General features: G+C 51.8%; 57 protein-coding genes and 1 pseudogene (2 of these 58 cut by a window edge). 39 read left to right on the plus strand and 19 right to left on the minus strand.

The features are described from left to right. Positions 1-848 carry the 5' portion of an SDR family oxidoreductase gene (locus tag LVQ76_RS13975; protein ID WP_232921878.1) on the minus strand. The gene continues 1 nt to the left of window position 1, outside the view, so the window shows 848 of its 849 coding nt (coding positions 1-848); the start codon lies at positions 846-848; its stop codon straddles the left edge of the window (only 2 of its three bases are visible, at positions 1-2). 91 nt (positions 849-939) lie between these two features. Here LVQ76_RS13975 and LVQ76_RS13980 point away from each other — a divergent pair, with 91 nt between their 5' ends. Beyond that, the gene (locus LVQ76_RS13980; RefSeq protein ID WP_232865677.1) at positions 940-1335 is read left to right on the plus strand and encodes a winged helix-turn-helix transcriptional regulator; all 396 of its coding nucleotides are present in this window, start codon (positions 940-942) and stop codon (positions 1333-1335) included. Between the two features lie 130 nt (positions 1336-1465). On the opposite strand, the gene LVQ76_RS13985 is transcribed toward LVQ76_RS13980, so the two are convergent. Beyond that, positions 1466-3397 carry a bifunctional 2',3'-cyclic-nucleotide 2'-phosphodiesterase/3'-nucleotidase gene (locus LVQ76_RS13985; protein WP_232865676.1) on the minus strand — a complete coding sequence of 644 codons (1932 nt, stop codon included), beginning with the start codon at positions 3395-3397 and terminating at the stop codon, positions 1466-1468. 188 nt (positions 3398-3585) lie between these two features. Here LVQ76_RS13985 and cysQ point away from each other — a divergent pair, with 188 nt between their 5' ends. After that, positions 3586-4326 carry a 3'(2'),5'-bisphosphate nucleotidase CysQ gene (cysQ, locus tag LVQ76_RS13990; protein WP_232921879.1) on the plus strand — a complete coding sequence of 247 codons (741 nt, stop codon included), beginning with the start codon at positions 3586-3588 and terminating at the stop codon, positions 4324-4326. A gap of 4 nt (positions 4327-4330) precedes the next feature. Here cysQ and LVQ76_RS13995 read toward each other — a convergent pair whose 3' ends face one another. Continuing rightward, positions 4331-4888, minus strand: coding sequence for a YtfJ family protein (locus tag LVQ76_RS13995; protein ID WP_151994057.1), 558 nt, complete (start codon positions 4886-4888; stop codon positions 4331-4333). A gap of 339 nt (positions 4889-5227) precedes the next feature. Here LVQ76_RS13995 and LVQ76_RS14000 point away from each other — a divergent pair, with 339 nt between their 5' ends. After that, positions 5228-5434, plus strand: coding sequence for a DUF1107 domain-containing protein (locus LVQ76_RS14000; RefSeq protein ID WP_151994056.1), 207 nt, complete (start codon positions 5228-5230; stop codon positions 5432-5434). A 62-nt stretch (positions 5435-5496) separates the two neighbouring features. Here LVQ76_RS14000 and paeA read toward each other — a convergent pair whose 3' ends face one another. Further along, complete coding sequence (paeA, locus tag LVQ76_RS14005; protein ID WP_151994055.1) at positions 5497-6834, minus strand: polyamine export protein PaeA; 1338 nt, start codon at positions 6832-6834, stop codon at positions 5497-5499. Between the two features lie 250 nt (positions 6835-7084). Here paeA and LVQ76_RS14010 point away from each other — a divergent pair, with 250 nt between their 5' ends. Together LVQ76_RS14010 and LVQ76_RS14015 are read left to right on the plus strand one after the other, a co-directional pair. Beyond that, the gene (locus LVQ76_RS14010) at positions 7085-7411 is read left to right on the plus strand and encodes a type II toxin-antitoxin system RelE/ParE family toxin (protein WP_232865674.1); all 327 of its coding nucleotides are present in this window, start codon (positions 7085-7087) and stop codon (positions 7409-7411) included. Between the two features lie 4 nt (positions 7412-7415). After that, positions 7416-7751: a helix-turn-helix domain-containing transcriptional regulator gene (locus LVQ76_RS14015; RefSeq protein ID WP_064561852.1), complete on the plus strand. Its 336-nt coding sequence runs from the start codon at positions 7416-7418 to the stop codon at positions 7749-7751. Positions 7752-7832: 81 nt separating this feature from the next. Here LVQ76_RS14015 and LVQ76_RS14020 read toward each other — a convergent pair whose 3' ends face one another. The 5 genes from LVQ76_RS14020 to msrA form a co-directional block, all read right to left on the minus strand. Beyond that, positions 7833-9731, minus strand: a complete 1899-nt coding sequence (locus tag LVQ76_RS14020; RefSeq protein ID WP_232921880.1) for a heavy metal translocating P-type ATPase — start codon at positions 9729-9731, stop codon at positions 7833-7835. Beyond that, entirely contained in the window at positions 9728-10780 is a 1053-nt protein-coding gene (locus tag LVQ76_RS14025) for an SPFH domain-containing protein (protein WP_232921881.1), read from the minus strand. Before LVQ76_RS14025 ends, LVQ76_RS14020 begins: the two co-directional genes overlap by 4 nt. Next, complete coding sequence (hflC, locus tag LVQ76_RS14030; protein ID WP_232921882.1) at positions 10773-11756, minus strand: protease modulator HflC; 984 nt, start codon at positions 11754-11756, stop codon at positions 10773-10775. Before hflC ends, LVQ76_RS14025 begins: the two co-directional genes overlap by 8 nt. Further along, positions 11753-13720 carry a protease modulator HflK gene (gene hflK, locus LVQ76_RS14035; RefSeq protein WP_232921883.1) on the minus strand — a complete coding sequence of 656 codons (1968 nt, stop codon included), beginning with the start codon at positions 13718-13720 and terminating at the stop codon, positions 11753-11755. The genes hflC and hflK overlap by 4 nt, the downstream gene beginning before the upstream one ends. 94 nt (positions 13721-13814) lie before the next feature. Next, positions 13815-14453 (minus strand): peptide-methionine (S)-S-oxide reductase MsrA, encoded by a 639-nt coding sequence (gene msrA, locus LVQ76_RS14040; protein ID WP_232865669.1) that lies wholly within the window; start codon positions 14451-14453, stop codon positions 13815-13817. Positions 14454-14666: 213 nt separating this feature from the next. On the opposite strand from msrA, the gene tamA reads away from it, so the two are divergent. The 3 genes from tamA to LVQ76_RS14055 are packed head-to-tail and all read left to right on the plus strand — an operon-like array spanning position 14667 to position 20520. Then, positions 14667-16400, plus strand: a complete 1734-nt coding sequence (gene tamA, locus LVQ76_RS14045) for an autotransporter assembly complex protein TamA (RefSeq protein WP_232865668.1) — start codon at positions 14667-14669, stop codon at positions 16398-16400. Next, on the plus strand, positions 16397-20173 hold the full coding sequence (gene tamB / locus LVQ76_RS14050) for an autotransporter assembly complex protein TamB (protein WP_232921884.1): 3777 nt from the start codon (positions 16397-16399) through the stop codon (positions 20171-20173). Before tamA ends, tamB begins: the two co-directional genes overlap by 4 nt. Positions 20174-20175: 2 nt before the next feature. Then, on the plus strand, positions 20176-20520 hold the full coding sequence (locus LVQ76_RS14055; protein ID WP_151994040.1) for a gamma-glutamylcyclotransferase family protein: 345 nt from the start codon (positions 20176-20178) through the stop codon (positions 20518-20520). A gap of 108 nt (positions 20521-20628) precedes the next feature. On the opposite strand, the gene ppa is transcribed toward LVQ76_RS14055, so the two are convergent. Continuing rightward, complete coding sequence (gene ppa, locus LVQ76_RS14060) at positions 20629-21156, minus strand: inorganic diphosphatase (RefSeq protein ID WP_064515779.1); 528 nt, start codon at positions 21154-21156, stop codon at positions 20629-20631. A gap of 293 nt (positions 21157-21449) precedes the next feature. On the opposite strand from ppa, the gene ytfQ reads away from it, so the two are divergent. The 5 genes from ytfQ (at position 21450) to LVQ76_RS14085 (ending at position 27713) form a co-directional block, all read left to right on the plus strand. Next, on the plus strand, positions 21450-22406 hold the full coding sequence (ytfQ, locus tag LVQ76_RS14065) for a galactofuranose ABC transporter, galactofuranose-binding protein YtfQ (RefSeq protein ID WP_064515782.1): 957 nt from the start codon (positions 21450-21452) through the stop codon (positions 22404-22406). 141 nt (positions 22407-22547) lie between these two features. Then, a complete protein-coding gene (gene ytfR, locus LVQ76_RS14070; protein ID WP_232865666.1) occupies positions 22548-24050 on the plus strand; it encodes a galactofuranose ABC transporter, ATP-binding protein YtfR in 1503 nt (500 codons plus the stop codon). Between the two features lie 10 nt (positions 24051-24060). Further along, complete coding sequence (gene ytfT, locus LVQ76_RS14075; protein ID WP_232921885.1) at positions 24061-25092, plus strand: galactofuranose ABC transporter, ATP-binding protein YtfT; 1032 nt, start codon at positions 24061-24063, stop codon at positions 25090-25092. Then, positions 25079-26080: a galactofuranose ABC transporter, permease protein YjfF gene (yjfF, locus tag LVQ76_RS14080; protein WP_034492890.1), complete on the plus strand. Its 1002-nt coding sequence runs from the start codon at positions 25079-25081 to the stop codon at positions 26078-26080. The genes ytfT and yjfF overlap by 14 nt, the downstream gene beginning before the upstream one ends. Before the next feature lie 79 nt (positions 26081-26159). Continuing rightward, positions 26160-27713 carry a methyl-accepting chemotaxis protein gene (locus LVQ76_RS14085; protein WP_232921886.1) on the plus strand — a complete coding sequence of 518 codons (1554 nt, stop codon included), beginning with the start codon at positions 26160-26162 and terminating at the stop codon, positions 27711-27713. 68 nt (positions 27714-27781) lie between these two features. Here LVQ76_RS14085 and fbp read toward each other — a convergent pair whose 3' ends face one another. After that, positions 27782-28780, minus strand: coding sequence for a class 1 fructose-bisphosphatase (fbp, locus tag LVQ76_RS14090; protein WP_034492895.1), 999 nt, complete (start codon positions 28778-28780; stop codon positions 27782-27784). A 174-nt stretch (positions 28781-28954) separates the two neighbouring features. Here fbp and mpl point away from each other — a divergent pair, with 174 nt between their 5' ends. Together mpl and LVQ76_RS14100 are read left to right on the plus strand one after the other, a co-directional pair. Next, positions 28955-30325 (plus strand): UDP-N-acetylmuramate:L-alanyl-gamma-D-glutamyl-meso-diaminopimelate ligase, encoded by a 1371-nt coding sequence (gene mpl / locus LVQ76_RS14095; protein ID WP_232865663.1) that lies wholly within the window; start codon positions 28955-28957, stop codon positions 30323-30325. Between the two features lie 58 nt (positions 30326-30383). Continuing rightward, positions 30384-30911, plus strand: a complete 528-nt coding sequence (locus LVQ76_RS14100) for a GNAT family N-acetyltransferase (protein WP_232921887.1) — start codon at positions 30384-30386, stop codon at positions 30909-30911. 46 nt (positions 30912-30957) lie between these two features. Here LVQ76_RS14100 and yjgA read toward each other — a convergent pair whose 3' ends face one another. Beyond that, complete coding sequence (gene yjgA, locus LVQ76_RS14105; RefSeq protein WP_064515802.1) at positions 30958-31509, minus strand: ribosome biogenesis factor YjgA; 552 nt, start codon at positions 31507-31509, stop codon at positions 30958-30960. Between the two features lie 98 nt (positions 31510-31607). On the opposite strand from yjgA, the gene pmbA reads away from it, so the two are divergent. From pmbA to LVQ76_RS14120, 3 genes are all read left to right on the plus strand, one after another. Next, positions 31608-32960, plus strand: coding sequence for a metalloprotease PmbA (gene pmbA / locus LVQ76_RS14110; protein WP_151994033.1), 1353 nt, complete (start codon positions 31608-31610; stop codon positions 32958-32960). Positions 32961-33013: 53 nt separating this feature from the next. After that, a complete protein-coding gene (gene cybC, locus LVQ76_RS14115; RefSeq protein ID WP_034461367.1) occupies positions 33014-33400 on the plus strand; it encodes a cytochrome b562 in 387 nt (128 codons plus the stop codon). A gap of 68 nt (positions 33401-33468) precedes the next feature. Next, complete coding sequence (locus LVQ76_RS14120) at positions 33469-34053, plus strand: hypothetical protein (RefSeq protein WP_232865661.1); 585 nt, start codon at positions 33469-33471, stop codon at positions 34051-34053. 56 nt (positions 34054-34109) lie between these two features. On the opposite strand, the gene LVQ76_RS14125 is transcribed toward LVQ76_RS14120, so the two are convergent. Both LVQ76_RS14125 and LVQ76_RS14130 read right to left on the minus strand, forming a co-directional pair. Further along, positions 34110-34409 (minus strand): helix-turn-helix domain-containing protein, encoded by a 300-nt coding sequence (locus LVQ76_RS14125; RefSeq protein ID WP_151994030.1) that lies wholly within the window; start codon positions 34407-34409, stop codon positions 34110-34112. A gap of 1 nt (position 34410) precedes the next feature. After that, complete coding sequence (locus tag LVQ76_RS14130; protein ID WP_232921888.1) at positions 34411-34761, minus strand: type II toxin-antitoxin system RelE/ParE family toxin; 351 nt, start codon at positions 34759-34761, stop codon at positions 34411-34413. A 362-nt stretch (positions 34762-35123) separates the two neighbouring features. Between LVQ76_RS14130 and mdcA the strand changes: the two genes are divergently transcribed. The 8 genes from mdcA to mdcH all read left to right on the plus strand — a co-directional run bounded on the left by mdcA (position 35124) and on the right by mdcH (position 42222). Further along, on the plus strand, positions 35124-36779 hold the full coding sequence (gene mdcA / locus LVQ76_RS14135) for a malonate decarboxylase subunit alpha (RefSeq protein ID WP_232865659.1): 1656 nt from the start codon (positions 35124-35126) through the stop codon (positions 36777-36779). After that, a complete protein-coding gene (locus LVQ76_RS14140) occupies positions 36779-37663 on the plus strand; it encodes a triphosphoribosyl-dephospho-CoA synthase (protein ID WP_232921889.1) in 885 nt (294 codons plus the stop codon). Before mdcA ends, LVQ76_RS14140 begins: the two co-directional genes overlap by 1 nt. Before the next feature lie 9 nt (positions 37664-37672). Next, complete coding sequence (gene mdcC / locus LVQ76_RS14145; protein WP_232865657.1) at positions 37673-37972, plus strand: malonate decarboxylase acyl carrier protein; 300 nt, start codon at positions 37673-37675, stop codon at positions 37970-37972. Beyond that, on the plus strand, positions 37965-38798 hold the full coding sequence (locus LVQ76_RS14150) for a biotin-independent malonate decarboxylase subunit beta (RefSeq protein WP_232921890.1): 834 nt from the start codon (positions 37965-37967) through the stop codon (positions 38796-38798). Before mdcC ends, LVQ76_RS14150 begins: the two co-directional genes overlap by 8 nt. Next, the gene (mdcE, locus tag LVQ76_RS14155) at positions 38795-39595 is read left to right on the plus strand and encodes a biotin-independent malonate decarboxylase subunit gamma (RefSeq protein ID WP_232921891.1); all 801 of its coding nucleotides are present in this window, start codon (positions 38795-38797) and stop codon (positions 39593-39595) included. The genes LVQ76_RS14150 and mdcE overlap by 4 nt, the downstream gene beginning before the upstream one ends. A gap of 138 nt (positions 39596-39733) precedes the next feature. After that, a complete protein-coding gene (locus tag LVQ76_RS14160; protein ID WP_154152092.1) occupies positions 39734-40693 on the plus strand; it encodes an AEC family transporter in 960 nt (319 codons plus the stop codon). Further along, a complete protein-coding gene (locus LVQ76_RS14165; RefSeq protein WP_232921943.1) occupies positions 40694-41311 on the plus strand; it encodes a malonate decarboxylase holo-ACP synthase in 618 nt (205 codons plus the stop codon). A gap of 2 nt (positions 41312-41313) precedes the next feature. Then, on the plus strand, positions 41314-42222 hold the full coding sequence (gene mdcH, locus LVQ76_RS14170) for a malonate decarboxylase subunit epsilon (RefSeq protein WP_232865655.1): 909 nt from the start codon (positions 41314-41316) through the stop codon (positions 42220-42222). On the opposite strand, the gene LVQ76_RS14175 is transcribed toward mdcH, so the two are convergent. Then, the gene (locus LVQ76_RS14175) at positions 42206-43144 is read right to left on the minus strand and encodes a LysR family transcriptional regulator (RefSeq protein ID WP_232865654.1); all 939 of its coding nucleotides are present in this window, start codon (positions 43142-43144) and stop codon (positions 42206-42208) included. The two genes, mdcH and LVQ76_RS14175, sit on opposite strands and share 17 nt — an antisense overlap. A gap of 283 nt (positions 43145-43427) precedes the next feature. Here LVQ76_RS14175 and LVQ76_RS14180 point away from each other — a divergent pair, with 283 nt between their 5' ends. From LVQ76_RS14180 to LVQ76_RS14190, 3 genes are read left to right on the plus strand one after another with little or no spacing between them, the layout of a single operon-like run. After that, positions 43428-44441: a TRAP transporter substrate-binding protein gene (locus LVQ76_RS14180; RefSeq protein ID WP_232865653.1), complete on the plus strand. Its 1014-nt coding sequence runs from the start codon at positions 43428-43430 to the stop codon at positions 44439-44441. Between the two features lie 47 nt (positions 44442-44488). Continuing rightward, entirely contained in the window at positions 44489-45031 is a 543-nt protein-coding gene (locus tag LVQ76_RS14185; protein ID WP_232865652.1) for a TRAP transporter small permease, read from the plus strand. 12 nt (positions 45032-45043) lie between these two features. After that, complete coding sequence (locus tag LVQ76_RS14190; protein ID WP_232865651.1) at positions 45044-46351, plus strand: TRAP transporter large permease; 1308 nt, start codon at positions 45044-45046, stop codon at positions 46349-46351. A gap of 33 nt (positions 46352-46384) precedes the next feature. Here LVQ76_RS14190 and nadS read toward each other — a convergent pair whose 3' ends face one another. The 4 genes and pseudogenes from nadS to LVQ76_RS14210 form a co-directional block, all read right to left on the minus strand. Next, the gene (nadS, locus tag LVQ76_RS14195) at positions 46385-46669 is read right to left on the minus strand and encodes a NadS family protein (RefSeq protein WP_134186308.1); all 285 of its coding nucleotides are present in this window, start codon (positions 46667-46669) and stop codon (positions 46385-46387) included. 1 nt (position 46670) lies between these two features. Further along, positions 46671-47003, minus strand: coding sequence for a type II toxin-antitoxin system RelE/ParE family toxin (locus LVQ76_RS14200; RefSeq protein WP_232921892.1), 333 nt, complete (start codon positions 47001-47003; stop codon positions 46671-46673). 108 nt (positions 47004-47111) lie between these two features. Continuing rightward, positions 47112-47303, minus strand: a pseudogene (locus LVQ76_RS22335) (helix-turn-helix domain-containing protein); the annotation flags it as partial. A 41-nt stretch (positions 47304-47344) separates the two neighbouring features. Continuing rightward, complete coding sequence (locus LVQ76_RS14210; protein ID WP_232865649.1) at positions 47345-47839, minus strand: glutathione peroxidase; 495 nt, start codon at positions 47837-47839, stop codon at positions 47345-47347. Between the two features lie 631 nt (positions 47840-48470). On the opposite strand from LVQ76_RS14210, the gene LVQ76_RS14215 reads away from it, so the two are divergent. The 10 genes in view from LVQ76_RS14215 to LVQ76_RS14260 are tightly spaced (at most 46 nt apart) and all read left to right on the plus strand, a layout consistent with a single transcriptional unit that may run on beyond the window. After that, on the plus strand, positions 48471-48806 hold the full coding sequence (locus tag LVQ76_RS14215; protein WP_232865648.1) for a glycine dehydrogenase: 336 nt from the start codon (positions 48471-48473) through the stop codon (positions 48804-48806). Positions 48807-48823: 17 nt separating this feature from the next. Next, complete coding sequence (locus LVQ76_RS14220; protein WP_034492950.1) at positions 48824-49186, plus strand: SFCGS family glycine-rich protein; 363 nt, start codon at positions 48824-48826, stop codon at positions 49184-49186. A 2-nt stretch (positions 49187-49188) separates the two neighbouring features. After that, the gene (locus LVQ76_RS14225) at positions 49189-49485 is read left to right on the plus strand and encodes a DUF4312 family protein (protein ID WP_151994016.1); all 297 of its coding nucleotides are present in this window, start codon (positions 49189-49191) and stop codon (positions 49483-49485) included. A gap of 23 nt (positions 49486-49508) precedes the next feature. Then, the gene (locus tag LVQ76_RS14230) at positions 49509-50285 is read left to right on the plus strand and encodes a DUF4311 domain-containing protein (protein ID WP_064515860.1); all 777 of its coding nucleotides are present in this window, start codon (positions 49509-49511) and stop codon (positions 50283-50285) included. A gap of 11 nt (positions 50286-50296) precedes the next feature. Next, positions 50297-50938: a DUF4310 family protein gene (locus LVQ76_RS14235; RefSeq protein ID WP_064515863.1), complete on the plus strand. Its 642-nt coding sequence runs from the start codon at positions 50297-50299 to the stop codon at positions 50936-50938. A 46-nt stretch (positions 50939-50984) separates the two neighbouring features. Further along, positions 50985-52118 carry an amidohydrolase/deacetylase family metallohydrolase gene (locus LVQ76_RS14240; protein WP_232921893.1) on the plus strand — a complete coding sequence of 378 codons (1134 nt, stop codon included), beginning with the start codon at positions 50985-50987 and terminating at the stop codon, positions 52116-52118. Next, complete coding sequence (locus LVQ76_RS14245; RefSeq protein ID WP_232921894.1) at positions 52102-53220, plus strand: DgaE family pyridoxal phosphate-dependent ammonia lyase; 1119 nt, start codon at positions 52102-52104, stop codon at positions 53218-53220. Before LVQ76_RS14240 ends, LVQ76_RS14245 begins: the two co-directional genes overlap by 17 nt. Next, a complete protein-coding gene (gene dagF, locus LVQ76_RS14250; protein WP_232865645.1) occupies positions 53217-53957 on the plus strand; it encodes a 2-dehydro-3-deoxy-phosphogluconate aldolase in 741 nt (246 codons plus the stop codon). Before LVQ76_RS14245 ends, dagF begins: the two co-directional genes overlap by 4 nt. A 25-nt stretch (positions 53958-53982) precedes the next feature. Next, positions 53983-55089 (plus strand): lactonase family protein, encoded by a 1107-nt coding sequence (locus tag LVQ76_RS14255; RefSeq protein ID WP_232921895.1) that lies wholly within the window; start codon positions 53983-53985, stop codon positions 55087-55089. Positions 55090-55104: 15 nt separating this feature from the next. Further along, positions 55105-56672: the 5' portion of a BglG family transcription antiterminator gene (locus LVQ76_RS14260; RefSeq protein ID WP_232921896.1), read on the plus strand. It continues 343 nt past the right edge of the window; only the first 1568 of its 1911 coding nucleotides appear in the window; the start codon lies at positions 55105-55107; its stop codon lies off the right edge, out of view.

Raw genomic sequence — 56672 nt, forward strand, 5'->3', positions numbered from 1 at the left:
TACAGCGCCGCGCGCAGGCTCTCTGCAAGCGGAGTGGTTGGGCGGCCAATCAGGGTGCTTAGCTGGTGGCTATCATCAAACAGACCACCTTTGGATGCGCCAACGTCAGAGTTTGCCAACATTGCTGCTAGCCCTTCTGGCAGGCCAGCACCGAGCAATGCTGCTTTAAAATCAGCTTCCGGCAAGTTCTGATACACCACGGTTTTTCCGCTCTGTTTGGCCAACTCAGCAGTCAGCTCAGACAGCGTCCAGCCGTGGTCGCCCGCTAGTTCGTAAACCTTGCCAGCCTGGTTATCCAGAGTCATGACTTTAGCGGCGGCGGCTGCGTAATCAGCACGTGCTGCCGCAGCGATTTTGCCTTCGCCAGTGCTACCAATAAATACGCCGTGTTGCAGAGCAGGCGGTACGCTGGCGAGATAGTTTTCGGTATACCAGCCGTTGCGCAGCAGTACGAATGGAATGCCGGATTGTTTTAGCATTTCTTCGGTGGCGATATGTTCATCGGCAAGGCTCAGCGGCGAGGAGTCTGCATGCAACAGGCTTGTGTAGGCAATCAGTTTCACGCCTGCTTCTTTGGCTGCATCAATCACATTGCGATGCTGAACTGCACGCTGGCCCACTTCACTTGAAGAGATAAGCAGCAGTTTTTCCACGCCATTCAGCGCTTGCACCAAAGCCGCTTTATCTTCATAGCTGGCAGCTCGTACCTGAACGCCACGGTTAGCAAATGATTGAATTTTTGCCGGGTTACGCACGATGGCAACCAATTGGTTAGCCGCAACGGTATTCAGTAATTCTTCAACAACGAGTTGGCCCAGTTGGCCGGAAGCGCCGGTAATCGCGATCATGATAAATCTCCTGTGGGTGTTCTGGTTAAGTTGTGCCACACTATCACCAGCACTAACTTAAAGTAAGTACGCACAAAAAGGTAAGTATGAAATGAGTGAGATTGAAATCCGTCCGCTGTCGTTAACTGAGCAAATGCGTGATGGCAATTTATTTGCTGAGCAGTGCCCGTCGCGCGATGTGTTAAAGCACGTCACCAGCCGCTGGGGCGTGTTGATTCTGGTGGCCTTGCAGGGTGGGACTCATCGTTTCAGCGACCTGCGCCGCAAGATGGGCGGTGTGAGTGAAAAAATGCTCGCGCAAACGCTGCAATGGCTTGAGGCCGACGGTTTTGTAAATCGAAAATCCTACCCGGTTGTGCCGCCGCATGTGGAATACAGCCTGACGCCGTTGGGTTTTGAAGTGGCCGAGAAAGTGGCGGAGCTAGCCGATTGGATTGAAGGGAATTTGCCGAGAGTAATGGCGTCCCGCAGTGAGCGAGACGCCTGATAACCTTCATCTTTCAAGCGGCAGATGCGTTGGCTGCATTCGCTCACCCGGTCACTTGCTCGTGCAAGCTCCCAGGAACTCGCTCAATTGCCGCCTTCCTGCCACTCGAAATCTATTGGTTATCTAACTGTTACTTACTTAAATCCAGCTGATAAATCGCAAACCCAATCTCGTCATTACCCACATTCTTCATCGGATACTGGCCTTTCTCTTTGATAAAGGTCGCCGCTTTGTCACCCGGAGAGGTTTCAAAGCGAATATCTAATTTCTGATTGCTGTGGATTGGCGCGAGACGCCAGTTGTTATCAGCAGCTGGGTGGATCTCTTTGCTTGCCGTAATCCAGTTCGCCAGCACCGAGCGGTTTTCATCTGGTGACGCGAAAGCGATATGGCTGTCGCCTGTTCCGGCAAACTTGCCGCCGTAAGCGCGATAGTTATTGGTTGCCACCAGGAAAGTCGCGTTCGGGTCGATTGGCTTACCTTTGAACGTCAGCCCTTTGATACGCTCAGCTTTCGGGTTCACCATCTGGCATTCGCCGTCGTAACGCGCAGGTTGTGACACATCAATCTGGTAATCCACGCCGTCGATAACATCAAAGTTATAGGTGCGGAAACCGTCCCAGTTGATCAGTGACTGCGGTTTCGTGCTGTTCACATCAATCTGGTTAAACTGCCCGGCGGAACATTCCAGCCATTCTTTAACCTCTTTGCCCGTGGCTTTCACTACCACCAATGTGTTCGGGTAGAGATACAAATCTGCGGCGTTACGGAAGGTTAACTGGCCTTTTTCCACTTCGACAAAACTGGCCGGGTCATTCTTACGCCCACCAACTTTAAACGGTGCGGCAGCGGAAAGTACCGGCAGGTTCGCCAGGTCCGGATCGCCCTGAATGTATTTTTCAACGTAGGCGAGTTGGGCGTTATTCACCACCTGCACCGTTGGGTCGTCCTGCACCAGCGCCAGGTAGCTGTACATATTGTCGGAAGATTTGCCGATTGGCTTGCTGACAAACTCGCGCGTGGCGTCGTGATCGTGCTTCATCACTTCCACCAGTTTGGCATCTTCCGGCACCAGGGCTTTCTTCGCCACGCTGTCATAAATTGGGCGCGCTTGCGCTTTGCTGCTGGTAACTTTCCATGCGCCACTATCGTTGTTCAGCACTAAATCAACCACGCCAAGATGGTCGCCCCACATGCCAGGCATCACCGCCGGAATACCGTTAAGCGTCCCTTTTTCGAGGTCAACACCTTTGATATTGGCAAAGTCTTTGCCTGGGAATACGGCGTGCGCGTGGCCAAACAGAATGGCATCCACGCCTGGCACTTCGCTGAGGTAATAAACCGAGTTCTCAGCCATCGCATGATATGGGTCGCTCGACAGGCCGGAGTGGGCGATAACCACCACTAAATCCGCCCCTTGTTTGCGCATTTCAGGCACATAATGGCGGGCCGTTTCGGTAATATCCTGCACCGTCACTTTGCCTTCCAGATTAGTTTTATCCCACGTCATGATTTGTGGTGGTACAAAACCGATATAACCGATGCGCAGCGTCTGCTCTTTGCCGTCTTTGTCTTTCACCACGGTTTCTTTAATCACGTAAGGTGTGAACAGTGGCTTATTGGTTTTGGCATCAATAATGTTGGCATTCACATACGGGAATTTGGCCCCCGATAGCGCCATATGCAGGTAATCGAGGCCGTAGTTAAATTCGTGGTTGCCCAGGTTGCCCACGGCGTAATCCAACGTATTGAGCGCCTTATAAACCGGGTGGATATCGCCTTTTTTGAGGCCTTTTGCCGCCATGTAATCGCCCAGCGGGCTGCCCTGAATCAGGTCTCCGTTATCGACCAGTACGCTGTTTACCGTTTCACCGCGCGCGGCGTTGATTAAACTTGCCGTACGCACCAGTCCAAATTTTTCCGTGGAGGTATCTTTGTAGTAATCGAAATCCATCATATTGCTATGGAGATCGCTGGTTTCAAGGATACGGAGGTCAACGGTTGCCGCATGAGCGCCGGTAGCAACCAGCATGGCCAGCATCGTTGCGCTAAACTTGATCATGATAAAAGGTCCTTTTTAGAGATAGGCCGCAAAAGGCTATGTATATAAACGTTGTTGCTTACAGATTTGTGAAGTGTGCCAGAAAAAGGGCGTAGTAAACCGGAATGGGTTCACAGATAGCGCAACCAGGCGTGATGAGATATAAGTAAAACAACAGGTTAATCGCACGACACAACATGAGGTGGAGAATGCTAGATAAAATTTGCCAACTGGCTCGGGAGGCTGGAGCTGCCATCATGCAGGTGTATGACGGGCAAAAGCCGCTAGAGGCGACCCAAAAATCCGATGATTCACCCGTAACTGCGGCGGATATCGCAGCTCACACCATTATCCTGCAAGGGCTGCAAACACTGACGCCGGAGATTCCGGTACTCTCAGAAGAAGATCCGCAGACCTGGGAAACCCGTCAGAATTGGGGGCGTTACTGGCTTGTGGACCCGCTGGACGGCACCAAAGAGTTTCTGAAGCGTAATGGGGAATTCACGGTCAACATCGCGCTTATCGAAAAAGGCAAAGCGGTGCTGGGCGTAGTGTATGCGCCAGTGCTGAACGTGATGTACAGCGCGGCAGAAGGCAAAGCCTGGAAAGAAGAAAACGGTGTGCGTAACCAAATCCACGTGCGTGATGCTCGCCCACCTCTGGTGGTGATAAGCCGTTCACATGGCGATGATGAACTCAAAGAGTATCTTCACCAGTTGGGTGAACACCAGACCACGTCTATCGGCTCATCGCTGAAGTTTTGCCTGGTGGCGGAGGGGCAGGCACAGCTCTATCCACGCTTCGGGCCAACTAACATTTGGGACACGGCAGCAGGCCATGCTGTGGCGGCCGCGGCTGGTGCTCACGTTCATGACTGGCAGGGCAAGTCTCTCGACTATACCCCGCGCGAGTCATTCTTAAACCCAGGTTTCCGCGTTTCTATTTACTAAACAACTATTTACTCAACAGTTCGCGCAGCAGGCTCATGACCTGCTGCACTTCTTCCTGCGTCAGTGGACCATCTTTAGCAAACTGCACGCGGCCTTGTTTATCCAGCACCACAATCGCTGAACTGGCTTCTTCCAACTGCCAGGCACTCTTCGCCACGCCGTTGCTATCGACAATAAATTGCGACCACGGATACTGCTTTTTATTGCTCTCAAGGCTGCTGCGCACAAACATTCCGGTACCCATAATCGCGTCATCCGTGTTCACGATAGTCGTTGTCTGGTAGCGGTCATGCGGGAGTTTGGCTGCCTTAATCGCTTCAATCAGCCCGGCGTTCTTCTCTTTTGCGCTCGTGCGGCCAGCAATATGCTGCAGCACTCGCACTTTTCCCACTAGCTGCGCGCTATTCCAGTTTTTATAGCTAAACTTATCATTGTCGAGCATCAACTCGCCTTTATCCGTAATACCAATAGGCGAGACTCGCTGATTTTTCTCAAAGTTATGTGCCGATGCCGCAAGTGGCAGTAGCAGCAGGGCAAGCGCAAGGGTTTTACGTAGGGACATGAGAACTCCTATCTTATTATTTGTGAAAAGTTTGCAGGTGATCCGACCACTTCGTCGTGACGTTTTAAGCATATGTGCTGAATAGCCATCTGTCCCGCAACAACAATGCCAGTTTGCGGGCGACCGCACATATCCCTGTTTTTTGAAGGCTTAGACTGAGTTTTGTTTACAATTACAAAGAATATTCTGAGAAATTGTAATCATACGGTAAATAAGATTGTGCAAACTAGGTGTCGGTTTGTATATGGACTATAGTTTCCAGGCACCAAATTTTTCGCCTCGTTTTGTCGGACCAAATGTGGAACCGCAGGGGTGTTAACACTGCAGGAGAGAAGAAGAATGAAAATTTTCCAACGGTACAACCCGCTTCAGGTGGCGAAGTACGTGAAAATCCTGTTCCGTGGACGGTTATACATCAAGGACGTTGGCGCTTTTGAATTTGATAAGGGCAAGATTCTTATCCCAAAAGTGAAAGATAAGCAGCATCTATCTGTTATGTCTGAAGTAAACCGCCAGGTAAAACATATGCAGGCGGAATTGGCGTAAGGCCAAAAGAAGTACCAAAAACGGCACCCAAGGGTGCCGTTAGTGTTTCTGAGTTTTGGGAATTACGCTGCGTTCTGATCTTCAGCATCAGGCAGTTTTGGCGTCAACGGTGTCGGCTTATTGTCGATACGCGTCACCAGCAATTGGTCGATGCGGTAGTTATCGATATCCACTACCTCGAACTTATACCCGGAGAACTTCACCGAGTCGGTGCGTTTCGGGATTTTTCGCAGCATAAACATCATAAAGCCGCCGATGGTTTCGTAATTGCCATTCTGCGGGAACTCGTCGATATCCAGCACACGCATTACGTCGTCAATCGGCGTACCGCCTTCAACCAGCCATGAGTTCTCGTCACGGGCAACGATTTGTTCTTCCATACCCTGGCCGACCAGGTCACCCATCAGCGTCGTCATTACGTCGTTCAGCGTGATAATGCCTACCACCAGCGCATATTCGTTCATGATAACCGCGAAGTCTTCACCGGCAGTTTTGAAGCTTTCCAGCGCTTCGGAGAGCGTTAACGTATCCGGCACAATCAACGTATTACGTAGATGCACACCGCTGTTAAGCGCCATGCTCTGGTTGCCCAGTACGCGGTTCAGCAGTTCTTTGGAATCAACGTAGCCAACGATATGGTCGATATCACCATTACACACCAGGAACTTGGAGTGCGGGTGCTCGGCAATTTTATTCTTCAGGCTTTGCTCATCTTCATGCAAATCAAACCAGATGACGTTTTCGCGTGAGGTCATTGACGAGGGCACCGTACGTGATTCGAGCTCAAACACGTTTTCAATCAGCTCATGTTCTTGCTTACGCAACACGCCAGCCAGCGCACCGGCTTCAAACACGGCGTAAACATCGTCAGAGGTGATGTCGTCATTACGCACCATCGGCAATTTGAAAATGCGGAAAATAACGTTTGCCAGGCCGTTAAAGAACCATACCAGCGGGCGGAAGATAAACAGACAGAAGCGCATCGGGTTGATGATTCGCAAAGCAACAGATTCAGGCGAAATCATACCGATGCGTTTCGGGGTGAGGTCTGCAAACAGAATGAACAAGCTGGTGACCAGGGTAAAGGAGATGATAAAGCTCAGTTGGTCAGCCATTTCTGGCGAGAAGAAGCGCTCCAGAAGCACTTTAAATGCCGGGGAAAATGCCGCATCGCCGACGATACCGCCGAGAATCGCAACCGCGTTCAGGCCAATCTGCACTACGGTAAAGAACATGCCAGGACTTTCCTGCATTTTCAGTACGCGTTGCGCGTTAAGGTTGCCATCATCAGCCAGCAGCTTGAGTTTTATCTTGCGGGAAGCAGCCAGTGAGATCTCCGAAATTGAGAAGAATGCACTGACGGAAATAAGAAGAAGTATTAATAAAATACTGTTTAACATAGTTTATCCGGCTTAGAGCCAGAGCCTCGGAAGGAAAGTTGAAAATCTAAGGGTTAGTACATTTTGACTGCCAGTCCGTGGAGGTTGGGCCAGCAATTTCAACGGGTAGTATAGCGTAAGGGTGCATGGGGCTGCCAGAGGGCATAATTTGGGCTGCTTTTATTGGGTTATTTAGTTTATTCCATCAATTTTCCTTTTGTATCTTATAAGGTACACTTTCTACAGTTAAGAAATTCAAAGGATTGAATGAATGGCTTACACAACGAAGCGATATGTCGACAAAACGGGTCACGTCCCTTACTCCGACTGGATAAATAAGCTCATCAAAAAAGACTTACGTGCCGTCGCAAGGATTGATGCTCGTATAGACCGCGCAAGTGCAGGAAATTTTGGTGACCATAAGTTTGAACGGGATGGTGTGTGGGAACTCCGGGTGGATTACGGGCCAGGCTATCGCGTGTATTACGCTCTCGAAAAGAATGAAATCATTCTGTTGTTAGTGGGGGGCGATAAGAGCACCCAAAAAACAGATCTCAATTTAGCAGTAAAATATTTACAGGATTATAAAACGAGGTAGCTGTATGACGACTAAAACCAATAAAGGGGCTGTTATAAAGGCAGCTGACCATGACAGTGCCGTTATCGACATCATCCGTGAAAATCCTGACTATGCGGAAATTTACCTACAAACTGCACTGGAAGAAATAAACGAGGAGGGTGGTGTGGCGGCTTTCCTTGTTGCTTTGCGACGTATTGTTGAAGCTCGGGGTGGTATAGGTGAAATAGCCGCTAAATCTGGGCTTTCCCGTGTAAATTTGTATCGTTCACTGTCCCCAACAGGAAATCCGACAATTTCTACACTCGTTGCTGTGTCACGAGCCGCGGGGGTTCGTCTTTTCCCTTTCGGCCATTCCTAAGATGAGTTGGCACTTTTCAAGCATAAACGCCCGATAAACCTATCAGGCGTTTTGTTTTTTAGCGGATTGAGTAGATTTCCATCACCCACCCAGTTTTTCTTCAAACCTTAACAATCGCCCGGCGTTGCCCAGCACCAGCAGTGTGCTCAGATTGTGCAATAGGGCGGCAATTACGGCACCGGAGGCTCCCAGCCAGCCAAATGCGGCGGCGACGACAATCACCAGCGTCCAACCCAGCCCAATCAGCACGTTCATCTGTAAGGTGCGACGGCACAGGCGGCTTAAACGCACGCAGGTTCCAAGACGGCGTAAGTCCCCACCAATTAATACAATATCCGCTGATGCCATGGCGATATCCGAGCCACCTGCACCCATCGCAACGCCAACCACACCCGCTTTAATTGCCAGGGAATCGTTGATGCCATCGCCGACTACCATTGGCCTGAAGCCATTGTCGATTTGCGCACTGACCTGGTGGAGTTTGTCTGCAGGTAATGCCCCGGCTATAACGTCGTTAATCCCTACGTTCTTTGCGATGCGTTGTGCCACGGCTTCGCGGTCGCCGGTCAGTAATAGTTGATGGTTAAGCCCAAGATCACGTAGCTCCGCCATTGCACTGGCCGCTTCGTCGCGTAGGCTATCGGCCAGTAAAATCCAGCCACGGAAAAGCCCCCCTAGTACCAGCCCAACTATCGGCCCGTCATGTGGTGGTTCTTCCGGTAAATCAGCGACCTGAGTTTTTAACAGCTCATGTCGGCCGAGATAAGCCTCGCCCGCTGCTGTAGTGGCAGAAATACCCAAACCCTGGTGTTCATGCACATTTTCAAGCTGCGGCCATGTGTTTTGCGGGGCAATATTGACCAGCGCCCGGCTGACCGGGTGGTTACTGGTGGCACCAAGGCTCGCCGCCAGTGCAGACAGAGCTTCCGGCGATTCTCCCGCTTCGGGAATCAGTTCATGAAGTTGCAGCTTGCCGTGTGTGAGCGTGCCGGTTTTATCGATAATCACCGCATTCAGTTCGGCTAACTCTTCGAGGAAGGCCGCGCCGCGAATCAAAATACCGTGACGTGCGGCAACGGTTAGCCCGGCAATAGATGTTGCAGGCGCGGAAAGCACTAGCGCACAAGGACAGGCGGCGACCAGTACCGCCAACATGGCCTGGTCGTTTTGCGTCAAAAACCAGGTGCTGGCGGCAACCAATAAAACCAGCAGCAGATAACGCGCCGCGTGGCGTTCAAGCAGGCGGGTAATCGGCGGGCTGGCTTGCTCGGCACTTTGCATCAATGCCACCACGCGACCGAGTGTTGAGGTTTCGCCGATGTGCGTCACTTCAATTCGCAGCCGCCCATCAAGATTGATTGCACCACCGTAAACATTCATGCCCGGTTTCACTTCCAGTGGTACGGATTCACCCGTGATCGGTGCGGTATCCAGGCTTGCCGTCCCTTCCAGTACACGCCCGTCAGCAGGTAACCGGTCGCCTGCGCGCACTTCGACGATGTCACCAGCCACCAGTTCATGGTTGTCAATTTCATGCAGATTGCCGTCTGCATCAAAGCGACGCGCCCGGCTGTGGGTCAATTTGCTGAGCGCTTCAATCGCTTCTTGCGAACCAATCATACTGCGCTCTTCGAGGATATGGCCGACGATCATAATTAGCGGTAGCAATGCGGCAGTAAGTAAATCCCCGGTCGCCCACGAGCCAATTAGCGCTAGCGCAACCAGTTGATCGGTAATGCCATGCAAGCTCGGGTAACGCAGGCTGTAAAAGGCGTGGCGCAATACCGGAATGCCGACCATCAGCGATGCAGCACCCAGTAAGATATCGGCTACCGCAACTTGATCGGGTGCCAGACCACGCCATAGCAAACCAAGAATTAATGTGCCGCTGGCGATCAATGCCAGTATCAACTGGCGGGTAATCTGCCGTTGTTCCTGATGGCTCAGTGCGCCACCGGGGTTAACAGTGTGGGTACTCATGGTTTCGAAGGTTCCTTTTGCCCAGCAGCTTGCAGAATCAAATTCGCATCATCTTTTGGAGAGACGGTAATGACGGATTCAGCTTGCGCCAGAATCGCCGCAATGCGTTCGCGGTAAACTCGCGCTAATAAGTCGGGGTCGTGCGGGCTGTTGGCCAGACGATTCACCATTGCCGTGTCGGACTGAGCTTTCGCCACTCGTTCGCGGGCCTGTGCCTGAGCCGTCTGGCGTGTCTGGTCGGCAAGCTGGGTGGATTTCTGGCGAATTAAAGAGGCGTCGGTATTGGCGGTGGCTATTGCCTGTGACGCTTGCTGGCTGGCAGTTAATACCGCATTGAATGCGGTGACTGTGGTTTCCGGCAAAGTGGATTGCACAGTAACCCGCTCAAGCGTAATCCCCAGGTCACTGCCTGATTGTGCCAGGCGCTGCAAATTTTGCTCGACGTTGTGCTGAACATCGGCCCGCAGGCGTTCGCGTTGCTGGGCAACATTTAAATCGCCACTGACCATTTCCGGGCGGGCGACAAGAATAGTATCCAGATCGCGCGCGGCGCATACCGCAACGGCAGCACGCTCAACCAGTCGATCGAGAGCCGGAATCACATGTTCGCCCTGCAATACATACGCCATTGGCGCGACGACACGGTAAAACACGCTGATATCTAACTGCACCACGCCTGAGTCACCAGTAAGCAGATAGCCGGAACCCGCCAGTGCATCGCTGCTGTTATCGCCACGAGCATCTGCATGCAGCGCATCATTCGAGCGTAATAGCGCCGTAACGTGGTGTTCAATCACGCGGTCAGGTGCCGGAACCATCACCACATCGTTAATCGGCTTCGGCCAGGTGAGCAATAAACCCGATTCGGCAATTCGCTGCTGTGCACCGAAGTGCAGTACCACGGCGCGGCTGTCTGCGGGTATCTGGCGAATATTCGACAACAACCACGACGCTGCTGCCAGCAGTGTCAGTGCATACAGTGCGTAAAAGGCGAGGCGTATTGACTGTGTCCACGGGCCCGCAGGTTTATTTTTGTGATGCTCACTCATGAGTTGTATCCAGCTTTGGCCCTTCTACCAGCAGACGGAACGGTGCGGCATCAGTGCGTAACACCAGACGGGTGCTGGAATTAACCACGCCGCTGAGCGCATCAAGCTGGCGTAACAGGCTGTATAGCTGAGGTGAACTGGCATAAGCCTTGCCATAAATTTCGGCGGCTTGCGCCTGAGACTGTGCTTCGATATCTGCAGCCTGAACCTGTGCTGTCGCCTCCACAATGCGAGCATCACGCTCTGCCGCCGAGCGAATTTCAGCCGCGGCGCGTTTGCCTTCAGCAGTGCGTTCAGTCGCAATGGTTTCACGCTCGGCACGCATCCTGTCGACTGTGGCGCTAAGCGTCACCGCGGGCAGGGTCAGGCGTTCGGTTCCAACCTGCACCAACCGAATACCATAGCTTTCCAATAATGGCTGGCTGATTTGCGCCTGCAGATGCGATTCAAACTGGTTTAACTGCACTTGTTTGCTGTCCGTATTGACCAGTTGAGAGAGCGTAAAGCCGCTCGCGGTGGTTTCGAGTGTCGAGCCGAGATAAGCACGAATTTGCCGTGCCGCTTCATCAGGCTGATTTTGTACCGCGCGCATAAAGCGCTGCACATGCTCAGGGGTACTATCAACCTGCCAGACCGCATATGACTGCACAATGATGCGCAGCCCATCCCGCGTGCCCACATCCTGCAAGCCGCTCGAAGTCGTTCGCAGACGCAGATCGACGGCGGTGGACATTTCAAAAGGTGCGGGCAGGCGCCACGCAAGACCTGGATTGAGCAGTACGCGTACCGGATTACCGAACCGAGTAATAATCAGCGACTCACCAGAGCGAACCTGCACAAGGCTTGCGGCGGCGGCAAGAATGAGCACCAGTGCACTTGCGCCAGCAATGCGCTTCCAGGCTTTAGTTACAGGAGCGTCAGAATGGTGGCTGTGGTGGCAACCACTACTGCAACCGTGATGATGTGAATGGCTCAACGGGAAGACTCCTGTGTCGGTTTGGAAGGTGCATCGTTACGTGCTGCCTGGCTTAACGAGGGAAACTCGCGCAGGTCGATAGTGGGCTGTGAGGTCGCGCCAATACGGTGGTCGATAATTAACAACGGGCTTTTGCCTAAAGTCTGGTGCAGTTGGCTAAACCATAATTCATCGACAAACACCTGGCCGGATTTCGCCACTGCTTGTTTCTGTGCGGCAAAACGCACAGCCGTTGATTGCGCTTTACTGGTCACATCGGTGGCGTTCATCTGTGCCTGGTTCTGGCGTGCGGTAGCCGTAGTTTGTGCGCTGGCGGCCAGCTCTGCTGCATGCCCACGTTCCCGGGACACGAGCGCTTGAGCCGCAATTTGCGCGGCCTGTACACCGTGGAAGGCATCAGCAGCGCCTGCTGGAGGGTGGATAGCTTCGACGACGGTCGAGAGCAATTCCACACCGCTATGCAGGGCATCGAGTTTTTGCTGCACTGCCTGATTAATCTGGCTTGCTAATTCGATGCGCTGTTCCCCTAAAACCTGCTCAAGAGTCAGCGAGGAAAACTGATGCACCAGTACCTGGTTTGCAGTGCTACGAATCAACTCTGGCAAATTCGCGCTGTTATAGGTTGCCGCCAGTGCTGCGTTATCGGTTAAGCCAACGCGCCACATAAAACGGACATCGCTATTAATGATTTGCAGACCTTGCTGGTTACCGCTCTGGCTGGCAATAATCTGTGCTTTATCAAAGCTATGAATCGCATCCCACAGGCGATCGGCGCTTTGCGGTGCATTCCCTTCGGCATTCGCTAGCGGCTCCGTAGGTGTATCGGCTTCTTCTCCGGCCGCTAACTCATGCACCTGGCCATTTTCCGCCAGTATCACCTGGCCAAAAGGCCAGGGCAGCCCGTAATGCAGGCCCGATGGCAACACGGCAACCGGTTTGCCAAAGCGTTCATAAATACCGCGTTGGGTTGGGGAAACTTGCTGCATCCCGGTCAACAGCCAGCCACAAAACAGCATGACTGCCAGCACAGGTAAAAACGCCCGACGCAATACCGTGAATGCCCAAAGCTGGCGTAAATCAATGCCAAAGTGGTGGTGCAGCTCGCGTTGTAAAAAAAGTAGCGGGCGTGGCGGCCAGACGAGTTGTGCTGCCAGTTGGCTTTGAGCAAGGAACTTGGGTTCGCAGCCTTCTTCACCCGGTGGAGTGAATAGTGAGAACAAGCCGCGCAGCAGAAACTCAATTGCTACCAACACCATAAGGATCGCAGGCAGATTGACCAACAATGAGAGGTTTGTAGTCGGGAATATCAGTGCGGGCAAAGAGAGCAATTGTACCGCGAGAGTTACACGTAATATCGGCGCAATGAATTTGGCTTCTGGCCAGGCTTCGTTTGAAGTGGCTGCCAGATGGCGCTCCGCAACCAGTGTGACAAACATCGCCAATGCAATAATCCCGACCGCCACCCAGCGCAGGTTGCCATCATCCAGCGAGACATAATTAGTTCCCCAGCCTGCCTGGGTGACGAATAACACGAATCCCGCCATCGAGGCCAACCAGACACCGTCACTCTTAAGTAACGCATTGATGCGTTCAAAGTTGATGGGAATGAGTGCGCCAAGCCGTTGATAAATTGTCGGGGGAGGTTCTGTTTCAGTAGGAGCCGTTTCGGATTTAAGCGCTGGTGAGAACTTTTCTGCCCGCCACTGGCAAATTCGCTGTGCATTGTAGATAGCGATAGCTAGCAAGGTGAGCACTGCGGCCTGGCTGCTTAATAAAGCCGTCCAGCGTGAAGATGACTCGATAATGCTGACAATCAGCGCCACCACAATCATCAAAAAAATTAGCGCGCTTAATCCGAAGACTAATCTTGCAGTCAGCTTCGCCTGCGATGACGCTAAAGAGTAACGAGCCTGAGAAGTTAACGGTGAAGGTTCCGTTGGTTCAGAAAATTGGGAGGGCTGCATGGAGTCATTATTGGAGTTTAAATGTTACCATATAACATATCACAGCCCTCATTTACCCGTAAACGAAACGAGGGTAACCGATTGTACAAATGCTTTAACTCTGTGGTGGTAAACAAACGCCAATACCACCAATACCACAGTAGCCGTATGGATTTTTGTGCAGATACTGCTGGTGGTCGTCCTCGGCATAATAGAACGGACCGGCGTTGGCAATTTCAGTCGTGATGTATCGCTCGTCTCCGGAGAGCGTCATCGCCTCCTGAAAGCGTGCAAAACTTGCGCGGGCGGCGGCATCCTGTTCTGGCGTTAATGGGTAAATTGCGGAGCGATATTGTGTGCCAACGTCACCACCCTGGCGCATTCCCTGGGCTGGATCGTGATTTTCCCAGAACACTTGCAATAATTGTTCGTAACTCACCACTTGTGGGTCGTAAACCACGCGCACCGCTTCTGTGTGCCCGGTCATTCCGCTACACACTTCGCGATAGGTTGGGTTAGGCGTAAAGCCCCCGGCATAACCTGCGGCGGTGCTGTAAACCCCTGGAATTCTCCAGAACATTCTCTCGACACCCCAAAAACAACCCATTGCAAAATAAGCGATCTCCATCCCATCTGGTACATTTGTCATGGAATGCTCGTTTACCGCATGTAAAGTGGCGATTGGCATCGGGGTATTGCGACCAGGCAACGCTTCGGACTGCGTTACGGGATGGGTTTTCTCAAATAATTTCATCAGTCATGCTCTCCCGATGTTGGCTAAATTTAACAACAACCGCCATGCGGTTGTAACGAGGCGTGTTATTGCAGACAATAACTTCTCTGTATGAGACTACAGTACATATAAGAATTATTTGGGTTATTGTGCAGTTTTCAACCCCAATTGTTGTGGTTTTGTAACAAAGACGTTTCCTTCCAGGGGTGGGAACAAGGATATTCAGGAGAAAACGTGCCACGATTCCGTACTATTTGCTCGGCTTGCCTATGCCTGGTAAGCACGTGGGCCAGCGCTGCCAACGTGCGTTTACAGGTAGAAGGGCTAAGCGGTGAACTGCAAAAAAACGTTCGCGCTCAGCTTTCAACTATCCAGAGTGATGAAGTTACGCCAGACAGGCGTTTCCGTGCGCGTGTGGATGACGCTATCCGTAATGGATTGAAAGCGCTCGGCTATTATGAGCCAACCATTGATTTCGACCTGCGGCCACCACCAGCCAAAGGACGCCAGGTATTGATTGCCAAAGTCGATCCCGGCCCGCCAGTGCTGATTGGCGGCACCGACGTAATTCTCCGTGGCGGAGCGCGTGACGATAAAGACTACATCGCGTTGCTCGGTGAGCGCCCAAAGCCTGGCACTATCCTCAATCATCACGATTACGACAGCTTCAAAAAAGATCTTTCCAACATTGCGGTGCGAAAGGGCTATTTCGACAGTGAATTCCTCAAAAGCCAGCTAGGCGTTTCGCTTGAGCGCCGCCAGGCGTTCTGGGACATCGATTACAACAGCGGCGAGCGTTATCGTTTTGGGGCCGTGACTTTTGAAGGCTCACAAATACGCGAAGAGTACCTGCAAAATCTTGTGCCTTTTAAACAGGGTGATTACTACCAGTCGAAAGACCTGGCGGAGCTAAACCGCCGTTTATCCGCGACAGGTTGGTTTAATTCGGTGGTGGTTGCGCCGGAATTCGACAAGTCTCGCGAAACCAAAGTATTACCGTTGCATGGTGTTGTTTCACCGCGTACTGAGAACACCATCGAAACCGGTGTGGGTTATTCCACCGATGTTGGGCCGCGCGTAAAAGCGACGTGGAAAAAACCGTGGATGAACTCATACGGCCACAGCCTGACCAGCAGCATCAGCCTTTCCGCTCCAGAACAGATCGTTGATTTCAGCTACAAAATGCCCCTGCTTAAAAACCCGCTGGAACAATATTATTTGGTGCAGGGCGGCTTTAAAGCGACCGACCTGAACGATACCAAGTCCGACTCCAGCACCCTCGCGGTCTCACGATACTGGGATTTATCCAGCGGTTGGCAGCACGCCATTAACCTGCGCTGGAGCCTCGATCACTTTACCCAGGCAGACGTAACCAACACCACGATGCTGCTTTATCCGGGTTTGAGCCTTAACCGTACCCGTTCGCGCGGTGGTTTGATGCCAACCTGGGGCGATTCCCAACGTTATTCGATTGATATTTCAGACACGACATGGGGCTCGGACGTCGATTTCGGGGTATTCCAGGCGCAGCAAGTCTGGATTCGAACGTTGCAGGAAAAGCACCGTTTTGTGGTGCGCGGCAATGTGGGTTGGATTGAAACCAATAACTTCGACAAAGTGCCGCCAGACTTACGCTTCTTTGCCGGTGGTGACCGCAGTATTCGCGGCTATTCCTACAAATCCATCTCTCCTGAAAACGACAAAGGCGAACTGACCGGTGCGTCAAAAATGATTACCGGATCGCTGGAGTATCAATACAACGTTACCGGGAAATGGTGGGGGGCGGTGTTCGTCGATTCTGGCGAAGCGGTTAACGATATCAAACAGAGTAACTATAAAACGGGTGCAGGCTTTGGCGTGCGCTGGCAGTCACCGGTTGGGCCAATCAAACTCGATTTAGCGGTCCCGGTGGCTGATAAAGATGAGCATGGTTTACAGTTTTACATCGGTTTGGGGCCTGAACTATGAGTCGTTGGAAGAAAATAAGCCTCGCGGTGTTGGTTTTTGTGGTGCTGCTGATTGGCGCGGTGGGCTTCCTGGTGGGAACAACTACCGGTTTGCACGTCTTATTTAACGCCGCTAACCGCTGGGTGCCGGGGCTGGATATCGCAAGCGTCACGGGCGGCTGGCGCAATCTGACAATCAAAGGTTTGCGCTACCAACAACCTGGCGTTGATGTGAATGCCGGTGAAATTAATCTCGCGGTGAAACTGGGTTGCCTGCGTGATAGCAGCCTGTGCGTGAATAATCTCTCGCTTAAAGACATTGATGTCGTTATCGATAGCAAAAAAATGCCTCCGGCAGCGCCAGTTCAGGAAGAGGACACTGGCCCGCTCAATCTCACCACGCCGTATCCGATTACCCTAAGTCGCGTGGCGCTTAATAACGTCAATATCAAGATTGATAACACCACGGTTTCGGTGATGGAGTTTACCTCTGGCCTTAACTGGCAGGAGCGCAACCTGACGGTTACGCCGACCAATCTTGAAGGGTTGCTGATTGCGTTGCCGAAGGTAGCAAAAGTCGCGCAGGAACAGGTGCTTGAGCCGAAGATCCAGAACCCTCAGCCAGAAGAGTTGCCGCTGGGCGAAACGCTCAAACAATTGTTTGAAAAGCCGGTTTTGCCGGAAATGACCGATGTGCATTTGCCGCTGAACCTGAATATTCAGGAGTTCCGTGGGGCGAACTTACGCCTGACGGGCGACACCGATCTATTGGTCAGCAGCCTGTTGCTAAAAGTCAGCAGCATCGACGGCTCTCTTAAGCTTGATGCGCTGGATGTTGATTCCTCGCAAGGCCTGGTCAACGCGACTGGTAGCGCGGAATTACGCGATAAATGGCCGGTCGACTTAACCTTAAACACCACCCTGAATATCGACCCAATCAAAGGCGAAAAGGTGAAGATGAAGATTGGTGGGGAGCTGCGGGATGTGCTGAAAGTGGGCATGAATCTCTCAGGCCCGGTTGATCTTGAGCTCACCGCGCAAACTCAGCTTGCTGAAGCAGGCTTGCCGCTCAATCTTGAAGTGGTCAGTAAGCAACTTTACTGGCCATTTACCGGGAAGAAAGAGTACCAGGCCGACAACCTGAAACTGAAATTCAGCGGCAAAATGACCGACTATAAATTGTCGTTCCGTAGCGATGTGAAAGGCGAGCAAATTCCGCCAGCCACCATCACTCTGGATGCGGCAGGCAACGAGCAACAGCTTAATCTCGACAAGCTGCGAGTCGCTGCGTTGCAGGGCAACACTGACTTGAAAGCCGTGCTCGACTGGAGCAAAGCTATTAGCTGGCGCGGCGAGCTGAAACTCGACGATATCAATACGGCGAAGCAATTCCCGGACTGGCCTGCGAAACTCGACGGCCTGGTGAAAACCAGTGGCAGTTTGTATGGCGGCAGTTGGCAGGTAGATGTCTCCGAGCTAAAACTTGCCGGGAATGTCAAAAATAACAAACTAAACGTTACCGGAAAGCTCAACGGCAACAGTTACATGCAGTGGAAAACCCCTGGGTTGCATATCGAACTGGGGCGTAACAGTGCTGATGTTAAAGGGGAGTTAGGGCCGAAAGATCTGGAGCTTGATGCCACCATCGATGCACCGAATCTCGACAATGCTTTACCGGGACTTGGCGGCACAGCGAAAGGCACGATTAAAGTGCGTGGCGATGTGAAAGCGCCGCAGCTGCTGGCAGACCTTACCGCAAATAACCTCCACTGGCAGGAGCTGTCGATTGCGCGAGTCTTGTTGAAAGGTGATGTGAAATCCACCGATCAAATCGCCGGGAATCTGGATCTGCGAGTTGAGCGTATTTCCCAGCCAGGTGTCGATCTCAGCCTGGTAACGCTTGACGCAAAAGGCTCCGAAAAACAGCACCAGTTAAAACTGCGCATTCAGGGCGAGCCGGTTTCCGGGCAGCTTGATTTAAGCGGCAGCTTTGACCGTGCGGAAGAACGCTGGCGTGGCAATCTCAGCAATACGCGCTTTGAAACGCCGGTTGGTCCGTGGTCGCTGAACCGCGCTCTGGCACTCGATTACCGCAACAAAGAGCAGAAAATCAATATTGGCGCGCATTGCTGGACGAACCCGAATGCTGAACTTTGTGTGCCGCAGCCAATTGATGCCGGTGCAAAAGGCCGTGCGTTGGTCAATCTGAACCGCTTTGATTTAGCGATGCTCAAACCGTTTATGCCGGCTGATACACAAGCGGTGGGAGCATTTAGTGGCCGTGCGGATGTTAGCTGGGATGCGGAATCAGAAGGCTTGCCACAAGGTTCAGTTACGCTCACGGGTAACGGCGTGAAAGTCACGCAAATGGTGAACGACAGCCCGCTGCTGGTGGCGTTCGACACGCTTAATCTCAATGCCGAGCTTAAAAATAACCAGGCCAAACTAGGCTGGTTGATTCGCGTTGCTCAAAACGGCCAGTTCGATGGTCAGGTTCAAATTAGCGATCCACAAAACCGCCGCAACCTGGCGGGGAATGTGAATATGCGCAACTTTGATTTGGCGATCGCTAACTCCATATTCTCACGTGGAGAAAAAGCCGCCGGAAAGATTAACGCTAACTTACGTCTGGCGGGGAATTTAGAGCGTCCGCAAGTCTTCGGCCAGTTGCAAGTTAACGGCGTGGATATCGACGGCAACTTTATGCCGTTTGATATGCAGCCAAGTCAGTTGGCGATGAACTTTAACGGCATGAACTCTACGCTTGCCGGAACGGTGCGTACGAAGCAGGGTGATATTGCTCTGAGTGGCGATGCTGACTGGACGCAAATAGACAACTGGCGCGCGCGCGTGGCAGCGAAAGGCAACAAGGTGCGTATTACGGTGCCGCCGATGGTGCGCCTTGACGTGTCACCGGATGTTGAGTTTGTCGCGACTCCGAGCTTGTTCACGCTTGATGGGAGTGTAGACATCCCGTGGGCACGAATTGTGGTGCATGAAGTCCCGGAAAGCTCAGTGGGTGTGTCCAGTGATGAAGTGATGCTCGATAAAGACCTGAAGCCGATTAAACCGCAAACGGCAAGCATTCCTATCAACAGTAACCTGGTTATTCATGTTGGTAACAATGTACGCCTGGATGCGTTTGGTTTGAAAGCGCGTCTGAGTGGCGATTTAAAAATGGTGCAAGACCGTCAGGGTCTCGGTCTGAACGGGCAGATCAATATTCCTGAAGGGCGTTTCCATGCGTACGGACAGGATTTGATCGTGCGTAAAGGCGAGCTGTTATTCTCAGGCCCGCCAGACCAGCCATTATTAAATATCGAAGCGATTCGTAACCCAGAAGCGACGGAAAACGACGTAATAGCCGGTGTTCGTGTCACGGGAACAGCAGATGAGCCGAAAGCTGAGATATTTTCTGATCCGGCCATGTCACAGCAAGAAGCCTTGTCCTACCTGCTTCGCGGGCAGGGTTTAGACAATTCTGGCGACGATGGTAACGCCATGACGTCAATGCTTGTTGGCTTGGGGGTTGCACAAAGTGGTCAGGTTGTGGGTAAAATCGGCGAGACGTTTGGCGTAAGCAATCTGGCGCTTGATACCGCAGGGGTGGGGGATTCCTCACAAGTGGTGGTCAGTGGCTATGTACTGCCAGGTCTCCAGGTTAAATATGGAGTGGGTATTTTTGACTCATTGGCGACACTAACACTGCGTTATCGCCTGATGCCTAAGCTGTATCTGGAAGCGGTGTCTGGTATCGATCAGGCACTTGATCTGCTTTATCAGTTTGAGTTTTAGCTATGCGAATTTTTGTTTACGGCAGTTTACGACGCAAGCAAGGTAACAGCCACTGGATGACCAACGCCCAGTGGCTTGGGGATCATCATGTTGAAAATTACGCTTTATACAGCCTTGGCCATTATCCGGGGGTAGTGCCGGGTGAGGGGTCTGTGGTGGGTGAAGTGTATCGCATTGATGCTTCTACACTCTCTGAGCTTGACGCTTTGCGCACTAAAGGTGGCGAGTATAAACGTCAGCTAATTCAGACTCCTTACGGCAGCGCATGGATGTATGTGTACCAGCGTTCGGTGGAGGGGTTAACCCGCATCGAAAGCGGAGATTGGCTGGATAAAGATAGCGAGTAGTTCATTCCCAAACGGCCACTCATCTGAGTGGCCGTTTCACTTTTGCAGACGCATAAAAAAACACCGCCAGATGGCGGTGTTTTCACAAGCATTAAGCGAGGGTAAGAATTACTTCTTAGCGCGCTCGAAGGAAGCAACGATTTCAGCTTTAGCTGCTGCTGCATTGTCCCAGCCTTCAACCTTAACCCATTTGCCTTTCTCGAGGGCTTTGTACTGCTCGAAGAAGTGGGAGATCTGCGCTTTCAGCAGTTCTGGCAGGTCGTTCACATCTTTAATGTGATCGTATTCTTTGCTCAGTTTGGTGTGCGGAACTGCAACCAGCTTGGCATCTTCGCCAGCTTCGTCAGTCATTTTCAACACGCCAACTGGACGGCAACGAATAACAGAACCTGGTTGCAGTGGGTATGGAGTTGGGACCAGAACGTCAACCGGGTCACCGTCTAAAGACAGGGTGTGGTTGATGTAACCGTAGTTGCACGGGTAGAACATTGCGGTAGACATGAAACGGTCAACGAACAGCGCGCCGGTGTCTTTATCAACTTCATATTTGATAGGATCAGCGTTTGCTGGGATTTCGATAACAACGTAGATGTCTTCTGGCAGATCAATACCCGCAGGGACGTTGAGTAAGCTCATGTCTTTTTCCTTTAAACTGGTGTCATTCAAGTGCCGCGTATTATAGCTAACTCGATTTAAATGTCTTCGCCTCTTTTTGCCTTCATTTCTCACCTGCTGCCGTTTCCAGAACCTTCCGACAACGGGAAAATCCATAAACATAGCCGTATTCTTTATAAATTTTTGTAAGCGGTTACAAGGATATGCGCGACTTGTTGGAATTGTGATGTAACTCATTCTGTTACACCACACGTCGTCTATAGTCTTTTCGACGCCCAGATTTTAACCAACAATAACCCTACGAGGATGTCCCTATGTGGAAGCGCTTACTTTTGGTCTCTGCAGTCTCCGCAGCCATGTCGTCTATGGCGATAGCTGCTCCGTTAACGGTCGGATTTTCGCAGGTAGGTTCTGAATCCGGCTGGCGAGCAGCAGAAACATCGGTTGCGAAGAGTGAAGCCGAGAAACGCGGCATTACGCTGAAAATCGCAGACGGCCAACAAAAACAAGAAAACCAGATTAAAGCCGTACGTTCATTTATCGCCCAGGGCGTAGACGCAATCTTCATTGCGCCAATCGTCGCCACGGGTTGGGAGCCAGTATTACAAGAAGCAAAAGAGGCCAAAATCCCGGTATTCCTGCTCGACCGTAATATCGATGTGAAAGATAAATCGCTGTATATGACCGTTGTCACCGCTAACAACGTGCTGGAAGGCCAGTTGATTGGTGAATGGCTGCTTAAAGAGTTGAATGGTAAGCAATGTAACGTGGTTGAGCTGCAAGGCACCGTGGGCGCGAGTGTGGCAATCGATCGTAAGAAAGGTTTTGCGGACGCCATTTCTAAAGCGTCTAACGTGAAAATCATTCGTTCTCAATCTGGCGACTTTACCCGCAGTAAAGGTAAAGAGGTTATGGAGAGCTTCATCAAAGCCGAGAACAACGGCAAAAATATCTGCATGGTTTACGCGCATAACGATGACATGGTGATCGGTGCGATTCAGGCAATCAAAGAGGCGGGCCTGAAACCAGGCAAAGACATTCTGACCGGTTCAATCGACGGCGTGCCGGATATCTATAAAGCAATGATCGACGGCGAAGCGAACGCAAGCGTTGAGCTGACGCCAAACATGGCAGGCCCTGCGTTCGATGCGCTCGAGAAATTCAAAAAAGACGGCACCATGCCGGAAAAAGTGACCATCACCAAATCAACGCTGTACCTCCCGGATACCGCGAAAGAAGAGCTCGAGAAGAAGAAATCGATGGGCTACTGATGAGTTATGCCCCTCCCGAAACGGAGGGGCTGTTTTATGTAGGGCGGATAAGCGTAGCGTCATCCGCCATTAAGGCACGGGCCTGGTCGAGGGCGCTGCGCTTATCTCACCCTACAGTTGTGCGTTGGCAGGAGTGCGTTCATGAACACAAACAACAATCAGGAAATTCTGCGCACGGAAGGCTTAACCAAACATTTCCCCGGCGTCAAAGCGCTCGACAAAGTGGACTTCAGCCTTAATCGGGGTGAAATCATGGCGTTACTGGGTGAAAACGGAGCAGGGAAATCCACGCTTATCAAAGCGCTAACCGGTGTTTATCAGCGCGATAGCGGCAATATTTATCTCGAAGGTGAATTGATCTCACCGAGAAACACCGCTCATGCTCAACAGCTTGGCATTGGCACCGTCTACCAGGAAGTGAACTTGCTGCCGAATATGTCGGTGGCGGATAACCTGTTTATCGGCCGCGAGCCGCGTCGCTTTGGGTTTATACAACGCAAAGAGATGGAAAAACGCGCCACCCTCCTGATGGAGTCCTATGGATTCTCGCTGGATGTCGCCGAGCCGCTTAACCGCTACTCCGTCGCGATGCAGCAAATCGTTGCCATTTGCCGGGCCATCGATCTGTCGGCCAAAGTGCTGATCCTCGATGAACCGACCGCCAGCCTCGACACCAAAGAAGTTGAAATGCTGTTCACCCTGATGCGCCAGCTGCGTGACCAGGGCGTCAGCTTGATCTTCGTCACTCACTTCCTCGATCAAGTTTATGAAGTCACCGATCGTATTACCGTTCTGCGCAACGGATCGTTTGTGGGCACGCGAAATACAAAAGATCTGCCGCAGATAGATCTGGTAAAAATGATGCTGGGGCGCGAGCTGGAAACCAATGCGCTCAACCGTGCGGGCCGTACTTTACTGAGCGATAAACCGGTCGCCGCGTTTAAAGATTTCGGTAAGAAAGGGGTGATCAACCCGTTCAATCTGGAGGTCCGTCCGGGTGAGATCGTTGGTCTGGCGGGGTTATTAGGATCCGGGCGCACCGAAACCGCCGAAGTCATTTTTGGGATCAAACCCGCAGATCAGGGCAACGCGTGGATCAAAGGCAAGCCGCAATCACTTCGATCGCCGCATAAAGCTTCGTCTCTCGGGATTGGTTTTTGCCCGGAAGATCGCAAAACTGACGGCATTATTGCCGCCGCTTCGGTGCGTGAAAATATCATTCTGGCATTACAGGCCCAACGCGGCTGGCTGCGGCCTATCCCTAAGCGTGAACAGTATCAAATAGCAGAACGCTTCATTCGCCAGTTGGGTATTCGTACGCCTGGCCCGGATCAACCGATCGAATTTCTCTCCGGTGGTAACCAGCAAAAAGTGTTGCTCTCGCGCTGGCTGTTGACCAAACCGCAGTTCCTGATCCTCGACGAACCGACGCGCGGGATCGACGTTGGCGCACACGCCGAAATTATCCGTTTGATCGAAACTCTGTGTGCTGATGGCCTGGCGCTATTGGTTATCTCCTCTGAACTCGAAGAACTGGTGGGCTATGCGGATCGCGTGATCATCATGCGTGACAGGCAGCAAGTGGCCCAGATCCCGCTCGACGAGCTTTCCGTATCGGCAATTATGAATGCCATTGCGGCATAAGGAGTAAAACGTGATGTCTCGTTCATTGCCGCAAACGGATGCCGAAAAGCCGAAGCGAAGTTTTCGCTGGCCACCGGGTATTCCGCAGTTAGTTGCTCTGGTGCTGGTGCTACTGGTTGATAGCCTGGTCGCTAACCATTTCTTTGATATCGTGGTGCAAAATGGGCGGCTGTTCGGCAGCCCGATAGACATTCTTAACCGTGCTGCACCGGTCGCATTACTTGCCATTGGCATGACGCTGGTGATCGCCACAGGCGGTATCGATCTTTCCGTTGGTGCGGTGATGGCGATTGCTGGCGCGACGGCTGCGACGTTAACTGTCGACGGGCACAGCCTGACGGTGGTTATTCTGGCATCCCTCGGCGTTGGTGTTCTGGCGGGGTTGTGGAACGGCATTCTGGTGGCCATCCTGAAAATCCAACCGTTTGTTGCCACGCTGATTTTAATGGTGGCCGGGCGCGGTGTGGCTCAACTTATCACCGCCGGACAAATCGTTACTTTTGATTCACCAAACCTCTCGTTTCTGGGCAGCGGTTCGCTGTTCTTCTTCCCGACACCCGTGATTATTGTGCTGGCAACGCTGCTGGTCTTCTGGCTATTTACCCGTAAAACGGCGCTGGGACTGTTTATCGAATCGGTTGGGATTAACATTCGCGCAGCGAAAAACGCCGGGGTAAATACGCGTATCGTCGTGATGCTGACTTACGTGTTGAGTGGCCTGTGCGCGGCTATCGCCGGGATTATCGTCACCGCCGATATTCGCGGTGCTGATGCCAACAACGCCGGATTGTGGCTTGAGCTGGACGCTATTCTTGCGGTAGTCATCGGTGGCGGTTCGTTGATGGGCGGGCGTTTTAACATCGCGCTTTCAGTGATTGGTGCGCTGATTATTCAGGGCATGAACACCGGCATTCTGCTTTCTGGTTTCCCTCCCGAGCTTAACCAGGTGGTGAAAGCGGTGGTGGTGATGTGCGTGCTGATTGTTCAGTCGCCACGTTTTATTGCTTTGCTCAAAGGACTCCGTCGCCATGATCAAACGTAACTTGCCGTTGATGATTACCCTGGCGGTGTTTGTGCTGGGGTATCTGTATTGCCTGACGCAATTCCCCGGTTTTGCCTCAACTCGGGTAATCTGCAATATTCTGACCGATAACGCATTTCTGGGAATTATTGCCGTCGGCATGACCTTTGTGATCCTCTCGGGCGGCATCGATCTTTCTGTCGGTTCGGTGATCGCTTTTACCGGCGTGTTCCTCGCCAAAGCGATTGGCTTCTGGGGTTTGTCGCCGCTGGTGGCCTTCCCGCTGGTGCTGCTGATGGGCTGCGCGTTCGGTGCGTTTATGGGGCTGCTTATCGATGCGCTGAAAATCCCAGCCTTTATTATCACGCTTGCCGGGATGTTCTTCCTGCGTGGGGTCAGTTATCTGGTTTCGGAAGAGTCGATTCCGATTGATCACCCGATTTACGACACCCTTTCAAACCTTGCCTGGCGCATTCCAGGCGGCGGGCGTTTGAGTGCCATGGGCCTGCTGATGCTGGCCGTGGTGGTGATTGGCATTTTCCTTGCACACCGCACCCGGTTTGGTAACCAGGTTTACGCGATTGGTGGCAACGCGACTTCGGCAAACCTGATGGGGATTTCCACGCGCAGCACCACGATTCGTATTTATATGCTCTCTACCGGGCTGGCGACTTTGGCAGGAATCGTCTTTTCACTCTATACCTCTGCGGGTTACGCGCTGGCTGGAATGGGTGTTGAGCTGGATGCGATTGCCTCCGTGGTTATCGGAGGCACGTTGTTAAGCGGTGGCGTGGGAACGGTGCTCGGCACGCTGTTTGGTGTGGCTATCCAGGGGCTAATTCAGACCTATATCAACTTCGATGGCACGCTCAGTTCGTGGTGGACAAAAATCGCCATCGGCATTTTGCTGTTTATTTTCATTGCCCTACAGCGCGGCCTGACGGTGCTGTGGGAAAACCGCCAAAGCTCGCCAGTGAAGCGTATTAACGTAACGCCAGGTCAAAGCTGAACCGCTTTGCCTAATGTTTACCCGGTGACGGTCGATAACATCTCCATCGTTTCTATCGTTCTGTCACCGGGAAAAGAGCATGTTGAGAAATTTGTCTATTCGCACGGGGCTGCTGACATTGCTGGCAGTCATGACCTTCCTGTTGTTATTTGTCAGCGGCATGGGCATTTTTGCTCTGCAACAAAGCTCAACCTCACTCCAGAATATCAATCGCCTACAGGGCGAGCAGATGGTGCGCTTGTCTGATGGCTATGTTTCGTTGCTACGTGCGCGTAACGGTGCAGGGCAGGCGGTTCGCCAGATGGAAATTGGCCTGCTGGAAGATGCCACCAAATCTACCGATTACGTTGCCAGTGATGTGGCGGCGGCTCAACAGCAGCTCAAAGAGTTTATCGACAGCGGCGTCGGCGACGAAGAGGGCAATCGCCTGATTCAAAACTTATCGCAGAGTTATGCGGACTACCTCGCGAAAGGCATCAACCCGATGCTTGCAGCGCTCACCAAACAAAGCCCTGACGATTACTATGACCTGTTGGAAAAGTCACTGATTCCGCTGTCGCAAAAGTTTGATACCGATGTCGAGATTTTCAAACAGTGGGGCGAGGCGCGCGGCAACAGCGAAGTTGAAGCGGTGCAATTGCATAAGAAAATCGTCCTTACGCTAATTATTATTGCCGCACTGCTCACCGCCGGGATTATCGTGCTGGTATGGCTGGCGCTCCGCCATTTACTGCTCAAGCCGTTGAATCAGTCGATTGAGCAACTGGAGTTTGTCGCCAAAGGTGATTTAACCCAGACGTTGCCACCAGCTGGCAATAACGAATTTGGCCGCCTGGCGACGGCAATTACCATCATGCGAGATTCCTTGATGGAATCGGTAAGCCGTGTGCGCGATGCCAGCTCGCAAATTGATACCGGCAGCCGCGAACTGGCGGCTGGCAACCAGAATCTCGCTCAACGTACTGAATCCACGGCGACTTCTCTGGAGCAAACCGCTGCCAGCATGGAGCAGATTACCGCGACGGTGAAACAGAACGCCGACAACGCCGAGCAGGCGCATAAACTGGCGAAAGACGTTTCTGATACCGCCGACCGTGGCAGCGAAATGGTGTGTTATGTGATTGAGAAAATGCGTGATATCTCCAGTAGTTCTGACCGTATTGCAGACATCCTGAGCGTTATCGACGGCATCGCCTTCCAGACCAATATCCTGGCGCTGAACGCCTCTGTAGAAGCGGCGCGTGCTGGTGAACAAGGGCGCGGGTTTGCGGTAGTGGCGGGCGAAGTTCGTACTCTGGCAAGCCGCAGTGCTGATGCAGCAAAAGAGATCCGCACGCTGATTTCGGACTCGCAAAATCATGTTGGCGAAGGTCGTGAACTGGCGCAACAAGCCGGGGAAACGATGGATGAAATCGCTGAAGAGGTGATGCGCATGACCAGATTGGTCAGTGAAATTGCTAATGCGTCAAACGAGCAAAGCTATGGTATCGAGCAGGTGAATATCGCGGTGAGCCAGATGGATGAGGCAGCGCAGCAAAATGCGGCATTGGTTCAGGAATCAACAGCGGCTACGCGTTCACTTGAGGAGCAGTCGCAGCATTTAGTTGCGGCGATGGCGACGTTTCGTTGTTAATTCACGAGCCCTCACCCTAACCCTCTCCTGGGGGAGAGGGACGGGGTGAGGGGAGATATTAAAACGAATTAAGCGTCCGGATACTCACGGATAAAGCGTTCTACATCATCGACCATATGTTCGTTACCGACGAAGAACGGACGGCGCTGGTGCAGGGTTTCCGGGATGATATCCAGAATACGTTCTTTGCCATCACTCGCTTTACCGCCAGCCTGTTCTGCAAGGAACGCCATCGGGTTGCCTTCATACAGCAAACGCAGCTTCCCTTGTGGGTGGCTTGCGGTGCTTGGGTAGAGATAAATCCCACCTTTCAGCAGATTGCGGTGGAAGTCGGCAACCAGAGAACCGATATAACGTGAGGTGTACGGGCGCTGGGTGTTGGAATCTTCTTCCTGGCAGAACTTAATGTACTTTTTCACACCCTGCGGGAAACGGATGTAGTTCCCTTCGTTGATGGAATAGGTGCTGCCAATTTCCGGGAAGCGCATACGCTCCTGACACAGGCAGAACACACCAAGGGAAGGATCGTAGGTGAAGGCATGAACGCCACAACCGGTGGTATAAACCAGCATGGTTGAAGAGCCGTAAACCACATAACCCGCCGCGACCTGACGGTTGCCGGGCTGGAGGAAATCGGCTTCGGTGACAGGAGTGCCTACCGGTGTAATACGGCGATAGATGGAGAAAATGGTACCAACTGATACGTTCACGTCGATGTTTGATGAACCATCAAGTGGGTCCATCAGTACAACATACTTGGCATGTTCCGCGCCTTCGAAAACAACGATGTCATCTTCTTCTTCGGAAGCCACACCGGCCACAATCCCTCGGGCTTTCAGTGCTGCTTTCAGTTTTTCGTTTGCGAACAGGTCAAGTTTTTGCTGCACTTCGCCCTGAACGTTTTCAGCTCCGCTGGCACCCAGAATATCAACCAGACCTGCTTTGTTGATATCACGGTGGATGATTTTTGCGCCGAGCTTTATTGCCGACAACAAGGCAGTCAGTTCACCGGTTGCGTGCGAGAACTCGTGCTGCTTTTCGACAATAAATTCACCTAACGTTTTCATAACACTTTCCCTGCTTCTGTTAATTAAATGAAACGACTGCAACAATCCTAACAAAGATTCAAATAGTAGCGTACAGGTGAATCGCGCCAGCAAAATACGGAATTAACTTAAATGCGATTTGCCAGCATCCAACATACGGTTAGAATGTGCGCCAAATAATAAAAGGATAGTTTTATGCGTATTCATATTTTGGGTATTTGCGGCACGTTCATGGGCGGCCTTGCTATGCTGGCTCGTTCACTCGGCCATCAGGTTACGGGCTCGGATGCCAATGTGTACCCTCCAATGAGCACTCTGCTTGAAGAGCAGGGTATTGAATTAATTCAAGGTTACGACCCAAGCCAACTCGACCCACAGCCGGATCTGGTGATCATCGGCAACGCAATGACGCGTGGAAATCCGTGCGTTGAAGCGGTGCTTGAGAAAAGTATTCCTTACATGTCTGGCCCACAGTGGCTGCACGATTTTGTGCTGCGCGACCGTTGGGTGCTGGCTGTGGCGGGGACTCACGGTAAAACTACCACCGCAGGTATGGCAACGTGGATTCTGGAAGCCTGTGGCTACAAGCCTGGCTTTGTGATCGGCGGCGTACCGGGTAATTTCGATGTTTCTGCACGCTTGGGCGATAGCCCATTCTTTGTGATTGAAGCTGACGAATACGACTGTGCGTTCTTCGATAAGCGTTCCAAATTCGTGCATTACTGCCCGCGTACGTTGATCCTCAATAACCTTGAGTTTGATCACGCCGACATCTTTGACGATCTGAAAGCGATTCAGAAACAGTTCCACCATCTGGTGCGTATTGTGCCGGGGCAGGGGAAAATCATCTGGCCTGAGAACGACACCAACATTAAGCAGACGCTGGCAATGGGTTGCTGGAGCGAGCAAGAGCTGGTGGGCGAGCAAGGCCACTGGCAGGCGAAGAAGCTTAATCCTGATGCATCCAACTGGGAAGTGTACCTGGATGGCGAGCGTGTCGGAGAAGTTCACTGGCAGCTAGTTGGCGAACACAACATGCATAACGGGCTGATGGCGATTGCCGCGGCACGCCATGTGGGTGTTACCCCGGCAGATGCTGCGAAAGCCCTGGATAGCTTCATCAATGCCCGTCGTCGCCTTGAATTACGTGGTGAAGCGCATGGCGTGACGGTATATGACGACTTTGCTCACCATCCTACGGCGATTCTGGCAACACTTTCGGCGTTGCGTAGCAAAGTTGGCGGCACCGCACGTATTCTCGCGGTGCTTGAGCCACGCTCTAACACCATGAAAATGGGCCTGAGCAAAGATGATCTGGCACCTTCTTTAGGTCGTGCTGACGAAGTCTTCTTACTTCAGCCTCCGCATATTCCATGGCAAGTGGTTGAAGTGGCAGAAGCCTGTATTCAGCCTGCTCACTGGAGTGCAGATGTCGACACTTTGGCGGATATGGTGGTGAAAACGGCTCAACCTGGCGACCATATTCTGGTGATGAGCAACGGTGGTTTCGGTGGTATTCACCAGAAGCTGCTGGATGCACTGGCTAAAAAATCAGAAAACCAGTAATCGTACTCCCCTACCATGCCAGCTCGGCCATCGGGCTGGCATTTCCTGGCCTACCAATATGCTCACAGTTAAACGTATTACCTCTCCTGATGCTCCGTGGTTTTCGCCCGTGGATGCGTTATATGAAAGCGCTTTTCCATGGCATGAGAAACGTGAACCCGAAGCTAAGGTGAGTGCGCTCAGTAGTCCAAACTACACTTTGCAAGCCTGTTTTGATGGTGAACAGTTTATTGGCATGATTGCGTCATGGAGTTTTGGTGATTACACCTACATTGAGCATCTGGCGGTAAACGGGGAATTACGGGCACAAGGATATGGCAAAAGAATGTTGAGTCAGTTTCTGCAAATGCAGCCGCTGACCATTCTGGAGATCGATCCGTTAACGACTGATATTGCCCAGAAACGCCTGCGATTTTATCAAAAGCTCGGCTTCCATGAGAATGGATTTAATCATTATCATCCGACTTACCACATTGATATATCAGATCATGAGCTGATTGTTTTGAGCTACCCGCATGCGATTAGCAGCGATCAATATCAGCGATTTAATACGGATTTATCCAGTGTGGTAATGGGGCGGGATTAATATGCCAGGCACTAATAAAAATGCCCGCAAATTTGCGGGCATTTTTTTAGGCCTGGGTTTCAGCCAGTTCGCGCAGATATGAGAAAATCTGGCGATAAGATTTTGGCGGCTTATTTGCTGCCTTTTCTTTTTGTGCGTTACGAATCAGTACACGTAATTGCTGGCGGTCAGCTTCTGGGTAAAGTCTTAACACTTCACTCATTGCATCATCGCCTTCCTCAACCAAACGATCGCGCAGTGCTTCCAGTTTATGGAACAGTGCGACTTGTTGGTTGTGACGGTTTTTCAGTTTATCGAGTGCTACGCGGATAGGGTCCATGTCGCGCGAACGCATCATTTTGCCAATTAACTGAACCTGACGGCGACGGCCTTCTTTTTTGATTTTCTGAGCCAAATCAATAGCGGCGCGCAAATCTTCATCAAGAGGGATTTTGTCGAGCGCATTTTTGCCCAACTCCATCAGTTCCATACCCAGGCGTTTTAACTCCTCGGCATCACGTTTAATTTCGCTTTTACTGACCCAGATAATCTCATCATCTTCGTCTTCATTTTCGTTATCTGGTACGTCGTCGAGCCAGTCATCGGGCTGCTTAGTCATATTAGGCTCCTTAAAAAAAGTGGCTAATTCTACCAGTAAAGCCTGTTCACTGCGAAATTGTTCTGTTCCTGTTAGACTTAATTCACTCACCTTACATTATGGCAGTAGCGATGAAAGTAAACACGCAAGTAGCACAACAACGTCAGGTTCTGGAACAAGCGGTATCTCAGGCGCTGGAACTGGCTTCCGCTCAGTCCGATGGCGCAGAAGTTGCCGTCAGTAAAACCACTGGTATCAGCGTAAGTACCCGATACGGTGAGGTGGAAAACGTCGAATTTAACAGCGATGGTGCGTTAGGCATCACCGTTTATCATCAAAACCGTAAAGGTAGCGCATCCACAACAGACCTTAGCCCGGATGCCGTAGCGCGCACCGTGCAGGCGGCGCTGGATATCGCCCGTTACACCTCACCAGACCCGTTTGCGGGTGTGGCAGATAAAGAGTTACTGGCTTATGAAGCGCCAGACCTGGACCTTTTCCACCCAACGGAAATGGACGCTGACCGCGCGATTGAGCTAGCTGCTCGCGCTGAAAATGCGTCATTGAACGTCGATAAGCGCATCAATAATACCGAAGGCGGCAGTTTTAACAGCCACTACGGCATTAAAGTATTCGGTAACAGCAACGGTATGCTGCAAAGCTACTGTTCAACGCGCCATTCGCTTTCCAGCTGTGTTATTGCAGAAGTTAATGGTGAGATGGAGCGTGATTACGCCTACACCATTGGCCGTGCGATGGAAGATCTCGACAGCCCAGAATCAGTGGGTATCGAATGTGCTCGCCGTACGCTTGCGCGCCTGTCTCCTCGCAAACTGTCTACCATGAAAGCGCCGGTTATTTTTGCCGCTGAAGCGGCAACGGGCCTGTTCGGGCATTTAGTGGGCGCGATTGCGGGCGGCTCGGTTTACCGTAAATCCACGTTCCTGCTGGATTCTCTTGGCAAACAAATCCTGCCGGAATGGCTGACCATTGAAGAGCATCCACATTTGCTCAAAGGCCTGGCATCTACACCATTTGATAGCGAAGGGGTTCGCACAGAACGCCGCGACATTATCAAAGACGGTGTCCTGCAACAGTGGCTGTTGACCAACTATTCCGCGCGCAAACTGGGTCTGAAAAGCACCGGTCATGCGGGTGGTATCCACAACTGGCGTATCGAAGGGCGAGGCCTGGATTTCGCGGGTATGCTTAAAGAGATGGGCACCGGGCTGGTGGTGACCGAGCTGATGGGTCAGGGCGTAAGCGGCATTACTGGCGACTACTCTCGCGGCGCGTCCGGTTTCTGGGTCGAAAACGGCGAAATTCAATATCCAGTAAGCGAAATTACTATCGCTGGAAACTTGAAAGATATGTGGCGTGAAATGGTCACAATTGGTAGTGATATTGAGAAGCGCAGTAATATTCAATGTGGTTCAGTGTTACTGCCGGAGATGAAAATCGCCGGTCAGTAGTTAACCGTAACAGGCGCGTCCTGCCGCGCCTTTCTAATAAAAAAGGTGAGTCAATGCGTAAGCAATTAATTGCAATGTTGGCAGTATCGTCCGTGTTATTTACTGGCGCTGTAATGGCGAAAGATGTTGGCGATGATATGGATACCATCGCTGAAAACTACAAAACCGTGTTGAAGACCGATAACGCGGCAGAGTTAAAAACCTCGCTAAACAACATGCGAACCGCAGCGCTGGATGCGCAAAAGGGCACACCACCAAAACTCGAGAACAAAGCGGCAGATAGTGCCGAGATGAAGGATTATCGCCACGGTTTGGATTTACTGGTTGGACAGATTGACGGTGCGCTGAAACTTGCCAACGAAGGCAAAGTAAAAGAAGCGCAGGCAGCAGCAGAAGAATTTAAAACCACTCGCAATGCCTACCATAAAAAATACCGCTAAGCTCATACTGGCCCCTAACCCCTAAGGGGCCGGAACATATCTGTTTATCTTATAAGGACATCTGATTTATGAAACCGATTCAAACCTTCATTAAAGGTGCTGCTACTGTTTCCCTACTGGCATTCAGTATCATGTCCGCTAATGCAACCGTCCTGCCTGTAGCAGGTGATTTCCAGGCCGATCATTTTTCCGCGAAAGTTGTTTCTGTTGATCAAAAAAATCATGTTGTGGTGCTGGAAGGGGAAGCAGGGAATAAAGTCTCTCTCAACGTTCCAGAAGAAGCCGGCACGCTGGCGAATATCAAAGCGGGCGATACCGTTGATACTACCGTAACGCGTTCCGTTGCTATTGCTTTTGATACCAACGTTGATAAAGCCGCACCTACGGCTTCAACCACCAAAGGGATGGAAAAAGCGACCAGTGGTTCACCTGAGCACGAAGCCTTCCGCCAGGTTAACGTTCAGCTGAAAATTAAACACATCGATCTGAAAAAGAATGAAATCACATTTGTCGGACCAAAAGGTCAGGAAAAAACGGTAACCGTTGAAGACCCTAAAGTTCAGGCAAAATTGAAAGATCTGAAAGTGAACCAAAGCGTGCGCGTGACTTACACCGACTCAATCAAAATCACTGCCCACCCGGCTAAATCATAATAGCTGATGCTTTAAACTCCTCTTTCTGCATCGTGGGAAGAGGAGAGTTTTTTCAGTCAAAGGTGAAACGCCACCCGCTTTCCGTTAGGGAGAGTGATATCAATACTCAGTTCCCCACCCAGCGCTGTCACATAACGTTTAAGAGTTGATAACCGTGGGTCATTGCCGGTTTTCTCAATTTTTGCGAGCGTTGGTTGTGATACACCAATGGTTCGGGCCAATTCAGTCTGTGAAATATTGAGCTCTTCACGCAACTGGCTGAGTATTAATTCCTGGCGTAAGACTTCGATTTTTTTAGCAATACGCTGTTGGCTTTCAGGGCTTTGTTGTGACAGCAACTCTTTGTAAGTAGACATATTACCTCTCCAGTTTTGCCAAGTGATTACGATACTCTGATTCAGCCCGCAGAATCATACTGCGATAAAATTGCTGCCCGTTTTTCCCGGTTTTATCACCAGCACATAAAATGATGGCCTGGCGTTGTGGATCAAAAGCGAAAAAGGCACGTATCGGGTTTCCGGCATGCTGAATACGAAGTTCTTTCATGTTGGGAAATACGCTGCCTTTTAAGGTATCGACATACGGCCGACCCAAATGCGGACCAAACTCTTCAAGGAACCCCATCATCGCAAGGACATCTTCTCTGAGCATTTCGTTTTGCGCTAAAAACCATTCATCAAAAACTTCCGTTGTCAGAACGTTCCACATCACTTTATCCCATAGCCAGAAGGCTATTGTTCAATCATAGCCTTTTAGCTATGAACTTAAAAGAAAGCGAAATGAAAATTGCGCTTTTCTCGTGAAGAATCGAGCGCATTCTACAAACTAGCTGCCAGCATCCTATTTTCACAGCTTCACGATGCGGCCTTTCTCGTAAGTTGGATTTTTAGGTAAGTCGCTAGCCCATCAATTCAATGCTCGCCTTCCACCCCGATCACAAAACCAAAAGTCCATTATTACTCTAAGGCTAATGATTGGTTCCCGAGCTTAATTGATGGTCTAACCAGTGAGGCGCACAATTTAACCAAGCTAAAGCAAATCAGAATGATTGGCTGAATCAGGAGGTTAAAATGACGGCTTTCCAAAAGCCAGCACGCCAGTGGAACACACGCCGCACTGAGAAACTGCGTCGTATGGCTTCCACCAACGTGCAGGGCAAGGTGCTTCCAACCGAAGATCTTGTTGATATGCTGGAAAAACTGATCGCTCCCGGCGATCGCGTGGTGCTTGAAGGCAATAACCAAAAACAGGCGGATTTCCTTTCCCGCATGTTGGCTGAAGTTAGCCCATCCAAAGTTCACGACCTGCATATGATTATGCCGAGCGTCGGGCGTAGCGAACACCTTGATATTTTTGAAAAAGGTATCGCCCGCAAGCTCGATTTCTCCTTCTCTGGCACCCAAAGCCTGCGCATCTCGCAGCTGCTGGAAGACGGCCAGTTAGAAATTGGCGCAATCCACACTTATATCGAACTCTATTCCCGCTTATACGTCGATCTGGCGCCGAACGTCGCGCTGATTGCCGGTTTCAAAGCTGACCGCAAAGGCAATTTATATACCGGTGCCAGCACCGAAGACACGCCAGCGCTGGTCGAAGCGGCGGCTTTCCACGACGGCATTGTGATCGCCCAGGTTAACGAACTGGTGGACGACGAATGCGACCTGCCGCGCGTGGATATTCCCGGCTCGTGGATTGACTACGTGGTTGTGGCTGACAAACCGTTCTTCATCGAGCCGCTGTTTACCCGTGACCCACGTCTGATCAAGCAAGAACACATCCTGATGGCGATGATGGCGATTAAAGGCATCTATGCGGAACATCAGGTGCAATCGCTCAACCACGGTATCGGCTTCAATACCGCCGCAATCGAATTGCTGCTGCCGACCTACGGTGAACAGCTCGGCCTGAAAGGCAAAATCTGTAAACACTGGACGCTGAACCCGCACCCAACGCTTATTCCTGCTATCGAAAGCGGTTGGGTTGAAACCGTGCACTGCTTCGGTGGCGAACTGGGTATGGAAGAGTACGTGCGTGCTCGTCCGGACGTGTTCTTTACCGGTGCCGACGGTTCCATGCGCTCCAACCGTGCGTTCTGCCAGTTAGCAGGCCAGTACGCGGTCGATATGTTTATCGGTTCCACGTTACAGGTTGATGGCTACGCCAACTCCTCTACGGTGACTCGCGGTCGTCTTTCTGGTTTTGGCGGTGCGCCAAACATGGGCCATGACCCACATGGTCGTCGCCATGCAACGGCTGCCTGGCTTGCTATGCAGGCTCAACCAGACCTGATGCAGCGCGGCCGTAAGCTCGTTGTTCAGATGGTCGAAACCTTCCAGGCGGGCGTTAAGCCAACGTTCGTGGAAAAACTCGATGCGGTTGACGTGGCTAAATCCTCCGGTATGCCGCTGGCTCCGGTCATGATTTACGGCGACGACGTGACTCACGTGCTCACCGAAGAAGGCATCGCGTATCTGTATCGTGCTGAAAGCATGGAAGAACGCCGCGCGATGGTGGCATCCGTTGCAGGTATTACAGATATCGGTTTGGGCGTGGATGCGAAACGCGTTGCCGCACTGCGCCAAAGCGGCAAAGTGGTCTTCCCGGAAGATATGGGCATTCGTCGCACTGACGCAACTCGTTCTCTGCTGGCAGCCAGCAGCGTGGCGGACTTAGTGGAATGGTCTGACGGTCTGTATAACCCACCTGCGAAATTCCGGAGCTGGTAATGAAACTACAGCCACAGATTGGGAGTGAAGGCAGCGCTGCATGGCTTGCAAGGGTTGCCACCCAAAGCTTGATCACAGAAGCACGCTTAAGCCCGAAACCTGGTCTTGTGGACAGTCGGGGAAGTGGTGCACATCACGACCTGACGTTGGAATTGATGGAGCGCTCTGCGCACAGCCTTTCCCCGACGTTTCATGCGCTGGCATTGCAAAGCTGGCAGCGCCCGGAAGATATCGCTCTGCGCCAACTCGTCGGCCGCTTAGGTCGTGAAGGTGAGGCGCAGATGATGATGGCTACAGGCGGAGTGAATACTCACCGGGGCGCTATCTGGGCGCTCGGTTTGTTGGTCTCTGCCGCCGCGATGCACGGCCTTGAAGGCAGCAGTGAAGAAATTGCGGCAAGTGCCGCAAAACTTGCCAGCCTGCCAGACAGTTCAGCACCAAAAGTTTTCAGTAAGGGGCTACTCGCAACACGGCGTTATCAGGTTCCCGGCGCTCGCGAAGAGGCGCAACTTGGCTTCCCGCACATCATGCAACTGGCGTTGCCGCAACTGCGCCGCAGTCGCCAGAACGGAGCAACGGAACCGCAGGCGCGGCTTGATGCACTGATGGCCATTATGACCTCGCTTAGCGATACCTGCGTGCTTTCACGTGCAGGCCTTGAAGGGCTGGAAACGATGCAAAACGGCGCGCGTAGCGTACTGGTTGCTGGTGGTACGGCAACATCTCAAGGCCGCGCGGCGCTCGCCTGGCTCGACAAAGAGATGCTGGCACTCAATGCCTCACCGGGTGGGGCCGCAGATTTGCTGGCCGCCACGCTGCTGATTGACCGTATCGCCTGCGATAACGCGACGATTACCCCATTACCGCAACATTCACACTTTTAAGAGGGTGTTATGGAACACATTACGTTGTCTTTTCCGGCAACTCGCACCGTTAGCGGCAAAGCGCTGGCGGGTGTAGTTGGCTCCGGTGATATGGAAGTTCTGTTTACCGCGACTCAGGGCGATACCCTGACCATCGCCATCACCACGTCTGTAGATAACAGCGAGCAACGCTGGCAGGCACTGTTTTCCCGTCTGGGCGAACTGACCAGCATTCCTGCCGGGCAGATGCAGATCCACGATTTTGGCGCGACGCCAGGCGTGGCACGCATTCGTATCGAACAAGTATTTGAAGGGGTGAGCCATGCGTAACGACAGCAGCTTTATCGAACTCAAAGCGCGTGAACGTGCGCGTTTGCTGCTTGATGACGGCAGCTTCCGGGAACTGCTTGACCCATTCGAAGGCATCGTGTCTCCGTGGCTGGAAGCGCAGGGCATCGTGGTGCAGTCCGACGACGGTATGGTTGTTGCCAAAGGCACCATCAACGGCGGCCCGGCAGTGGTGATCGCTATTGAAGGCGCTTTCCAGGGCGGCAGCATGGGCGAAGTGTCCGGCGCGAAAATGGCCGCAGCCCTTGAACTGGCAGCGGAAGATAATCGTAACGGCATCCCAACTCAGGCCGTTTTGTGTCTCGAAACCGGCGGCGTGCGCTTACAGGAAGCAAACCTTGGCCTGGCAGCAATCGCTGATATTCACGCAGCGATAGTTGATTTGCGCCGTTACACACCAGTTATTGGCGTCGTCGCAGGAACAGTTGGTTGCTTTGGCGGGATGTCTATCGCAGCCGCACTTTGCAGCCACTTAATCGTGACTCGCGAAGCGCGTCTGGGTCTGAATGGCCCGCAGGTTATCGAACAGGAAGCGGGTATCGACGAATACGATTCACGTAACCGTCCGTTTATCTGGAGCATGACCGGTGGCGAAGTTCGCTTTGAGAGCGGCCTGGTCGAAACGCTGGTGGGCGATGGCGTTAACGCGGTTAAAGAAGCGGTTAACGCGGCAATCGCGCAAGGTGTTCCTGCTGTGCATCGCACTGATAACTATGCGTGGTATCTCGAACGCCTGAGTAATTTCGATACTACGAAACAGGCTGATTCCGAACAGATTAAACAGCTTTTTGGGGAGAAACGCGCATGAGCCAGAAACTGAATCGCGCCGCCATTTGGTTGGACAAACTCACTGCTAACGCACCACGTATGGCTGGCCTGTGCGCTTCCGTCCAGGTTGCCGATGGCAGCGTTGACGGCAAAGCCGCCCGTTTTATCGCGGTCGTGCCAGACGAAAATAACCATTACCCACGCGCTAAAGGTGGGGAAGTGGGCCTGCTCGAAGGCTGGACGCTGGCGAAAGTGGTTAGCGAAACCATCGCCGAAGATGCTGAAAAATCAGAGAAACGCGCCATCGTGGCGGTGATCGACGTTCCGAGCCAGGCTTATGGCCGCCGCGAAGAAGCGTTCGGTATCCACCAGGCACTGGCCGGTGCGGCAGCGGCTTATGCCAATGCGCGTCTGGCGGGCCACCCGGTTGTGGGCCTGATTGTTGGCAAAGCGATGTCCGGTGCGTTTTTGGCACACGGTTACCAGGCAAACCGCCTGATTGCGTTCAACGATTCCGGCGTGATGATCCATGCGATGGGTAAAGAGTCCGCAGCGCGTATCACACTGCGTACCGTGGAAGCGCTGGAAAAACTGGCCGCCACCATCCCGCCGATGGCTTATGACATCAGCAACTACGAAACCCTGGGCCTGTTATCTGCATTGCTTGAAATTGCTAATCCAGAAGCACCGCAAAGCGACGATATGGACAAAGTAAATGCGGCACTGGTCACTGCTGTTCGTGAAGCGCGTACCGATAACACCCTGAAAAACAGACTGAATGCGAAAAATCGCCAAAGCTCGGCGCTGGTTCGCGAGCGTATGCGCGCAGCCTGGTAGTCGCGATAGAGTTTAAAAAGACAGACCTGCCAGACGGTAATAATGGGCACCGTTAGAGTGCCCAATAAAAATTAACCGCCTGAAAATAATAACCATCGCACCGGTGCTGGAATTCTTTTTTTAACTACAGGTGAAGTTATGACTTACGTAATTGTTCATGCGCTTGCGCCCATTTTTGTCATCATGCTGCTCGGCTTTTTCGCCGGTAAAGCGAAGATGGTCGATAACAAAAATGTTTCCCTGCTCAATATCTTTGTAATGGATTTCGCTCTGCCAGCCGCGCTGTTTAGCGCAACGGTTCAGACTCCGTGGGCAGGTATCGTCAAACAGTCACCGATGAGTGTGGTGCTGGTTCTGGCGATGTGGATTACCTACGCTGCGATTTATTTCCTGGCGACCAAAGTATTCAAAAAATCTCCGCAGGATGCGGCTGTACTGACATTGACCGTTGCGTTACCAAACTATGCAGCTCTCGGTCTGCCAATTCTGGGCAGCGTTCTGGGCGAAGGTTCTGCCACTTCACTGTCCGTAGCGGTTTCTATCGCTTGTGGTTCCGTGTTGATGACACCGTTCTGCCTGATGATTCTGGAGCGTGAAAAAGCGCGTGCAGCTGGCGAAGCAGTGGGTTCAACCCTCGCAATGCTGCCTGTTCTGATGTGGCGTTCGCTGAAAAAACCTATCGTCTGGGGCCCGCTGCTGGGTGTGATTTTGTCTGCGATTGGCATTCGTATGCCTGACCTGCTGCTGTCATCTATCAAACCATTGGGTATGTCTGCGACCGCTGCGGCGCTGTTCCTGACCGGTGTGATCCTTTCGGCTCGTAAGCTGAAAATCAACACCGTGGTTTGTGTCGCGACCGTGACCAAACTGCTGATTCAGCCGTTCATCGCATGGGGTATCGTGCTGGCGTTGGGTCTGACTGGGCCGGTTGCTATCACCGCGATCCTGATGATTGCGCTATCTGCGGGCTTCTTCGGCGTGGTGTTCGGCAACCGTTTCGGCGTGCAGTCTCCGGATGCAGAAGCTGTCTTGCTGCTTAGCTCCGTGCTCTCTATCCTGTCGTTACCGCTGTTTATTTCTCTGACTTCAGGAATGTAAATCATGAACACACCACGCCCACACGACCTGCTCTGGTTAACCGATAGCGACGCGCTTGAAGGTGTGAGTGAAGAGTGGGTGGCAAGCCAGTGGCGGTTCGCGCTTCCAGTGGTGGTGCGGCGTGATGTGAATCGTGAAGGGCGCATTCCGGTCGGTGTTCGTGGAATGCGCCGCGACCAGCGGGCAGCCGGTTGGGTGAATGCCGCAAAGATTAAACGCGTCGTTTCCCCGGAATCACTGGCCTCCCGCGATCTCTTAGTGAAATCCCCGTTTGTTTCAATGCCGCCTGTTCAGGGGGCAATTCAACTCGCTTTGCGTGAATGGCCCTGGGTTTGGGGCATTACCGGCAGCGTCGGCTACGCGCTGGCGACCGAAGTCCCGGTACTTCATGCCGATAGCGATCTCGACTTAATCATCCGTTGCCCCGAACGGGCTACGCGTGAAGCGTTGCTGGAATGGCAGCAAGTTATCGGCCAGTTGTTGTGCCGCGCCGATACTCAAATCGAAACGCCCCACGGCGCTTTTGCGCTGGCGGAATGGCTACGCGACGGGCGCGTATTGCTGAAAACAAGCAGTGGGCCGCAGCTGGTGAGCGACCCGTGGGCAATAAAGGGATAAGCATGAAAATTCTCTTCACTTTCCCCGGACAGGGAACGCAACGTGTAGGTATGTTGCAGAAGTTACCGCAAGATGGTGACATTATGGCGCGTGTTCGCACCGTGTTAGGCGATGAAGCCGATACACTCGATACCGAAGATGCGCTGAAACATACCCGCGCCGTTCAACTTTGCCTGCTGATTGCTGGCGTGGCTTGCGCCGAAGAACTCAAGCGCAACGGCGTGCAGCCGGATATGGTCTGTGGTTTATCTATCGGCGCATTTCCGGCGGCGGTGGTGGCAGGGGTGTTAAGTTTTGAAGACGCGCTGCGTTTAGTGGCGTTGCGTGGCGATTTAATGGAGCAGGCGTATCCGCAAGGTTATGGTTTAACTGCCATTACTGGCTTGCAACTCAACCAGGTTGAGCGGCTGGTGGAAGGTAGCGGAACATACATCGCCAATATTAACGCTGAGCAGCAAATCGTGATTGCCGGACGTAACGAAGAGATGGCTGCCGTGGCGCAAAAAGCGCTGGCATCTGGCGCGCAGAAAGCCAAACAGCTGGCGGTTAGCGTGCCATCGCACTGTGAATTACTGGCTGAACCTGCACTAAAACTGCAACAGGCGTTTGCCGATATAACGCTGAATCGCCCGCATTGCACGTATCTTAGCGGCAGCACTGCTCGCGTGGCCTGGCAGCCAGAACAGATTGCCGAAGATTTAGCACTGAACATGTCGCGCACCGTGCGCTGGCGTGATGCGATGATTGCCGCTAACGAACGCGATGTGCGTCTGGCGATTGAAATGCCGCCGGGCAGCGTGCTGACTGGACTCACGCGGCAGGCATTCCGTGAAGGCGAAATGGTCTGCGCGGAAAACAACAGCGTTGGGGTACTTCAACGTCTCACCGAACGGGCTAAAGCAGCGCGTTAGGCGTATCAATAAACGAACGGGCGTACATGCGGCCTTCGGCCGCAAGTGCCAGCAAGTTTGGATCGTGTTCGCGATTGCGGGCAAAGACAATCGCAATGGATTGCTGCATTTGATAAGGCTCGGCGAGCTTCAGCAGTTGCACTGAGTTTTCATACACTTTCTTCATTCTCCCCGGCATTAATGCCAGTCCCACACCTGCCTGTACCAGACTGATCATCGAGAAAATATCGTTCACGCGCGTCACAATCTCAGGCTCAAAACCTGCAATGTGAAACGCTTCCTGGAACCCGTTATAGGTCGCAAACCCTTCGGCTAACGAAACAAACTTCTCACTATGATAATCACGAAGATCGGCAAGTTTGCTGGTATCGAGCGGGAACGTGCTGGAGGCGGCGAGGAAAATATCATCCTGAAATAACGGCAGCACTTCGAGGCGGTTACGGTCGATTTCGCTTTCCGAAATCGAAATCAGAATTGCATCCAGCACGCTATCTTCGAGCATGTTTAACAGCATCTGATTGGAACCCATGGTGAGATCCATCTCAAGTTCAGGGCGGCGCAATTTCATTCCCATGATCAGGCGCGGTACGGTTTCGAGAGTCAGCGAATAGAGCGTGCCGATGCGTAACCGACCTTGACCAACACCAGCCGCCTGGCGCGTTTCTGCAATACCACGCGCCATTAACGCTACGGCTTCTTTACTGTATTCCAGTAGGGTTAACGCCGCGGGTAGTGGTACCAGATTGCGGCCTTTATGGATGAACAGCGGGCAGCGCACGCCTTCTTCAAGCGTGTGAAGCGCACGATGGACGCTGACGCCGCTGATCCCCAGCGCCTCAGCAGTACGGGCAATATTTCCCTTTTCCATAAACACCATGAATATTTCGAGTTTTCGGAAGGTGATTTCTGCGTCTATTTTCATGGTTTATCTGGATCTGCTGCCCTGGTAAGTTCGCCATAAAGTACCTTAAAACCGTTTGAGCTTCACGGGATGAAATCTTTTCAGGTCCGTTAGTTGCGCCCTAACCGTAAAGAAAAGTCAGTTTTAAGCCCTTTTTTGAATATGGTTTTGAGATCTAAATTACAAAATGAATCAAAAGTTCTTTTTAAATGAAATATCGTTTCATTTTATGTGGGTTTGATGTGTAAATGATTCCGAAACGGAATAGTACCGAACTGAAATCATGGATAAGGGAGTCTGAAGGATGCAGCATTTCAAACATGTTTTGCCAAAAATTTCGCTGGTTGCTACCGCTGTTGCGGCGACAATTTTACTGAGCGGATGTGGAGATGACGCAGCGCCAACAGGCCCTGTAGTCTTGAAAACAGCGTTTAACCAGTCTGAAAACAACCCACAATACAAAGCATTAGTCTCTTTCAGCGATAAGTTGGAATCTGCGACTAATGGTCGCTACAAACTTGAAATTCACCCTAACGAACTGTTAGGTGACCAGCGTGCCTCACTGGAACTGGTTCAGTCTGGCGCGATTCAGATGGCAGTTGTCGCCAATCCACTGGTCGAAAACTTTAATAAAAACTTCTCTGTTCTGGCGATGCCGTATGTTTACGACAACCCGGAACATCAGCGCAAAGTGTTTACTTCTGGCGTGCTCGATAACCTGTTTGCCTCCACCAAAGGCACCGGTTTTGAAGTTATTACCGCGTATACAGCTGGCGCGCGCAGTGTTTACACCAAGGGTGCCGCAGTCACCAGCCCAGCCGATATGCAGGGCAAAAAAATTCGCGTAATGCAGTCCGATACCATGATCAAAATGCTGAGTTGCATGGGCGGTACGGGCGTACCGATGGGCCAGGGTGAAGTCTATTCAGCGATTCAGCAGGGCGTGTTGGATGGTGCTGAAAATAACGAAATCACTTATGCCGACCTGAAACAGTACGAAGTGGCGCCTTACTTCTCAGCAACCCGTCACGTAATGGTGGCTGATTTGCTCGTCGCAAATGAAAACTTCATCGCCAAAATGGATGAAAGCGATCGCGAACTATTCCGTAAGCTTGCCAAAGAGAGCACCCAGACTCAGTTCGAGCTGTGGGATAAAGCACTCGACGGTGCCCGTCAAACAGCGAAAGACAATGGCGCGACCTTCACTGAAGTGGATATCAAACCATTCCAGGAACGTTGCAAACCGCTGCAGTCTGCAATGTTGACTACCCCGGAACAAAAAGCGCTGTACGAAAAAATTCGTGAGTTGGCCGAGTAAGACGGCTTGAAGTCAGGGGGACGAGGATGTCCCCCGTGGAGATAAAAATGAAAGTTACCCAGTCCATTCCCTCCGCCACAGCATCCAAATCTGATTTTTATTCGCATGTCACACGAGTAAAACAGGCCATTGATAAAGCGGCGTCTTATCTATGTATTTTGATTGTTAGCTTAATGACTTTACTGGTGACCTGGCAGGTGGCATCGCGCTATTTGTTTAATAGCCCGAGTGCTGTCAGTGAAGTGCTGGCGCGATATTTGTTTATCTGGCTGGTGTTGATTGGCGGGGCCTATGTTTTTGGCCTGCGTGAACATATGGCTATCACTTTTATGCGCGATAAAATGCCGCGTAGATTGCGTCTTTCATTGGAAATTATTGGTGAGTTAGCCACTTCAGTATTTGCATTACTGGTGCTGACTATCGGTGGTTATATTGGTATGAGCCGCCAGATGGCGCAGCTCGATTCCGCATTACAAATTCCTATCGGTATTATCTACATTGCGATTCCACTGAGTGGTGCAATGACGCTGTTCTATTGCCTGTATAACCAATATGGGTTGTTCAGAAAGTTTTCTTCGAAACAAGATTGATTAGGTGTCGATATGGATATTGCAATTATTGTTGCTCTGGTAATGTTTAGCGGTGTATTTATTCTGCTGCTAGCGGGAACGCCAATTAGTATTAGTATTGGGATCTCATCCTTCGCCGCGATGTGTCTTATTTTACCGTTCGATGGTGCGATATTAACCTCTGCCCAGCGTGTCTTTGTTGGCCTCGACTCCTTTGCCTTATTAGCTATTCCCTTCTTTATTCTGGCCGGGAATTTAATGAATAATGGCGGGATAGCCATTCGTTTAATTAACTGCGCAAAAATGGTTAGTAACTTCCTGCCAGGTCCTTTGGCGCAAACCAACGTCGTGGCCAATATGCTGTTCGGATCGATCAGTGGTTCTGGCGTAGCATCTGCGGCAGCGGTGGGTGGCATCATGTCGCCAATCCAGAAAAAAGAGCAGTACGACCCGGCGTTTAGTGCCGCGGTGAACATAGCTTCTGCCCCAACAGGTATGCTGATTCCGCCAAGCAACTCTTTGATTGTTTATGCAACGGTTGCGGGGAGCGTGTCTATTTCCGCGCTGTTTATGGCCGGTTATGTGCCGGGTATTCTGTGGGGATTGGGCGTAATGTTGGTCGCCGGTTTTATTGCTAAACGCCGTGGGTACGTCGCTGACCGTTCTGCTAATAAAGGCCAGACGCTGCGTATTCTGTTTGATGCTATTCCAAGCCTGATGATGATCGTTGTGGTTATCGGCGGCATTCTGGGTGGCGTGTTTACCGCAACAGAAGCCTCGGCAATTGCGGTGGTTTATTCACTGGTGCTCGGTGTTATTTACCGCAATATCAAAATGGATGATTTGCCGAAGATATTCCTCGCGACCGCGAAAATGACGGCGATTGTTATTTTCATGCTGGCGGCATCTTCGATTATGTCGTGGGTAATGGCATTTACCAAAATCCCTGCATTGATTGCCTCCGGTTTACTTTCTGCGACAGATAGCTTCATCGTTATTCTGCTGATTATGAACCTGGTATTACTGCTGGTGGGCACCTTTATGGACCCAACGCCTGCGGTATTAATCTTCACCCCAATTTTCCTGCCAATCTGCATGCAGTTTGGAATGGACCCAGTGCATTTCGGTATCATGATGGTGTTTAACTTATCGCTCGGCACGATAACACCACCGGTGGGGCCAATCTTATTTACCGGCTGTAAAGTCGGGGATATTAAGATTGAGCGTGTGATTAAACCGTTGCTGCCATTCTTTGCGGTGATTGCGATTGTTCTGATGATGGTGACCTATTTACCGGCTATCACCATGGCACTGCCACAGAGCATGGGTTTGGTGAAATAGATCAAAGTTGGCGGGGATTTTCCCCGCCAATCACTAATGCGCAGCTAATTCCTGGAAGAATGCAGGGTTAGCCTGGATAGTTGCCAGCACTTTTGCAGCCAGTCCGGTTGGGTTACGTCTTCCTGACTCCCAGCTTTTGATGGTATCAACGCTAGTACCCAGCGCCTTGGCCATCTCGCTTTGTGAAACATTCAATTGTTCCCTGATTGCCTTAACATCAGCGATCTCATAACGGGTGACACGTGCGGGAGACTGAACGCCATTTTTAATGTCGACCGCTTCTTCAAGGGACGCTTTCAGGTCGTCAAAAAAGCTCATATCACACCTCGTTTTTTAGGATTTTCGTCAATTTCTGGAGATCTGCTTTTTCCGCATCAGTCAGGTTTTCTTTAGTACTTTTCGGGTAAGCCATCACCAGATAGACGACCTCTTTGGTTGCGAGAAAATAAATAACTCTGGCGCTTCCGCTTTTACCCTGAGAACCCGTTGCCATCCTGATTTTTCGCAACCCACCAGTTTGTTGTATCAGTTCACCTTTAGCCGGAGATTCAATGAGCTGTTTTTTTAGATCTTTAAGCTCATCATCCGTTGTGATTTGCTTTATCTGTCGGGTGAACATCGAAGTCTCAATAAATTCTGGCGCATGGCTCAACGGGGGGACTTTCCTTGTCTGGGGATAGAGTATATCACGAGGGGTACTATGTACACTTGTGAGGCACTAAGAAATGTATTCTACGAATTTCTGCCAACTCCCCTAACGCTATCGCACTACTTTGCGCAGAGCCTCGCAATAAGTAATTTTATCGTTAAAAAATAGGTGGTTGTGAAAATAATGGGCAGAAGGGGATAGTTGAGAAAGCGCATTCGCTAAAATTGAAGATACCCGATTAGCTTCGCGCGCGAGAGCAGCCAGCGAAAAGCCTTTCTTATGCAGCGAAGCAATAATTTCGGCTTTATGCCAGTCGGAAGATCTCTAAAAGTGATTGGTTCAAATTACAGGGACACTTTGATTTCAAGTGCAGCAAGGATTGCGGCTTCCATTTTCTCTGGGGTGGTGAAAGGTGCAAAGCGCTTGAGCGGTTTGCCATCGCGTCCGATCAGGAACTTAGTGAAGTTCCACTTGATTCGCCCACCCAGCACACCGGGCAATTCATCCTTCAGGTAACGAAACACCGGGTGCGTTGCTGCACCGTTGACCTCTACTTTCTCGAACATCGGGAAGCTCACGCCGTAGTTGATGTGACAGGTCTGCGCGATTTCGTCGGCGTTGCCGGGTTCCTGCTTACCGAACTGGTTGCAGGGGAAACCAAGCACCACCAGACCCTGGGCGGCGTACTTCTTGTAGAGCGCTTCAAGGCCTGCGTATTGTGGCGTGAAGCCACAATGGCTGGCGGTATTAATCACCAGCACCAACTTGCCAGCATAGTCGGCCATAGAGATGGGCTGGCCACGCAGACTGGTGGCAGTAAGTTGATGAAAGGTGGTCATATCGGAATCCTCAGAACACAATCAGTTTGACGTTAGCATTGCCACGTTGCGTGTAGTAAATACGCGTTCTTCGTTTCATGGCTACGCCCCCCTTGTTTAAGGATAGCGTTGCATCGACCCGCTGAACTTACAGGACTTAAGCGACAGTCACCCTCTGATTATGCCCGTACTACCAAATCCATCAAAAGAACTATAAATCCTTCTCCCACTATTCCCTGGATAACGCTATTCACTAAAGCCAATGAATTAGGGGAAACACCGGGATTTGGTTCCCGGAGGGACGCCAAACCCGGTGGTCGCCCCGGGTATCTCAGTCTTAACCTAACTCCGGTCTTAAGCTAAGCCCAACCAACTCCCTATCCCACACTCATAAGTCTTTCCAATATTTCCCGCAAAACGCCCCTCATATCACAATTTTGCTCAAAAACTATCACTGTCACCAATAGATTCGACCTCTTTAAGCCGTGACTGTAATCACATTAAGCCAGCGAATTATCATGAATCGGCCGCTTTTTGTGGCGCATATCACTCTTGCCTCCGGGATTTCCACTTCCAAGTGGAAAACAACTCGCTACAAACCTTTAACCCTCGCCGATACCTTAGAGCCATATCAGTAAACGAGGTATGCAGTGTGAATAACGGAGCGGTAAAGGTTAATGACGCCGGAAGTACCGACGCCACACAACTTACGGAGCAAGTGTTGGCATTTATCAGGACGCTGCTGGAAGGCCGAAACATTACGCCAAACGCAGTTCAGGAACAGATGCTGACATCCCACGTTCGCGCCATGGCGCACCGGTCACTGACCGGCGAACCATTGCCAGAAGTTGAAGAAAGCCTGTTTGAGGAAATTTCTGATGACTCTCTGGAAATGGCAAAAGCAGTGGTGGAGCAATTTGGCAATTTACCGATTGAAGAAGCGTGGTTGTTGTCAGTGCATTTCGAAGTCGCGAAAGACAATCTTTGAATAATCAGGAGATTCAAATGGAACAAATTACCGTAGTGATCGGCGACCGCCTGGGTAAAGGCCAAAAAGTGGCAGCAGGGATTGAGAAAGCAGGCGGCCGTGCCGTGGTTATTCCTGGTGTTGCCGCTGATATGAAACTGGGCGACGTGATGAAAGCAGAAAACGCCACTTTTGGTATCTCTTTCTGCGGCAGTGGCGGTGCGGGCGCTATCACCGCGCAAACTAAACACGGCTACAAAGCCAAGTACGGCATGCGTTCAGTGGATGAAGGCGTGACGGCAATCAACGAAGGCAACAACGTGTTGGGCTTCGGTTTTATGGATAAAGAAGAGCTGGGCGAGCGTCTGGTGCAAGCTTGGGCCAAGAAGTACGGTCAGTGAGTATGAAAGAACACTTCTCCGAAACGGTGAGAGTGAAAGGTCGTGGCGACACTAAAGCCAAGGCCTTTGCTGATGCTCTGAACCATGTTCAGGGCTCGGTTATGAAGTCATCTCCCCACATTTTACTGCGTATTGAGCCACAGGATGTGCAGGTTGTTCAGGCGCGAGTACAGGTCAAGAAAGAGGCCTTTTTGTTCTTCTTTCTGAAACGTGAAAAACAGATGTTCAGCGTGGAGCTGGATGTTTCAGTCAGTGTGACGGCCATCAATATGGACAAAGTAGACTTCATCCCCCAATAAAATCACACAGAAAGGACAGACAGATGTTCTTAATTATATTAATAAAATCGCTAATCATCGGCGGTCTGGTTGGCGTTGGAGTGGGCGCCGGGGCTGCACGTATGTTTCATGCGCCGACCACGCAAGGTATGGGTGCTTTTCGTACTCTGGGCGAGCTGAACTCCTGCGAAGGCGACCCGGCTTCACACTTCTCATTTGGTTTAGGTTTCTTCTTCAACGCCTGGGCGTCGTCCGTTGCGGCGGGTGCTTTTACTCAGGATGTTGACCACCGCATTATCCCACACTGGGGTGCCGCCGCGTTGATGATGAAAAATCGCAACGTGGCTGAGACCCTGCATGACCCGCGCAAAATGGCTGTTGCGTGCGGCATCATCGGCATGATTGTAGTGGCCTTCCTTAACACCACCGCGTCTGCCGTTCCCGCTGCACTACAGGTTACCGCAGTAAAAGTGCTGGTCCCTGCGGCGAACTTGCTGGTGACCATCATCATGCCAGTGATTTTCTGGCTGGCGGCGATTGATGCCGGTAAAAAATCAGGCTTCTGGGCCACGATTTTCGGCGGTTGTGCGCAACTGATTATGGGCAACGCCGTACCTGGTCTGGTGCTTGGCATCCTGATTGGTAAAGGCGTGGAAGAGAGCGGCTGGAACCACGTCACTAAAGTGATGATGGTGGCGATTATCGCGCTGTTTGTGCTGAGTGGCTTCTTCCGTGGCTTCGATATGAAGATGATCGAATCCTTCCATCTGACCGTGCCGGACTGGCTCAGTCTGATCCATAACTCGATGAGCGGAAAATAAGGGAGCCTGTGATGGAAACGAATAAAGGTTTTTGGTACGCCGACTGGTCATTCCCGATTTTCGTTGGCCTGCTTTCTTCCGGCGTGTTCGCCGGGACACACATGTATTACCTCTACGGCATTGGCGCATTTAACGAAGTGGCGTTTGTTTCCATGCTGCGTGCCGGAATCGATACCGGCGTGTATGGGGCAGTCGCCGCATTTGGTGCCAGCTTCCTGTTTGCCCGCATCATTGAAGGTTCGCTGGTCGGGATTCTGGATATCGGCGGTGCGATTCAAACCGGCGTAGGTCTTGGCGTTCCGGCGCTGTTACTTGGCGCGGGCATTATCTTCCCGGTCGCGAACTTTGCGGCATCGCTGGTGACGGGGCTGGTGATTGGCCTGGCGATTGGATATGTGATTATTCTGGCGCGTAAATTCACCGTCAACCAGAGCAACTCAACCTACGGGGCAGACGTCATGATGGGGGCGGGTAACGCATCCGGCCGCTTCCTTGGCCCGTTGATTATCCTGAGCGCAATGACCGCTTCTATTCCGATTGGTATCGGATCCTTGATTGGTTCTTTGCTGTTTTATCTGTGGAACAAGCCGATTACCGGTGGCGCGATTCTTGGCGCAATGCTGTTTGGGGCATTCTTCCCGATTGCTTTGTAGAACTTTTTGGCGGATGGCGCGTGCCATCCGCCAGCGAGGAAAAATCATGTACGACTTAATCCTGCGCAACGCGTGTCTGGTGGATGACACCGTTATCGACATCGCGCTGAAAGATGGAAAAATTGCCGCACTTGGCGAGGTCACCGGTGAGGCGCAAGAAGAGCGCCAGCTCAATGGCGAATATTATGTCAGCGCAGGCTGGATTGATTCCCACGTCCACTGTTACCAAAAATCCCCCATCTATCACGATGACCCGGACAGCATCGGCATTAATACAGGCGTGACGACCGTTGTTGATGCCGGGAGCACAGGCGCTGACGATATCGACGAGTTTTACGAGCTAACTCGCAAAGCGACGACGGATGTTTACGCGTTACTGAACATCTCTCGCGTCGGGCTGATTGCGCAGAACGAACTGTCGGATATGACGAATATCGACAAAATCGCCGCACGTGATGCGGTGAAACGCCATCCTGGTTTTATCGTTGGCATCAAAGCGCGCATGAGCAGCAGCGTAGTCGGCGTGAACGGCATTAAACCGCTGGAGCGCGCGAAAGAAATCCAGCGCGAAAACGGTAACTTGCCGCTGATGGTACACATCGGTAATAACCCGCCTGACCTTGATGAAATTGCCGATTTGCTGACAAGCGGAGACATCATTACCCACTGCTACAACGGCAAACCGAACCGCATTTTGACATCTGCCGGTGAATTGCGGGCATCAATTTCAAGCGCCATTCAGCGTGGCGTGTGCCTTGATGTGGGCCACGGTTCCGCCAGTTTCAGCTTCGAAGTGGCGAAAATTGCCATCAGCAAAGGGATTCTGCCACACACCATCAGCTCCGATATTTACTGCCGCAACCGCATTAACGGCCCGGTACATAGCCTCGGCGTGGTGATGTCAAAATTCCTCTCCATTGGCATGTCGCTGCCACAAGTGATTGATTGCGTTACCACGCATGCCGCGCAAGGTTTACGCCTGACGAATAAAGGGCGCTTGTCCGTTGGCCTTGATGGCGACCTGACGATTTTTGCCCAACGCCGCCAGCCGACGGTATTTACCGATTCCGAAAATCAGACGCTCCAGGGCGAACAACTGCTGGTGGCACTTGCCGCCGTTCGCGCCGGGAAATGGTTTACGACCGAACAAGGGAAACAAGAACATGTCTTCGATTTATGAGAAATATAATTTAAAACAAGTCATTAATGCTTCTGGCCGCATGACGGCACTCGGTGTTTCTACCCCGCGCCCGGAAGTGGTTGAAGCCGTGACCAACGGTATGAATCACTACTTTGAGATGAAAGACCTGGTGAACAAAACCGGGGAGTACATTGCCAAATTGTTGGACGTTGAAGCCGCAACAGTAGTGTCATGCGCATCTGCAGGTATCGCGCAATCCGTGGCGGCAGTGCTTGTGAAGGACAACGCCTGGCTGATTGAAAACCTGCACGGCACGCCACTTGAGAACAACGAAATTGTGTTGCCGAAGGGCCACAACGTGAACTTCGGCGCACCGGTCGGCACCATGGTTTATCTCGGCGGTGGCAAAGTGGTGGAAGCCGGTTATGCCAACGAATGTTCTGCCGAACAATTAGCTGCTGCCATCTCCCCACGCACTGCCGCAATTTTGTATATCAAATCGCATCACTCGGTTCAGAAAAGCATGCTTAGCGTAGAGCAGGCTGCTGTCGTGGCGCGCAAACATAACCTGCCGCTGATTGTTGATGCAGCAGCGGAAGAAGATTTGCAGTGCTACTACCGCGCCGGTGCGGACCTGGTGATTTACAGCGGCGCAAAAGCCATTGAAGGGCCAACCAGCGGCCTGGTAATTGGTAAAGCGCAGTACGTTGAGTGGGTGAAGCTGCAAACAGGCGGCATTGGCCGCGCCATGAAAGTGGGCAAAGAAGGTATTCTTGGCCTGACCTGCGCCATCGAACACTACTTAACGGCAGCCAAAGAAAGCGGCGCACAGATGGTCGAAAAAATGACGCCGTTTATCGAGAGCCTCAACACCCTTGATGGCGTGAGTGCACGTGTAGTGTGGGATGCTGCAGGGCGTGATATTGCGCGTACCGAGATTAAGTTCGATGAAGCGGTTATCGGCATCAGCACCAGCGAACTGGTGAGCGCGTTGAAACAGGGCGAGTACGCGATTTTCTTCCGTGGTTACAAAGCCAACGAAGGGATTATCGAAGCCGATGTGCGCAGCGTCAGCCCACAACAGCTAGAGATTATTTATCACTGCATTAGCGCATTGGTAAGCAAGGAGAAGCAGGCATGAAACTGACCCCGAATTTTTACCGTGACCGTGTATGCCTGAATGTGCTGGCGGGTTCGAAAGAGAACGCGAAAGAGATTTATGACGCCGCAGAAGGCCATGTTCTGGTCGGCGTGCTTTCTAAAAATTACCCTGATGTAGCAACTGCCGTAGCGGATATGCGTGAATATGCGGCATTGATCGAAAATGCGCTTTCTGTTGGCCTTGGCGCAGGTGACCCAAACCAGTCGGCAATGGTGAGTGAAATCTCCCGCCAGGTGCAACCGCAGCACGTAAACCAGGTGTTTACCGGCGTGGGTGCAAGTCGTGCGTTGCTTGGGCAAAATGAAAGCGTGGTCAATGGCCTGGTTTCTCCAACGGGAATGGTCGGGATGGTAAAAATTTCCACCGGTCCGCTAAGCTCAGCTTCTTCTGACGGTATTGTGCCGGTAGATACCGCTATCGCGTTGCTCAAAGATATGGGCGGCAGCTCAATCAAATATTTCCCGATGGGTGGCCTGAAATACCGTGATGAGTTCCATGCGGTGGCACTGGCTTGTGCAAAACACGATTTCTGGCTGGAACCGACTGGCGGGATTGATCTTGAGAACTACGAAGAAATCCTGAAGATCGCACTGGATACGGGAGTGAGTAAGATCATTCCGCATATTTACAGCTCAATTATTGATAAAGCGAGCGGCAATACACGTCCGGAAGATGTGCGCACTTTGCTGGATATGACGAAGAAGTTGGTTGGCTAAAACCTGATAACCATGAGGATCATCAATGCCCGCAACACAAACGCAATTCGCCTGGGTCGGTACCTACAACCCAAATGGTGAAGGGATTTACCGTTTTCATGTCGATGCCAAAACCGGTGCACTGACCCGCAAAACGCTGGTCAGTGAACTGCCGAATGCCGCGCAGCTCACCGCCTCGAAAGAGGGTAAAACGCTGTATGTGGCAAGCGAAACTGAAAACGGCGTGATTGCAGCGTTGCGTGTTGGGGATGATGGCAATCTTACTGAACTGAATCAGGTTTCATCGGGTGGTGCTGGGGCGGTCTATCTCACGCTTACGCCGGACGAGCGGCATTTGCTGGTGGCGAATTACGGCAGCGGTTCCGTTGCCGTATTGCCAGTCAAGGGCGATGGCAGCCTGGGCCAGGCCACGGATATTCAACAGGATGCAGGGCCAGCGGGCGCCAAAAAACCAGAAGCCGCCGTGGAAGGCAGTTTTGCGGCCAGCGGCCACAGTGGCCCGCATGCACATATGATCGCCGCCGATCCCAGTGGTAAATTCATCTTTACCACCGATCTTGGACTCGATCGGATCTATCAATATCGTTTCGATAAAACCCACGGCAAACTCACGCCAAACGATCCTCCCTATATTGACGCCTCATCGCAAGGTGCAGGGCCACGTCATTTTGTATTCACGCCAAAGGGTGATGGCTTATGGTTGATCAACGAAGAATCTTCTACGCTTACCCACTACCAACTTGATGTAGCCAAAGGAACCCTAACCGAGGGCGAAAGCATTTCCTCGCTACCTAAGGGGTTCAAAGGCACCAGCTTTGCGTCAGGTCTGGTGTTGAGCAACGACGGGAAACAGCTATATGTGGCGAACCGTTTGCATAACAGTATTGGGTATTTTAGCTTGAACCCGAATGGCAGGTTGGAACTTGTGGAGCACGTCTGGACGCGGGGTGATTACCCGCGCACGCTAACGCTCGGCCATAATGAAAAGTATCTGTACGTGATGAATCAGCGCAGCGATAACATCGCGCGTTTTAGCGTGGCGCAGCCGACTGGAAAACTGAATTTTGTTGAGGATTACATTGCGGTTGGCAGCCCGTCACAGATGGTTTTGACAGGTGCTGCGCCCGATTAACGAAAGGAAACGGCAGTGAGATTCCCAAACCAACGTCTGGCCCAACTGTTTGAAATGCTGCAAAACGAGACGCTGCTCCAGGATGAACTGGCGCGGCGATTATCCGTTTCTACTCGCACCGTGCGCGCGGATATTACCGCTTTAAATGCGCTGATGGTCGGGCATGGCGCGCAGTTTGTCCTGAATCGCGGAGCGGGTTATCAGCTCAATATTGCAGACCCGGCGCTGTATGAAGAACTCCAGCAGCAGCCTTCACGCCAACTGCGTATTCCCCGTAATTCCCCGGAGCGTGTGCACTATTTAGTGGTGCGTTTTCTGACGTCTGCCTTCTCATTAAAACTCGAAGATCTGGCCGAAGAGTGGTTTGTTAGCCGTGCGACATTGCAAAGCGATATGGCTGAAGTTCGTGATTGGCTGGCCCGCTACAACTTGACGATTGAAACCCGCCCGCGCCACGGCATGAAGCTGTTTGGCAGTGAAATGTCGGTACGTGCCTGTCTGACCGATCTGCTTTGGAAACTCACGCAGGAAGATTGCGAAAATCCACTGCTGACTGAAGAAGTGCTCAATGCAGGCGTACCAGAACAACTGGCGGCGGAACTGCACAATTGTTTTACGCGCTGCCGTATCCGCCTGACTGACGAAGGTGAACAGTTTATCCGTTTATACTGCGCCGTTGCGGTTCGCCGTATCAGTGAGGGTTACCCACTGCCGGAATTTAGTGCCGATAATGTAGACGAAGCGGTGCGCGAAGCTGCAAAACAAATCACCGTACTGCTACAGGAGCTTGCCGGTAAAGCGCTTTCCGAAGCGGAAGAACAATGGCTGCAAGTTCATATTGCCTCGCGCCAGGTGCAAGAGGTGGCGGCGAGCGCTATCAGTGCTGACGACGATGAAGCTCTGGTGAATTACATTCTGAGCTTTATCAACAACAACTATAACTACAACCTACTGACCGATAAGCAGCTACATGCTGATTTGCTCACGCATATCAAAACTATGATTACCCGTGTGCGCTATCAGATAAATATTCCTAATCCCCTGTTAGGCAATATTAAACAACACTATCCGATGGCTTATGACATGACGCTTGCGGCGGTGTCGAGCTGGGGGAAATACACGCCATATGTCATCAGCGAAAACGAAATTGGTTTCCTGGTGCTGCATATTGGGGTGGGACTTGAGCGGCACTACAACATTGGTTATCAGCGCCATCCGCGCGTGCTGCTGGTTTGCGATACCGGGAACTCCACGGTACGGATGATTCAGGCGATGCTGCTGCGTAAATACCCTCAAATTGAGGTCACGCGGATCATTTCCCTGCGCGATTATGAACAGCTCGGCGACGTGGAAGAGGATTTTGTTATTTCCACGGCGCGCATTAGCGATAAACAAAAGCCCACTGTGGTGGTGGCCCCGTTCCCGACAGAGTACCAACTTGAACAGTTGGGAAAACTGGTGCTGGTGGACCGCACACGCCCATACATGCTGGAAAAATTCTTTGATGCCAGCCATTTCCGGGTCGTTGATGAGCCGATGACTCAGCAGGAGTTGTTCAGCACGCTATGTCAGCAGCTTGAGGG

Source organism: Buttiauxella cochleicola (assembly GCF_021283185.1).
GTDB lineage: Bacteria > Pseudomonadota > Gammaproteobacteria > Enterobacterales > Enterobacteriaceae > Buttiauxella > Buttiauxella massiliensis.

Coding starts and splice junctions, on each gene's coding strand:
- LVQ76_RS13980 (WP_232865677.1), top strand. CDS start 940: ATGAGTGAGATTGAAATCCGTCCGCTGTCGTTAACTGAGCAAATGCGT.
- LVQ76_RS13985 (WP_232865676.1), bottom strand. CDS start 3,397: ATGATCAAGTTTAGCGCAACGATGCTGGCCATGCTGGTTGCTACCGGC.
- cysQ (WP_232921879.1), top strand. CDS start 3,586: ATGCTAGATAAAATTTGCCAACTGGCTCGGGAGGCTGGAGCTGCCATC.
- LVQ76_RS13995 (WP_151994057.1), bottom strand. CDS start 4,888: ATGTCCCTACGTAAAACCCTTGCGCTTGCCCTGCTGCTACTGCCACTT.
- LVQ76_RS14000 (WP_151994056.1), top strand. CDS start 5,228: ATGAAAATTTTCCAACGGTACAACCCGCTTCAGGTGGCGAAGTACGTG.
- paeA (WP_151994055.1), bottom strand. CDS start 6,834: ATGTTAAACAGTATTTTATTAATACTTCTTCTTATTTCCGTCAGTGCA.
- LVQ76_RS14010 (WP_232865674.1), top strand. CDS start 7,085: ATGGCTTACACAACGAAGCGATATGTCGACAAAACGGGTCACGTCCCT.
- LVQ76_RS14015 (WP_064561852.1), top strand. CDS start 7,416: ATGACGACTAAAACCAATAAAGGGGCTGTTATAAAGGCAGCTGACCAT.
- LVQ76_RS14020 (WP_232921880.1), bottom strand. CDS start 9,731: ATGAGTACCCACACTGTTAACCCCGGTGGCGCACTGAGCCATCAGGAA.
- LVQ76_RS14025 (WP_232921881.1), bottom strand. CDS start 10,780: ATGAGTGAGCATCACAAAAATAAACCTGCGGGCCCGTGGACACAGTCA.
- hflK (WP_232921883.1), bottom strand. CDS start 13,720: ATGCAGCCCTCCCAATTTTCTGAACCAACGGAACCTTCACCGTTAACT.
- msrA (WP_232865669.1), bottom strand. CDS start 14,453: ATGAAATTATTTGAGAAAACCCATCCCGTAACGCAGTCCGAAGCGTTG.
- tamB (WP_232921884.1), top strand. CDS start 16,397: ATGAGTCGTTGGAAGAAAATAAGCCTCGCGGTGTTGGTTTTTGTGGTG.
- LVQ76_RS14055 (WP_151994040.1), top strand. CDS start 20,176: ATGCGAATTTTTGTTTACGGCAGTTTACGACGCAAGCAAGGTAACAGC.
- ppa (WP_064515779.1), bottom strand. CDS start 21,156: ATGAGCTTACTCAACGTCCCTGCGGGTATTGATCTGCCAGAAGACATC.
- ytfQ (WP_064515782.1), top strand. CDS start 21,450: ATGTGGAAGCGCTTACTTTTGGTCTCTGCAGTCTCCGCAGCCATGTCG.
- ytfR (WP_232865666.1), top strand. CDS start 22,548: ATGAACACAAACAACAATCAGGAAATTCTGCGCACGGAAGGCTTAACC.
- yjfF (WP_034492890.1), top strand. CDS start 25,079: ATGATCAAACGTAACTTGCCGTTGATGATTACCCTGGCGGTGTTTGTG.
- LVQ76_RS14085 (WP_232921886.1), top strand. CDS start 26,160: ATGTTGAGAAATTTGTCTATTCGCACGGGGCTGCTGACATTGCTGGCA.
- fbp (WP_034492895.1), bottom strand. CDS start 28,780: ATGAAAACGTTAGGTGAATTTATTGTCGAAAAGCAGCACGAGTTCTCG.
- mpl (WP_232865663.1), top strand. CDS start 28,955: ATGCGTATTCATATTTTGGGTATTTGCGGCACGTTCATGGGCGGCCTT.
- LVQ76_RS14100 (WP_232921887.1), top strand. CDS start 30,384: ATGCTCACAGTTAAACGTATTACCTCTCCTGATGCTCCGTGGTTTTCG.
- yjgA (WP_064515802.1), bottom strand. CDS start 31,509: ATGACTAAGCAGCCCGATGACTGGCTCGACGACGTACCAGATAACGAA.
- pmbA (WP_151994033.1), top strand. CDS start 31,608: ATGGCAGTAGCGATGAAAGTAAACACGCAAGTAGCACAACAACGTCAG.
- cybC (WP_034461367.1), top strand. CDS start 33,014: ATGCGTAAGCAATTAATTGCAATGTTGGCAGTATCGTCCGTGTTATTT.
- LVQ76_RS14120 (WP_232865661.1), top strand. CDS start 33,469: ATGAAACCGATTCAAACCTTCATTAAAGGTGCTGCTACTGTTTCCCTA.
- LVQ76_RS14125 (WP_151994030.1), bottom strand. CDS start 34,409: ATGTCTACTTACAAAGAGTTGCTGTCACAACAAAGCCCTGAAAGCCAA.
- LVQ76_RS14130 (WP_232921888.1), bottom strand. CDS start 34,761: ATGTGGAACGTTCTGACAACGGAAGTTTTTGATGAATGGTTTTTAGCG.
- mdcA (WP_232865659.1), top strand. CDS start 35,124: ATGACGGCTTTCCAAAAGCCAGCACGCCAGTGGAACACACGCCGCACT.
- LVQ76_RS14140 (WP_232921889.1), top strand. CDS start 36,779: ATGAAACTACAGCCACAGATTGGGAGTGAAGGCAGCGCTGCATGGCTT.
- mdcC (WP_232865657.1), top strand. CDS start 37,673: ATGGAACACATTACGTTGTCTTTTCCGGCAACTCGCACCGTTAGCGGC.
- LVQ76_RS14150 (WP_232921890.1), top strand. CDS start 37,965: ATGCGTAACGACAGCAGCTTTATCGAACTCAAAGCGCGTGAACGTGCG.
- mdcE (WP_232921891.1), top strand. CDS start 38,795: ATGAGCCAGAAACTGAATCGCGCCGCCATTTGGTTGGACAAACTCACT.
- LVQ76_RS14160 (WP_154152092.1), top strand. CDS start 39,734: ATGACTTACGTAATTGTTCATGCGCTTGCGCCCATTTTTGTCATCATG.
- mdcH (WP_232865655.1), top strand. CDS start 41,314: ATGAAAATTCTCTTCACTTTCCCCGGACAGGGAACGCAACGTGTAGGT.
- LVQ76_RS14175 (WP_232865654.1), bottom strand. CDS start 43,144: ATGAAAATAGACGCAGAAATCACCTTCCGAAAACTCGAAATATTCATG.
- LVQ76_RS14180 (WP_232865653.1), top strand. CDS start 43,428: ATGCAGCATTTCAAACATGTTTTGCCAAAAATTTCGCTGGTTGCTACC.
- LVQ76_RS14185 (WP_232865652.1), top strand. CDS start 44,489: ATGAAAGTTACCCAGTCCATTCCCTCCGCCACAGCATCCAAATCTGAT.
- LVQ76_RS14190 (WP_232865651.1), top strand. CDS start 45,044: ATGGATATTGCAATTATTGTTGCTCTGGTAATGTTTAGCGGTGTATTT.
- nadS (WP_134186308.1), bottom strand. CDS start 46,669: ATGAGCTTTTTTGACGACCTGAAAGCGTCCCTTGAAGAAGCGGTCGAC.
- LVQ76_RS14210 (WP_232865649.1), bottom strand. CDS start 47,839: ATGACCACCTTTCATCAACTTACTGCCACCAGTCTGCGTGGCCAGCCC.
- LVQ76_RS14220 (WP_034492950.1), top strand. CDS start 48,824: ATGGAACAAATTACCGTAGTGATCGGCGACCGCCTGGGTAAAGGCCAA.
- LVQ76_RS14225 (WP_151994016.1), top strand. CDS start 49,189: ATGAAAGAACACTTCTCCGAAACGGTGAGAGTGAAAGGTCGTGGCGAC.
- LVQ76_RS14230 (WP_064515860.1), top strand. CDS start 49,509: ATGTTCTTAATTATATTAATAAAATCGCTAATCATCGGCGGTCTGGTT.
- LVQ76_RS14235 (WP_064515863.1), top strand. CDS start 50,297: ATGGAAACGAATAAAGGTTTTTGGTACGCCGACTGGTCATTCCCGATT.
- LVQ76_RS14240 (WP_232921893.1), top strand. CDS start 50,985: ATGTACGACTTAATCCTGCGCAACGCGTGTCTGGTGGATGACACCGTT.
- LVQ76_RS14245 (WP_232921894.1), top strand. CDS start 52,102: ATGTCTTCGATTTATGAGAAATATAATTTAAAACAAGTCATTAATGCT.
- dagF (WP_232865645.1), top strand. CDS start 53,217: ATGAAACTGACCCCGAATTTTTACCGTGACCGTGTATGCCTGAATGTG.
- LVQ76_RS14255 (WP_232921895.1), top strand. CDS start 53,983: ATGCCCGCAACACAAACGCAATTCGCCTGGGTCGGTACCTACAACCCA.